At 75.9% G+C, this 46284-nt stretch carries 16 protein-coding genes; 6 read left to right on the top strand and 10 right to left on the bottom strand.

What is annotated here, in order from left to right; genetic code table 11:
- From ABEB00_RS24580 to ABEB00_RS24565, 4 genes are all read right to left on the bottom strand, one after another.
- Nucleotides 1-4750: beta-ketoacyl synthase N-terminal-like domain-containing protein (locus ABEB00_RS24580; RefSeq protein ID WP_345622314.1), on the bottom strand; the 4750-nt coding region annotated here is incomplete at its 3' end.
- A 136-nt stretch (nucleotides 4751-4886) separates the two neighbouring features.
- Nucleotides 4887-7223, bottom strand: coding sequence for an ACP S-malonyltransferase (gene fabD, locus ABEB00_RS24575; RefSeq protein ID WP_345622311.1), 2337 nt, complete (start codon nucleotides 7221-7223; stop codon nucleotides 4887-4889).
- Nucleotides 7224-7269: 46 nt separating this feature from the next.
- Nucleotides 7270-8064, bottom strand: a complete 795-nt coding sequence (locus ABEB00_RS24570; protein WP_345622310.1) for an enoyl-CoA hydratase-related protein — start codon at nucleotides 8062-8064, stop codon at nucleotides 7270-7272.
- 7 nt (nucleotides 8065-8071) lie between these two features.
- Nucleotides 8072-9304, bottom strand: coding sequence for a hydroxymethylglutaryl-CoA synthase family protein (locus tag ABEB00_RS24565; RefSeq protein ID WP_345622309.1), 1233 nt, complete (start codon nucleotides 9302-9304; stop codon nucleotides 8072-8074).
- 196 nt (nucleotides 9305-9500) lie between these two features.
- Between ABEB00_RS24565 and ABEB00_RS24560 the strand changes: the two genes are divergently transcribed.
- Nucleotides 9501-10268 (top strand): 4'-phosphopantetheinyl transferase family protein, encoded by a 768-nt coding sequence (locus ABEB00_RS24560; protein WP_345622308.1) that lies wholly within the window; start codon nucleotides 9501-9503, stop codon nucleotides 10266-10268.
- Nucleotides 10269-10315: 47 nt separating this feature from the next.
- Here the strand turns inward: ABEB00_RS24560 and ABEB00_RS24555 are convergent, their stop codons facing one another.
- The 3 genes from ABEB00_RS24555 to ABEB00_RS24545 all read right to left on the bottom strand — a co-directional run bounded on the left by ABEB00_RS24555 (nucleotide 10316) and on the right by ABEB00_RS24545 (nucleotide 18600).
- Nucleotides 10316-11074, bottom strand: a complete 759-nt coding sequence (locus tag ABEB00_RS24555; RefSeq protein WP_345622307.1) for a thioesterase II family protein — start codon at nucleotides 11072-11074, stop codon at nucleotides 10316-10318.
- Nucleotides 11075-11117: 43 nt separating this feature from the next.
- Complete coding sequence (locus ABEB00_RS24550) at nucleotides 11118-18098, bottom strand: amino acid adenylation domain-containing protein (protein ID WP_345622306.1); 6981 nt, start codon at nucleotides 18096-18098, stop codon at nucleotides 11118-11120.
- Between the two features lie 64 nt (nucleotides 18099-18162).
- Nucleotides 18163-18600, bottom strand: a complete 438-nt coding sequence (locus tag ABEB00_RS24545; protein WP_345622304.1) for a group II truncated hemoglobin — start codon at nucleotides 18598-18600, stop codon at nucleotides 18163-18165.
- Nucleotides 18601-18759: 159 nt separating this feature from the next.
- On the opposite strand from ABEB00_RS24545, the gene ABEB00_RS24540 reads away from it, so the two are divergent.
- Nucleotides 18760-19356, top strand: a complete 597-nt coding sequence (locus ABEB00_RS24540; protein ID WP_425586562.1) for a YdeI/OmpD-associated family protein — start codon at nucleotides 18760-18762, stop codon at nucleotides 19354-19356.
- A gap of 234 nt (nucleotides 19357-19590) precedes the next feature.
- On the opposite strand, the gene ABEB00_RS24535 is transcribed toward ABEB00_RS24540, so the two are convergent.
- Complete coding sequence (locus tag ABEB00_RS24535; RefSeq protein ID WP_345622301.1) at nucleotides 19591-21027, bottom strand: FAD-dependent oxidoreductase; 1437 nt, start codon at nucleotides 21025-21027, stop codon at nucleotides 19591-19593.
- Nucleotides 21028-21459: 432 nt separating this feature from the next.
- Between ABEB00_RS24535 and ABEB00_RS24530 the strand changes: the two genes are divergently transcribed.
- The 4 genes from ABEB00_RS24530 to ABEB00_RS24515 all read left to right on the top strand — a co-directional run bounded on the left by ABEB00_RS24530 (nucleotide 21460) and on the right by ABEB00_RS24515 (nucleotide 42021).
- Nucleotides 21460-32550 carry an amino acid adenylation domain-containing protein gene (locus tag ABEB00_RS24530; RefSeq protein WP_345622300.1) on the top strand — a complete coding sequence of 3697 codons (11091 nt, stop codon included), beginning with the start codon at nucleotides 21460-21462 and terminating at the stop codon, nucleotides 32548-32550.
- A 34-nt stretch (nucleotides 32551-32584) separates the two neighbouring features.
- A complete protein-coding gene (locus ABEB00_RS24525; RefSeq protein ID WP_345622299.1) occupies nucleotides 32585-39580 on the top strand; it encodes an amino acid adenylation domain-containing protein in 6996 nt (2331 codons plus the stop codon).
- Nucleotides 39581-39583: 3 nt separating this feature from the next.
- Nucleotides 39584-40591, top strand: coding sequence for a 3-oxoacyl-ACP synthase (locus ABEB00_RS24520; RefSeq protein WP_345622298.1), 1008 nt, complete (start codon nucleotides 39584-39586; stop codon nucleotides 40589-40591).
- A gap of 179 nt (nucleotides 40592-40770) precedes the next feature.
- Nucleotides 40771-42021 carry a poly(ethylene terephthalate) hydrolase family protein gene (locus ABEB00_RS24515; protein WP_345622297.1) on the top strand — a complete coding sequence of 417 codons (1251 nt, stop codon included), beginning with the start codon at nucleotides 40771-40773 and terminating at the stop codon, nucleotides 42019-42021.
- Nucleotides 42022-42083: 62 nt separating this feature from the next.
- On the opposite strand, the gene ABEB00_RS24510 is transcribed toward ABEB00_RS24515, so the two are convergent.
- Together ABEB00_RS24510 and ABEB00_RS24505 are read right to left on the bottom strand one after the other, a co-directional pair.
- A complete protein-coding gene (locus tag ABEB00_RS24510; RefSeq protein WP_345622296.1) occupies nucleotides 42084-43958 on the bottom strand; it encodes a LamG-like jellyroll fold domain-containing protein in 1875 nt (624 codons plus the stop codon).
- Nucleotides 43959-44152: 194 nt separating this feature from the next.
- Nucleotides 44153-46147 (bottom strand): CASTOR/POLLUX-related putative ion channel, encoded by a 1995-nt coding sequence (locus ABEB00_RS24505; RefSeq protein WP_345622295.1) that lies wholly within the window; start codon nucleotides 46145-46147, stop codon nucleotides 44153-44155.
- Between the last annotated feature and the right edge of the window lie 137 nt (nucleotides 46148-46284).

Genomic DNA, 46284 nt, shown 5'->3' with positions numbered 1-46284 from the left:
GGGCAGAGGTAGGGGTGGTGACGGGGGCGGGAGTGGGGGCGGGAGTGGGGGTGAGGTCGGGGGTGGGTGCGGTGGCGGGCACGGGTGCGGTGGTGGCCGGTCGGGGTGTGTGTGCCAGCGGCTCGGGCGCTTGGGTCGCCGGCTCGGCGCGCGGTGCGAGGCCGGTGGCGGTCAGGCCCTCGTGGAGCGACTCGACGGAGGGGTACTCCAGCAGCAGTGACGGCGGCAGGCGCTTGCCCACGGCCTCCTCCACGAGTTCCAGGAGTTCGCCCAGCATCACGGACTCCACGCCGAGGTCGGCGAAGTCGGCCGTGGTGTCGAGGTCGGCCTCCGGTGTGCCGAGCACCGCGCACACCAGCGGGACCAGCCAGGCGGGCCCGGTCGCGGGCCCGGGGCGTGGGACCGGCGGCGCCGGGTACGACGGCGGTCGCGCCGGTTCGGCGCGTTCCACCGGTGCCGGTGCCGGTGCCGGTGCCGGCGTTGCCGCCGTCGGCTCCGCCGGCCCCTCGGGTGTCCGGTCCGGCCGGGTGTCCAGCAGGGTCTGCGCGTCGAAGGAGGGGGCGAGGGGCACGGCCGGCAGGACCGTGCCGCCCCAGGGCATGGCCACCACCTGCTCCAGGATGCGCAGCCCCGTGGCGTCGTCGACGGTGTCCAGGCCGACCGGCGCGCAGACGTTCTCCTGCCCGCGTGCCGCTCCGCTCTGCGTCCACATGGGCCAGGTCACGGAGCGGAAGTGGCCGCCGCCCCGCCGTACCCGGTGGGTGAGGAGGAGGTCCATCGCCGCGTCGGCGGCCGCGTAGTCGGTGACGCCGACGGCGAGCCGCGGGATCAGGGCACAGGCCGAGGAGAACGCCACGAAGAAGTCGAGCCGGTCGCCCTCGCACAGGGCGGCCAGCGTCTCCATGCCGTCGGCCTTGGGCGCGAAGGTGGCGAGGACGGTGGCGGTGTCCTTGCCGACGAAGGCGGGCCGGCCGCCCCCGAGGCCGCCCGCGCAGTGCACCACGCCGCCGATCGGCCCCAGTTGGGACCGCACCCGGTCCAGGAAGGCGCCGACGGCGGCCCTGTCGGTGAGCGGGCCGGTGTGGACCAGGACGCGCGCGCCGAGCTGTTCGAGGTGTCGTACGCCGGCGACGGCTTCCGCCTCGGCCGGACCGAGCGCCCCTGGTGTGTCCCACCGGTCGCGCGCCGGCAGCGGCCGGCCGCCGAGCACCGCGACCGCCCGGGCGCCGCGCTGGACGAGGTGTGCGGCGACCCGGGCGCCGATGCCCCGGGTGCCGCCGGTGACGACGTAGGCGCGGCCGGGGTCGGGGGCGAGCGGGGTGTGCCGGGCCAGGGTCGGGCGCAGAACGGGTTCGTAGCGCAGTCCGTGCCGGTGGCAGATCTCGGCCCGGGTGCCCGGCCGGTGCCACTCGCCCCAGAGCGACGCGGCCAGCCGTTCCGGGGCGGCGGTGGGGGAATCGGTGTCGAGGACGGTGGTGTCCAGTCGCCGGTACTCGGCGCCGAGGCAGCGCAGGAACCCCGCCATGCGGGCGCCGGAGGGGCAGGGGGCGGGTCCGTCGAGGTCCTGGAGTCCGCGCACCGCCTGGATGCCGCGCAGCCGGGTGCCGGGCCGGGCGCCGAGGAGCCGGCGGATCAGCAGCAGGCGGGCGGTCCAGGGGCCGGGGTCGTCGGGGTCGGGCCGGTCGAGGTCGGTGAGGTCGATCCAGCCCGCGATCACGGGGTGCCGGGCGAGCAGGTCGTCGGTGACGGCGTCGGCCCGGCTGTCGTCGCCGAACTCCCCTGCCGCGCCCGTCGCGCCGGGAGAACCGTCGTCGTGGACCAGGACCGGGACGAGGGTGCCCGGTGGTGCCGTGCGCGCGAGCGCGTCGGCCACGGCCCGGGTCGCGGTGCCGTACAGGCACACCACCACGCCCTCGGCGGGGCCGTGCCCGGTGGTGACCTCGCCGGTGGGCAGCCACTCGCGGCGCAGCAGCACGGCGTCCTCGGTGCCGCTCGGCGCGGCGGCCGGCGCGTCGCCCGCGGGGGCGGTGTCCGGTGTCGCGGCCTGCCCGGTGCCGTCCTCCTCGCGGATCCAGCACCGCATCCCGGCGAAGGGATAGGCCGGCAAGGTGGTGACGCGTGGCGCGGTGCCGGTGTGGAGCCGGGCCCAGTCGACGGGGGCGCCGGTCACCCAGTGCCGGGCGAGCGCGGTGAGGTCGGGGTCCGGGCCGTCCGGCAGCAGGCGTCCCTGGGGCCGGCCGCCGTGCGGTGCCCGGCCGCGTACGACGTCCTCGGCGCCCCGGTCGTGGCCCGCCGCGAACTCGGCCAGGCGGGCGGCGGCCTCCGCCGTGCCGGTGGCGACGAACGCGAGCCGTTCGCGCAGCGGCTCGCGGCCGATCTGGAGGGTCCAGGCGACCTCGGCGAGCGGGGCCGGGTCCGGGCGGCGCAACCAGGCGGCGAGGCGAGCCGCGGAGTCCTTCAGCCGCTGTTCGTCGTGGGCGGAGAGCACCAGCAGCCGGGGGGCCGGGGCGGTGTCCGTGCCGTGGTGGGCGGGGAACTGGAACTCCTCCAGCACCACGTGGGCGATGGTCCCGCCGGCGCCGAAGGAGCTGATGCCCGCGCGGCGCGGGCGCGGCGCGCCGTCCGGTCCGGTCGGCCGCCGCCAGGGGGCGGCGGCGCGCTGGGGGCGGAAGGGCACGGTGTCCCAGTCGATGTCCGGGTTGAGCCGCTCGGTGTGCAGGGTCGGGGCCAGGGTGGCGTGTTCCATCTGGAGCAGGCACTTGGTGAGCGCGGCGAGGCCGGCCGCGGCCTCGGCGTGCCCGATGGCGGACTTCACCGAGCCGATCGGCAGTGCGCCCGGGGGACGGTCGTCGCCGCCGAACACGCGGGTGAGTCCGTCGATCTCGACCGGGTCGCCGAGTGCGGTCCCGGCGCCGTGTGCCTCCAGGTAGTCGATGTCGGCGGGCCCCAGTCCCGCGTCGGCGAGGGCGGCCCGGACGACCTCGCTCTGCGCGACGGGGGACGGCACGATGTACCCGTTGGTGCGGCCCGCGTGCACCACGGCGGTGCCCCGGACCACCGCGCGCACCCGGTCGCCGTCGGCCAGTGCCCGGGCCAGCGGCTTCAGGACCAGTACGCCGACCGCCTCGGCCGGCACGAACCCGTCGCCGCCCGCTCCGAAGCTGCGGCAGCGCCGGGAGCTTGAGGTGAGGGACATGAGCCGCTGCTGGAGGAACTTGTTCGGGTGCAGTGAGAGGTTGACCGCTCCGGCGAGGGCGATCTCGCAGTCCCCGGCGCGCAGCGCGCGCACCGCCAGGTGCAGGGCGGCCAGCGACGAGGAGCACATGGTGTCGACGGCGAGGCTCGGTCCGTGCAGGTCGAGAACGTACGAGACGCGGTTGGCGATGTTGCCGAGCGCGCCGCCGCTGTGGGCGGGGCGTCCGCGCAGCGTCTCCTCCACGCCGAAGAAGGCGTAGTCGGCGTACATGGCGCCCGCGTAGACGCCGACGCGTGACCGGTGCCTGTCGCGCAGCCGCTGCCGGGGGTGGGCGGCGTTCTCCAGGGCGGCCCACGCCGTCTCCAGGAAGAGGCGTTCGTGGGGGTCCATGAGGGCGGCGTCCCGGGGGGTGATGCCGAACAGCAGCGGGTCGAAGCGGTCGACGCCGTCGAGGAAGCCGCCGACCATGTCGTCGACGGGCCAGCCGGACCGCCGCCGGTCGGCGGGCAGCTCGGTGACGCAGTCCCGCCCGGACCGCAGATTGGCCCAGAACGTCTCCAGGTCCGGTGCCTGCGGGTAGCGTCCCGCGACACCGATGACGGCTATCGCGCCGTCGGGGTACTGGTCCGGAGGGAGGACGGGGGACGAAACGGGAGCCGGAGCCGGAGTGGGGGCGAACGCCGTAGCCGCAGCGGGAGCACCCGCTGCAGTGACCGCGTCCGGCGTGACCGGCGTGTCTCGCGGAGCGGCTCCGCAGCGGTGCACCGCGTCCCGCGCCACGCCGGCCATGTCCGCGTGCTCGAAGAACAGGGTCCGGTTGCCGACCCCCCACTCCTCGGCCAGCAGCCGGTTGAGTTCACCGATCTGCAGCGAGGTGAGCCCGTACTCCACGAAAGGCGTGCGGGCGTCGAGTTCGTCGCGCGGGATGCCGGACACCTCGGCGTACCGGTCCAGGAGGGCGCTCTCCAGACCGGCCACGCGCGGGGCCGCCCCCGCGTCCGGTGCGGGGACGGCGGCCGGTGTCTCGGTGGGCGGCGGCGCGGGTGGGCCGGCGGCGAAGGGATAGGCGGGAAGGGCGACGCGGGCGCGTGGCGTGTGCCAGTACGACGCCCAGGGCAGGTCGGCGCCCTGGGCCCACAGCCGGGCCGCGTCGGCGGCGCTGCCGGGCGCGCCGGCCGGGGCGCCGCCGGCCTCTCCGGTGTGGACGGCGGGGTCGGGGCGGCCGGCCAGGAAGGCGTCGAGACTCGCGACGACACCGTCGAGACCGGGGTGGACGACGGCCAGCCGGTGGCGCATGGGCACCCTGCCGGTCTGGGTGGTCCAGGCGATGTCGGCGACGGCGGGTGCCCGGTCCTGGCGCAGCAGCCGGGCGAGGCGGTCGCGCAGTTCGCGGGCGGCGCGGGCGAGCCGCCCGGGGTCGCCCGCCGACACCAGGACGACGCACGGGTCGGCCGGGGCCGCCGCGGCGGTGCCGCCGGACGGGGTGTCGGGGGGCGCCTGGGGGACGGGCGTGGCGCCGTCGGATCGGGTGCGGGTGCGCTCCACAGGGTTCATGCCCTCTCACTCCACGGGTGTCGACCTCGGCTCGGTCCGTGTCGGTCCGGGCACGCCGTATGCCCGTGGGGCCCCTGTGCGGGACGCCACCGTCCGTCGCAGACCGTATCGGCGATTGCTTGACATGTCCGGTGATTCATAGGCGCTTTTCGGCCCGCCTCGGCGCCCGCGCGGTCAGCAGTTCCGCGGCGTTTGTCAGGAGGTGTCCGGCCACCACGTCCGGGTCGCGCGCGGTCCACGCGGCCAGCGCGGTGCCGGCCGTGGCGCGATTGAAGTGGGTCAGCTCCGGGTCGCACGGCAACTGGTGGTCCAGGGGCCGGAGAGGATCGCCGGCCGGGGTGCGGCGGGCGGTCTCCCGCGCGTACCAGCGGAACACGTCGGCCGTACGCAGACGGTGGCCGTCCGGCGGTGGTTCCGCGGCCGGTGCGCCCAGTACGTGTTCCTCGAGGTGGCGTCGCCGGTGTGCGGGGACGTCGGCGAAGTACCGGTGTGCGCGCAGGAGCCGGTGGAGCAGACCGGCCCGGGCGGGGAACAGGGTGCCCCGGCGGACGACCCGGGCGGGGACACCCAGGGTCGCGTGCCGTTCGGTGGGCGCCCAGGTGACGTCGTCGTCGCCGGCCCGCGCGAGGGTGTGCTTGAGGGTGTCGGCCAGGCGGGCGGCGGGGGCGCACGCGGTGAGCGAGGTGGAGACGAGGAAGGCGGCGCCGAGCGCGAAGGCGGTGGCGGCCTGTTCCGGTGTGCCGACGACTCCGCACAGGCCCACGTGCACGGGGTCGGGCCCGGGACCGAGGGCGGCGAGCGCGGCCACGGCCGGCAGCAGTTGGTAGGCGTCGGCGCCGTCGGTGTGCCAGCCCGCCGGGCTCTGGACGGCCAGGTCGGAGGCGACGGGGAGCGCCCGGGCGGCGTCTGCCTCCCCGGCCGACAGACCGCCGGTGCGTACGAGTGCGGCGAGCAGGGCCGGGGAGGGCGGGCGCAGGAAGGCGGCGGCCTGGTCGAGGCCGGTGACCCGGGCGATGACGTGCCGTACGGCGACGGGGGTGCCGGTCCGGTCGCGGTGGGCGCCGGTGAAGCGGAAGCGGACGAGCGCGGTGTCGGGGCCGTGCGGGTGGTGGGCCTCGACGTGCCGCACCTCGTGCGCCAGCAGGGCGCTGACCTGTTCGTCGGCGTCCGGTCCGGGGCGCAGCCCGGTCCCCCATCCCCGCCGGCCCGCCTCGCCGAGGGACACCCCGTCCGGGGTGCCGGGGGCCGGGGCGGGGGCCGGGTCGGTGAAGGCCGCGAGTCCGGCCGCGCGGGCGGCTCGGCAGACCTCCTCCCCCACGGCCCCGTCCCCGGTTCCGGACACGACCCAGGCCAGCTCGGTCCCGTACCGCTCCCGGAACCGTCCCGCGCCCAGCCGTTGCATGAGCACCGTGCCCGCCGGAGCCACCGGACCCGCCGGGGCCACCGGACCCGCCGGGGCTGTCGGAGCCGTCGGGGCGGGGAGCGGTGGTGGGCGCCGCCCCGTGTCACCCGGGCTCACCGGTGTCGCCGGCGCTCCTGCGGCGTCGCCGCCCCGGGCCGGGCGTGACTGCGCGGGGCTCGCCGGCCGGTCCGCCGCGTCCGGTCCGTCGCCGTCGCCGTCGCCGTCGGGCGTCAGTTCCGTCCGAGCCGTCGCCCACAGTTTGGTCAGCACCCTTCCGGGACCCAGCTCGACCAGCTCCGTGACCCCCTGGCCGACGAGGTGGGCCAGGCTCTCCCACCAGCGCACCCCCTGGCACATGTGGTCGCGCAGCCGGGCGGCGATGTGCTCGGCCCGGTGGGGGCGGGCGGTGACGTTGGAGATGACGGGGACCCGGGGTTCGTGGAAGGTGACGGTGTCGAGCACCGCTCCCAGTTCGTCGGCCGCGTCGGCCATGTAGCGGGAGTGGGCGGCGACGCTGATGTGCAGCAGCACGCACTTGCCCGCGCCTTCCCGGCGGAGTACCGGCGCGAGGGCGCGGACGGAGTCCTCGGGGCCGGAGAGGACGGTCTGGGCCGGCGAGTTGTGGTTGGCGACGTCGATGTCGTCGGCGCCCTCGCGGCGCAGCACCTGCCGCAGCCGCCCGAGGTCGAGCCCGACGACCGCGAGCATGCCGCCGCCGCTCGCCCGGCCCATGATCTCGGCGCGGGCCGCCACCAGCCGCAGCCCGGTCTCGAAGTCGAGGGCGCCGGCGGCGTAGAGCGCGGTGTACTCGCCGAGGCTGTGCCCGATCATGCAGTGGGGCTGCGGCTCGCGGGCGGCCCGGTCGAGGTAGGTCAGCGCGCCGATGGTGTAGAGCACCGGCTGCAGGACGCGGGTGTCGCGCAACGCGGCCCGGTCGGCGCTGAGTTCGCGTACCGAGCGGCCGAGCACGGCGTCCGCGCGTGCGAGGGTCTCGGGGTGGCGGTCGAAGAGGGCGGCCCCCATGTCCGCGCGCTGGGAGCCCTGGCCGGGAAACGCCCAGACGACTCTCATCGGCGGCCTCCCCGGGGCTCCGGCCGGTGGCGTCGGGGCCCGGTGTTCAGCGCTCCCACGGGTAGCGCCCTTCGGCGGCGAACCGGGCCATGCCCTCGCGGACACCCGGCGCGGCGGCGAGCCGGGCGAGTTCGGTGACCGCGTGCCGCTCGGTCGCGTCGGTGACGGGGTGCAGGGCCGACAGGTGTCCCTTGGCCTCGCCGATCATCCGGGCGTCCACCTTGGTCAGCCGGGACAGCAGCCGGCGCTCCAGGGGACCGGCGTCGGGGGACAGTTCGTCGGCCAGGCCGCGGTCCACCGCCTCCTGGGCGGTGAGCGGCAGGGTGGTGAGGGTCATGGTGGCGGCGGTACGGAAGCCGGTGCGGCGGATCAGGAACGGGAGCACGCTGCACGGCAGCAGGCCCCACAGTGCCTCGGGGAGGCTGAACACGCCGCGTCCGGTGGTGTGGACGAGGTCGCAGGCCGCGGCGAGCCCCACTCCGCCGCCCGCCACCCGCCCGTCCACACAGGCGAGGGTGAGCCTCGGCACCTCGGTGAGCCGCCGCAGCAGCCCGAAGAACGCGGAGCCGTGGGAGGCGCCGCGGCCTGGCCGGCCGTCGCGGCCGGGCTCCGTGCCGAACTCCTCCGCCGCCTCGGCCAGGTCCATCCCGTTGCAGAACACCTGGCCGGGCGAGTCGAGCACGACCAGCCGGCAGGTGTCGGACTTCTCGGCTCCGTCCAGGGCCTCGTGCAGGTCCGCGATCAGTGCGGAGTCGAGGGTGTTGCCGCGTTCGGGCCGGCTCAGGGTGATCCGCAGGACGGCGGGTTCCTGGTGCCGGACGCGGACGGTGCCGTGGCTCATCGGTCGGTCAGCTCCAGGAGTAGAGGCGGTGGAAGTTCTCGATCCGGTCGAGCGTCAGCAGCCCGGCTCCGTCGAACAGGTCGCCGTACAGGTCCGCGTACGGCTTGGTGTCGACGACCAGGTCCCGTACGCCGAAGGCGCGGTCGCCGCCGAGTTCGGTGACGGCGTCGTACTCCGCCATGGTCAGCGCCCGCCGGGCGTCGAGGGCGGCACCGATCCGCATCCGGCCCGCGGTGGCCACCGCGTCCTCGCCGAGGACGCCGCTGAAGAACTCGGAGCCGCACCCCGAACCGTAGGAGAAAAGCCCGATGCGGCAGGGGGTCTCGGGTTCCCCGTGGTCGAGGAGCGAGCACAGGGCGAGGTAGAGCGAGGCGGAGAAGAGGTTCCCGACCCGTGCGCCGTGGCGCAGGGTGGGCGCGACCCGGCGGGTGAAGTCCTCGGCGGTCTCGCGCGGGCCCAGGCCCTTGTGCGCGCGCAGCAGTTTGCGGTGCGCGCCCTTGACCATGCCGCCGAACGGGGTGTGCAGCACCAGGTGGGCGAAGCTGTCGACGACGTCGGCGCCGGCCACCCGCTCCCGGTAGGCGGCGAAGCTGCGTTCCAGGCAGGTCAGGTACGACAGCAGGGAGACGTCGGAGTCGACGTAGTCCAGGTCCGGGCGGGGCCGCAGGGTGTCCATCACCTCGAAGGTGTGCAGGCCGCTGGCGCCGGGGTCGAGTTCCAGGACGTGTGGCTCGCGGCCGACGAGGAGGGCGACGGCGCCGGCGCCCTCGGAGGGTTCCCAGTAGGTGCCGCGGGCCGCCGCGCTCGGCGCGTCGGCGGCGATCACCAGTGCCTTGGCGGCGGCCACGGGTGAGGCGCCGATGATGCCGGCGGCGGTCTGCAGCGCGGCGGTGCCGCCGTAGCAGGCGTGTTTGACCTCGAAGGAGCGGCAGCGGGAGCTGAGGCCGAGGTGGTGGTGGATGTAGGTGGAGATCGGTTTGCCGAGGTCGAGCCCCGACTCGGTGCCGACGACGAGGAGTTCGACGGCCTCGCGTTCTTCCGCGGTGAGCCGGTCGAGCAGGGGACGGGCCGCGTTGACGGCGTTGGTCACCGCGTCCTCGCAGGGCAGGTTGACCGACTTCTCGCGCATCATGAGGTTGTCGAACCGGGTCAGGTCCAGGCCCCGGCCGCGGAAGAGTTCCGCCACGTCGAAACGGGCGCGTGCCACATAGGCGTTGATCGCCTCGATGCCGACGGCCATGGTCGCTCCCGCGGTCGGGGGCCGCCACCGGGCCCCGGCTCTCCCGGTTGTAACCGTCGGGGGCGTCGCGGATCTGCTCACTTTTGCACGGCGGGCCCGTTCCGTACGCCGCAGGCTCGATGCCCGTCGGGACTCGTCACCACGCGTCACAGGATGTCCGGCGGGCAGCGGCCGGACCGGCACCGGGGAGGCCGCCGTGCCCGAGGGGACACCGCCGCCGGCCCGGCTCGCGCTGCACCACGCGGGCACCGGCGCTCCCCTCGCGCACGTGTGGGCCGCGGCCCCGGAGTGCTACGGCGACCGCGCCCTGCTCTCGGAGGAGGAACGGCGGCGCTGCGAGGCCTTCCGCAGGGACGGGGACCGCCGTCTGTACATCGCGGCCCGCACCCTGCTGCGGACCGCGCTCAGCCGCTGTGTGCCCGAGGTCCGGCCCGTCGAGTGGCGTTTCACGACCGGTGCGCACGGCCGTCCGGAAACCGCCGGGCCGCGCACCGTGCCCCGGCTGCGCTTCAGCGTCGCCCACGCCCCGGGCCTGGCCGTCTGCCTGGTCTGCCCCGAACTGGACTGCGGTGTCGACGTGGAGGTCACCGACCGCTCGGTGGACCCGGTGCGGGTGGCGCGCGCGATGTTCCATCCCCGGGAGGCCGCACGGGTCCGCGCGGCCCCGCCCGCCGAGCGCGGCACCGTGTTCCTGCTCCACTGGACGCTGAAGGAGGCGTACGGCAAGGCCCGGGGCCTGGGGTTCCTGCTGCCCCCGGACTCCTATGCGGTGACCCCGGACCCGGCGGGTGCGCCCCGCCTGGCCGCGGCCGACGACGACGGACTGCTGTGGCAGTTCGCCCAGTGGCCCCAGGGCGAACGGCATCTCGTCGCGGTGGCGCTGCGGCGGGGGCACGGGCCGGACGTGCCGGTGCTCCGGCACACCGGCCCGCCGTGCGGGGCGGGGCCCCCGGGTCCGCGGTGAGGGGGCTGGTGACGGGGCCGGGCGCACCCCGGCCGCGGCGCCGGCGTTCAGGGCACCGGCTGCCCGATGTCCTCGCGCAGGTCCTGCCGCAGGTCCGAGCGGAGTGGCTCGGGGAGCCCGGCCAGGTAGAAGTGGTCGCCGTCGTAAACCCGCATCCGGAACGGGCCCTCGCTCGTGGTCTGCCACAGCCGCAGTTCCAGCGGGGTGACCTCCGGGTCCCGGTCGCCGGTGAACCCGGACAGCGGGCAGCGCAACCGCGTGCCGGGCAGCGGCCGGTAGCTCTCGTTGAGGTGGAAGTCGGCGCGCAGCGCGGGCAGGAACATCCGCATCAGGTCGCGCTGGCGCAGCACCTCCTCGGGGGTGCCGCCCAGTTCGGCGACGACCCGCAGGAAGTCGTCGTCGGCGAGGCCCGCGAACGGGGGCCGGCGTGGCGCCAGGTGCGGGGCGCGCCGCCCCGAGACCAGCAACCGGCGCGGGGCGCGCGCCGGATCGTCCTGGAAGCGGCGGGCGACCTCGTAGGCGATGGCCGCCCCGGTGCTGTGTCCGAACAGCGCGTACGGCCGGTCCAGATGGGGGGCGAGGCCCTCGCAGAGCGGGCCGATGAGATCCCCCATGCTCCGGTGGGCGGGCTCGGCGACGCGGGTCTCGCGGCCGGGCAGGATCACCGGGCAGACCTCGATCTCCGGCAGCAGCAGTTCCCGCCACGGCCGGAAGAAGCCGCCGCCGCCACCGGCGTGCGCGAAGCAGAACAGGCGCAGCGCCGCGTCCGCGGTGGCGTCGCCGCCCTTCAGCCAGGTACCGGTCACCGCTGTCCTTCCGTTCGGTCGGTTCCGGGGCGGGCGGGCCCGGTCATCGGTCGGTGCCGTCGGCGGAGCGGAGCACCGCGTGGCCGTACGCGCCCGTCGCCGAGAAGGCGCTGACGAGCGCCCGCAGGGGCGCGCCCGGTGTGCGGGGTGTCCAGGGCCGGGCGGTGTCGGCGACGGTGAGCCGGGTCCAGTCGGGCAGCCGGGTGCGCCGGGGCGCCGCGGCGGTCGGTGCCAGTGTCCGCTCGCGCAGTTGCAGGAGCACCTTGGTGAGCTGGGACAGCCCGGAGGCGGCCTCCAGGTGGCCGATGTGCGGTTTGACGCTGCCGACGAGCAGGTCCCCGGTGCTGCCGGGCGGGCGCAACGCGGTGAGCAGGGCGTCCAGTTCGGCGGCGTCGGCCAGCAGCGCGCCGGATGCCGCGCACTCGGCGTATCCGATGTCCGCCCCGGCCAGCCCGTGCCGGTCCAGCATGCGGGTGAGGGAGCGGGCGAGCGGGCCGGCGGCGGGCATCGCGAACGGTCCGGGCCGCCCGGCAGCTCCGGTGCCGGTCGCCTCGACGACCGCGTGCAGCACGTCCCGCCGTGCCACGGCGTCCCGCAGCGGCCGCAGCAGCAGCGCGCCCGCGCCCTCGCCGGGCGACCAGCCGCTGTCCTCGGCGCCGAAGGCACCGGCGGAGGGCCGCTCGGTCGCCAGGCCGAGGTCGCTCAGCAGCGCCAGGTGGTAGGGGTGGGCGACGACGTTGACGCCGGTCACCAGCGCCGCGTCGCACTCGCCCTGGCGCAGGCTGGTCACGGCCAGGTGCAGGGCGGTCAGCGAGGAGGAGCAGGCGGTGTCCACCGCGACGGCGGGCCCCTCCAGGCCGAGGCAGTGCGCGATCCGCGCCGGGAGGTCCGAGGCGGCACCCGCCTGGCGGGCCGGCGCGCCCTCCCGCCACCGGGCCTCGCCCGTCTGCCGGTGGTCGTGCCACATGGTCGCCGTGAACACCCCGACCCGCTCTCCGTCCCGGGTGAGACCGCCGGGGGTGTGGCCGGCGTCCTCCAGGCACTGCCACACCACCGGCAGCAGCAGCCGCAGTTGCGGGTCGAGATCCTCGGCCTCCTGGGGGGAGATGCGGAACAGGCGGCCGTCGAAGCCGTCGTCACCGCGCAGATAGCCGCCGTGCGGCCAGGTCCGCGCCCGGTCCGGGGCGGCGCCGGCGGCCTGGAGGGCGGCCAGCCGTTCGGCGGGCAGCGGACCGAGGGTGCGGCGCCCGGCGTGCAGGTTGTCCCAGAACTCCTCCAGGCCGTCCGCGCCCGGATAGCGTCCGGCGGCGCCGATGACGGCCACGTCCGCCGGGGCCGGCCGGGCGGCCGTCCCCGCCGCCGTGGTGGCGGCCCGCTCCCGGGTGGGTGCGACGCGCGCCGGGGACTCTTCGGGCAGCGGACCGGCGAGGAAGGTGTGCAGCAGCCGCTGCCCCGGGTGCAGCCGGAAGGCGGCCCGGACCCGGTCGAAGGCGAGGCTGCCGACGGCGCACAGGCCGACGCCGCTCTCCCGCTGCCCGCTCATCAGCAACTGCCCCAGGTAGCCGGCCTCGATCGCCAGGTACAGCTCCGACTCGTCGGCGTACAGCGGCTCGATGCCGCGCGGCTCGGAGATCAGGTACACCTCGAACGCCGCACGGTCGAAGACGGGGCGGTTGTAGGCGAAGTGGACGCCGCGGTCGATCCCCGGCTCGGTGGTGACGCGTTGCAGGGCGTGCTCGTCCGGCCGGTGGTAGTACAGGCCGCCGGGGACGCCCTCGACCGCGCCCGGTTTGATGTGCAGGTACGCCTGTACGGCGTAGGTGTCCCCCGCGGACGCGTACAGCCGGCGCGGACCGTCGCCGGCCGGACGGGAGCGCAGGGCGGCCAGGAAGCGCAGGAACGCGTCGTGCGCGAGCGGGCCGTCGGCGAAGTTCCGCCGGGTGGCGCGCTCCAGGTACCGCTCGGCGGGCGGGTACGGGCCGTCGAGCACGAGGAGGGGTTCGTCGCCGGAGCGCCGCCGCAGGTGCCGGGCGTCGGCCTTGAAGCGGTCGCGGTCCGCGGCGGAGAAGAACTCCACGCTGTCCGGATCGGAGGAACCCTGATCCGGGGCCGGGGTTTCGACGGGGCGCTCCGCCGCCTCCGCCGCCGGGGCCGGAGCCGGGGCCGGGGCCGCCTCCGTCCGGTCACCGCCGCCCGCCAGATGGCGGGCCATCCCGGCGACGGTCGGTTCGGCCAGCAGGGCCGAGACGGGGATACGGCGGCCGTAACGGGCCCGCAGCGCCGAGGAGAGCTGGGCCAAGGTGAAGGAGGTGGCGCCCTGGTCCCACAGGTCGAGCGTCGGGTCCAGTCCGGGCACGCCGATCAGTTCGGCGAGCAGGGAGCCGATCTCCTCGGCCAGTTCATCGGCGGGCGGGAAGGCGGAGGCGGGGGCGGAGGTGGGGGTGTGGGCGGGCGCCGACGGGACCGGTGGTGCCGGTGGTGCCGGTGGTGCCGGTGGTGCCGGCTCGTCGGGGGCGGGCAAGGGCCACGGGAGGGCGTCCCGGTCCAGCTTGCCGTTGCCGGTCGCCGGGAAGGACGGCAGGAAGGTCACGAAGTTCGGGACCATGTAGTCCGGCAGGGTCAGGGCCGCGTGGGCGCGCAGCTCGGACACGGAGGGGCGGGCGGTGCCCGGTTCGGCGAGCAGGTAGGCGACCAGGAGCCGGTCCCCCGTGCCGTCGGGCCGGGGCACCACCACCGCGTCGTGCACGGCCGGGTGAGCGCGCAACCGGTGCTCGATCTCGCCGGGTTCGACGCGAAAGCCCCGGATCTTCACCTGGTGGTCGCGCCGGCCCAGGAAGACCATGACGCCGTCCTCGCGGAAGGCCGCCCGGTCCCCGGTGGCGTACATCCGGGACCCGGGACCGCCCGCGAACGGCTCGGGCACGAATCGCTCCCGGGTCAGCTCCGGCTGCCCGTGGTAGCCCAGGCTGAGACAGTCGCCGGCGATGTGGAGGTCGCCCTCCTCCCCGACCGGGCAGGGCTCCAGATCCTCGTCCAGGACGTAGTAGCGCGCGTTGTCGATGGGCCTGCCGTACGGGATGCTGCGCCACTCGGGGTCGAGGGCGCCGACGGGGTACCAGTTCGACCAGACGGTGGCCTCGGTGGCGCCGCCGAGGCTGATCACGCGCGCTGCGCCGAACACCGCGCGCACGTCGTCGGGCAGGGACAGCGGGATCCAGTCGCCGCTGAGGAAGACCAGGCGCAGATCGCCGGTGCCGGGCCGGCCGCGGTGTTCCCGCAGGAGCGGCGCGAGCCGGGCCAGGGTGGTGGGCGCGGAGTTCCAGAAGGTGACCGGTTCCCGCAGCAGGACCTCGACCAGCAGCTCGGGGTCCCGCTGTTCGGCCTCGTCGGCGAGGTAGAGGCCGGCGCCGTAGGCGAGGAGCCCGAGGAGGTCGAAGACGGACAGGTCGAAGCCGAGGGAGGTGACGCACAGCCCGGTGTCGCGCGGGCCGAGGTCGAAGGTGCGGTGGCACCAGTCGAAGAGGTTGTGCAGGGAACGGTGCGCCACCACCACGCATTTGGGCCGTCCGGTGCTGCCGGAGGTGAACAGCCGGTAGGCGACCGAGTCGGGGCCGGTCACGGGCTCGGGATCACCCGGGTCCGGCAGGTGGGCGCCGGTGATGTCCGGGGCGTCCAGGTCCAGGACGCGGATGCCGTCCGGCACCTGCCGGGCCGGGCCGCCCGCGGTGACCAGCAGGTGCCCGGTGCCGGTGTCCCGGAGCATGCCGTGGGCGCGGTCGCGGGGCAGTGAGGGGTCCACGGGGACGTAGGCGCCGCCCGCCTTCAGGACGGCGAACACGGACACGGCCATCGCCGGGCCGCGCCGCACGGAGATGCCCACGGAGGTGCCGTCGCCGACGCCGGCCCGCCGGAGCCGGTGCGCGATCAGGTTGGCCCGGCGGTTCAGTTCGCCGTACGTCATGGTGCCCTCGCGCCAGCGCAGCGCCACCGCGTCGGGGCGGCTGCGCGCCTGCCGTTCGAAGAGCAGGTGGACCGGGCCGTCGGCCGGGTAGGGACGGGCGGTGTCGTTGAAGGCGTACAGGAGGCGGTCGCGCTCAGCGGTGACCTCGGCGTCAGGGGTGGTGGGAGTGGTGGAAGTGACGGTGCTCGCGGGCGTGTCGGAGGGGACGGGCCTGTCGGAGGGGACGGGCCTGTCGGAGGGGACGGGAGTGGTGGCGGCCGTCCCGTCCAGCCCGGTGAGCAGCTCGACGTACTGCTCGAACGCCCGGTCGAGCGCCCCTTCCTCGAACCGTTCGTCCAGGGAGTCCCAGGCCAGGTGCAGGGTGGTGCCGTCGTCGACCGTCACGCAGTCGAGGGCCACGCCGGTGGTGGCCGTGCCCGCCGGGCCGACGCGCACCCCGTCCGGCAGAGGGTGGCCGCAGACGTCGAGCACGGTCGTGAACACCACGGGATGGTCGAAGTCCGCGTCCCTGCGGCGCCGCACGACGAGCGCGCGCATCTCGGCCAGGCCGGCACCGTCGCCCCGCTCCAGATCGGCGGTCAGTTGCCGGTGGCAGGCGTGGGCGAGGCCCGGCAGGTCGGTGCCGGGTGCCGGTGAGCGCGTCCAGGTCAGCTCGGTGAACTCCGCGGGGCGCCGCGCGTCCGCGCCGGTGAAGCAGACCACGGGCAGCGCGAACGGCTCGTCGTACAGGGTGCCGAGGGCGGTGTGGTAGGCGGCCAGCAGCGCCGCGTCGAGGCTCACTCCGTGCCGGTCCGCCCATGCCGTGAGGGCCGTGCGGTCGGTGAGGAGCCGCTCGCGGCGCCGGGGACGCGGGGGTCCGGGCGCGTCCCTGAGCGGCGGCCCCGGCGGCAGGCCGGCGAGCCGTTCGCGCCAGTGCGCCCGCGCCGCCGCAGTGACCGGCCGGGGCGCGCGGGGCAGCCGGGTCGGGACGGGAGGGGTGCCGGTGGGAGCGGCGTACCGGCGCAGCAGGTCGCGTGCGAGCAGCACGATGCTGCGGGCGTCCCCGACCAGCAGGTCGACGGCCAGGTGGACGGTGGCGGGCCGGCCGGGCGCCCGCACGACCCTGAGGTCGGTGTGGGCTCCCCGGCCGAGTCCGAAGGGCCGGTGGGTCAGGTCGGCGCGTACGGCCCGGTCGACGGCGTCGGCGTCCGCCTCCTCGGGGACGTCCAGGACCGGGATCCACGCGCCCGCCGGGGCCGCGGGCAGGACGCCGAGGGTGCCGTCGGCGCCGGTGCGCAGGCGCAGTGCCTCGTGCGCGGTGACGAGTTCGTGCCAGGCCTCCTCCAGCCGTGCGGGATCGAGATCGTCCACGCGGAAGCTCTGGTGGTACTGGCAGCCGCGGCCGGTGTCCGTGTCGAGCCGGGCGACGAGATACGCCTGCTGGAGGTCCCGGGGCGGCGGGGCGGTGTCGGGTGCGGGTTCGCACAGTCCTTGCAGCAGTCGGCAGAAGCGGCCGAAGAGAGCGTCGGGGGTGCCTGGCGGGAAGAGGGCGTCGGCGGTGTCCCAGCGGAACTCCAGGCCGTCGTCGCGCTCCCGCATCTGGTGGTCGAGCGCGATGCCGGAGGTCTGGCCGACGACGTACCGCTCGTGGTCGCTCATGCTGCCCCGCCCGGCGCCCTCGAAGGTCAGGTCGAGCAGGCTGGTGAAGACCACCGGCAACGCGGGTGCCTCGGTGCCGTGCGCGCGCAGTTCGCGCAGCACCTCGACGCTGCCGACGGCACCGTGCGAGAGCGCCTCCCACACCCGCTGGTGCAGGGCGCGTGCCGCGTCGTCCGGGGCGGGGGCGGGTGTGCTCGCGTCGACGACGAGCAGGCATCCGGAGGTGTAGGGGCCGACGAGTCCCTCGGCGGCGGACGGCAGCCGGGGCCGGTCGGTGGTGGTCAGGACGAGGGTGAAGGGATCGTCCGAGCCGGCCGGTGCGAGCGCTTCGGTGAAGGCGGTCAGCACGAGGGAGGTGGGTGAGACGCGCAGGGCGGCGGCCCGCGCGCGCAGGGCCCTCCACTGGGCCGGAGCGAGCCGGCCGCGGCGCGGGGTGCGCCGGTGGCCGTCGAGGCCGGGCGGCGGCTGGGGTGGATCGGCGAGCAGGACGGCCGGTCCGCCGGGCAGGCCCCGCAGACGTGCGGCGGCCCGGGACAGGGCGGCCCGGTGGGCGGCCGAGTCGCGGTGGCGGGCGAGCGCGTCCAGGGTGTCGCGGAGGCTGAACGGGACCTCGGGCAGCCGGTGCCCGTCGTCCGCGTAGAGCTGCCACCAGTGGTGCAGGAGCAGGTCGGTGCCGTGGGCGTCGGTGACCGTGCCGTCGAGGCTGAGATGGACCACGGCGTGTCCGGCGGGTTCCCGGCAGATCTCGACCTGGAACGGCGGCCAGTGCCCCGGCGGGTACCGGTGGTGGGAGAGCCGGCGGCGCACGGTGCCCGCCTCGGTCTCCAGCGCGCCCGCGTCGGCGGTCCGGTGGATGACGGGTTCGGGCACCCGCACACTCTCCTGGACCCGCTGGTTGCGTCCGACGCCGGTCAGCCGGAGGGCGTCGAAGTGTGCGACAAGGCGCTGCCAGGCCCGGGCCAGCCGGTCGGTGTCCAGGCCGTCGACGGCGAACTCGTGGTAGTGGTGGCAGCCGAAGGCGTCCGGGTCCAGCTCCGGGTACTTGCCGACGACGTACGCCTCCTGCAAGGGGGTCGCCGCGACGGGTTCGTGGCGTGCCTCGGGGGCCGCCACCACGTCCACGGCACCGGCGGCTCCCGCTTGGCCCCCGCCGTCCCCGCCGTCCTCGCGGTCCTCGGCGCCGGCACGGTCGATCCGGTCGGCGAGGTCGCGCGGTGTGCGGCACTCCAGGAGCAGCGAGAGGGGCACCTCCGTGCCGAACTCGGTCTCGATCTCCAGCATCAGCCGCACGGCGGCGAGCGAGGAGAGTCCGGCGTCGGCCAGTTCGGTGTCCGGGGCCGGCGGCGCGGCCGGGGAGACCAGTGGTTTCAGGATGCCGAGCAGTCGGTCGCAGGTGGTGCCGGCGCTCATCTCGGCGGATGGCACGGGGACGGGCTCCGCGGACTTCAACGATCCCCCTCGTCTCGGTGACGGTCTCGGCGGTGCCGGTTCACCACTGCCAGCGGCTCAGCACCGGGTACGGCGGCTGGAGCATGGGGTGGTCGTCCTCCTGCGAGGCCTTGGTGGTGAAGCCGGCCGCCTTCTCCACGTTCGCGGTGAACGCCTTGCGGAAGCGGTCGTCGTCGGGCAGCCCGACCTCGTCGGCCGCCCGGAGCATCAGGGTGACGAACCGGCCGCTCTGCTCCGGGGTGATCCGCATACCGGCGTGGGCCCGCAACAGTGCGATGAAACCGCCGAGTTCGTCGGTGTACCGGGTGGGCCCGCCGAGCATCTCGGCGAAGAAGGCGGTGAGATGGTCGGCGTGGTACGGCGATCCGGCCCGGAACAGGTCGCCCAGCAGCGGGTCCGCCAGCACCAGGTGGTGGAAGTGCGCCGCCAGTCGCCGCAGCGCCTCTTCCCCGCCGACGTGCTCGTACATCGTCGTCATGCGTCCGCCCTTCCGTGTGCCGCTCGACCAGCGGGGACGGTACGCGGAAGCGCCGGCGGCCGGCTGCTCAACTTTGTGCACGCCCGTGCCGGGCCGCCTCGAAGCGGGTGCCCGGCCCCGCTGGGGCGGTTGTTGACCCGGTACCGAGGCTGGGCTTTCATGGCGTCCATGTCTGAGGGAACACGGAAGTCGCCGGATCCGGTCCTGTTCTTCGCCGCTCAGGAGGAGTGGGAGGAGTGGCTGGAGGAACACCACGAGGACGTGCCGGGAGTCTGGTTCCAGATCCCGAAGAACGGCTCCGGGGTCGACGGCGTGGACTACGCGCACGCGCTGGAGTCGGCCCTGTGCCACGGCTGGATCGACGGGCAGAAGAAGAAGCTGGACGAGCAGCACTGGCTGCAGCGTTTCACGCCGCGGCGGTCCGGCAGCAAGTGGTCGAAGGTGAACCGGGAGAAGGCCACCGAGCTGATCGAGAGCGGCCGGATGCGGCCCGCCGGGCTGCGTGAGGTCGAGGCGGCCAAGGCGGACGGCCGCTGGGAGGCGGCGTACGCGGCGCAGAGCAAGGCGACGGTGCCCGACGACCTCCAGGCCGCGCTGGACGCCGCGCCCGAGGCCCGCGACTTCTTCGGCACGCTGGACAGCCGCAACCGGTACGCGATCCTGCACCGGGTCGAGGACGCCAAGAAGCCGGAGACCCGTAAGGCCCGCATCGAGAAGTTCGTCGCGATGCTGGCGGAGGGGAAGAAGCTGTACTGAGCCGCTGCGGCGCGGGCCGCCCGAGCGCCGGTGGCGGCGCGGGCGGCGGGCCGGCGTGCACATGGGCTCTTGCAGCCGATACGCCCTCTACGGCGGCACCTTCCCCTGCTGACCTCGCCGGCCACCGGAGACGGCCCACCCACGCCCACCCACGGCCACCCACGGCTCCCCCACCGGGCCGTCTCCGTCTCCGGGCGGAAGTCCGGCCGGAGGGACTCGCTGCGCCGCCGCGGTTCACCGGTCGGCGGGGGGTCTTTCCGGCCGGTGCCCGCCGCTTCCGCGTTCCTCCGGTGCCGCCGGCGGCTCGGCGGGGGTGGCCGGGGGCGGGCGGAGAAGGACGGCCCGGACCACGGCAGGCGCGAACAGGGCGGTGAGGGGGGCGGAGAGGGTCAGTACGGAGCGGAAGGCCCGTCCCACCACGGGGTCACCGGGGTAGCGCGCCTGGACGCGCCCCAGATACCAGTCGGCAGCGCGGTCCGCGGGCCGGCCGCCGACCGCGGTGCCGATCGCGCCGGGCATCTTGCGGTCCGCCCCGGCGGAGATGTCCCACGCCTGCCGGGACGCCGCGAGGAGGGCCCGTTGCACGCGCCGCGTCGTCGCGGTGCGGCGGGGAGCGGCCAGGGCGTCGCGCAGAGCGACCGCGCTCATCGCGGCGACGGCCATGCCCTGCCCGTAGACCGGGTTGAAGGTGCACAGGGCGTCGCCCGTGGCGAGGAATCCGGCCGGGTGGCGGGCGCTCAGGTCGTAGCGGCGGCGGACGTTCGCGGCCTGCCGGTAACCGAACGCCGGTGAGAGCGGTTCGGCCTCGTCCAGCCACCGGTGCAGGAGCGGATGCGGCAGCCGCTTCGTGTACGTCACGAACTCGTCGTCGCCGGTGGGTGGTTCGTCGCCGCGCAGCCCCGAGACGATCACCAGGTGGGTGCCGTCCTCCAGCGGCAGCGCACCGCCGGCGTGCACCTGGGCCGGGCCGGGATAGACGTAGTAGCCGGCCGTGTCGCCGTCGAGGAAGCCGCCGGGGCCGCGGTAGACGCGCGAGGCGTAGGCGAGCCCGGTGTCGATGGTCTCCTCGTACGGGGCGTCGGCCCCGATCGACGTGAGCCAACGCGGGGCCTTCGTGCCGCTGCCGGACGCGTCGACGACCAGGTCGGCTTCGAGGGCCCGCCGCTCCCCGCGGGCACCGTGGGAGCGGTCCCGCAGCAGGACGCCCCGGACCCGCGCGGCGTCACCGAGGAGCCCGAGGACGTCGGTCGCCTCCACCACGCTGATCGCCGGGTCGGCGAGGACGCGCCGCCGCAACACCGCTTCGAGCTGGGCGCGGGAACCGGTGTAGATGTGCGTGGTCGCCGGCAGCCGCCGGAACCAGCGTCCGTCCTGCCGCAGCACCAGGTCCGACGGCATGCCCACCCGCGGCGCTCCCGCCGCCTCCAGTTCCGCGAGGAAGCCCGGCAGCAGCGACTCCAGGGCCGACTGTCCGCCCTCCAGCAGGACATGCGGATGCCGGCCCTGCGCCACCCCGGGCCGGGACTTCACGCCCGTCGGGAACCTGTCGCGCTCGACGACGGTCACCCGCTCGGCGTGCCCGGCCAGGACGTGCGCCGCGAGCAGCCCGGCCAGACTCCCGCCGACGACGACCGCATGCCGCTCGCGCCGTTCGCTCCGGGCGCCGCCCACGCTCGCACGGCTCCTGCGCCCCGCACCGTTCACCGATCCGTCCCCCTGATCACTCCGTGGCCCTGCCTCGGGGCGTACCGGCAGCGTTCGTTCCGGCACCCCGGGTAACCGGCAAGGTTAGTCCCAGCGCTCCGCCCTGTACCGGGACTCCGCATAGAAGGCCCCGAAAGGGGTCGCGTTTCGGCGGGTGGCCGACCGCGCGCGGATCGGTCGCGGATCGGTTTCCGGCCTCCTTCGAACCTGGCGGGCGGATGCGTTGTCGCTCCTGTCCGGCGCTGTTAGCCTCGCCAGGCGAGTGACCGGCCGGTGACATCGAGTGCATGGCGCGCAAGAGGCGGGACGCACATCCTCCACGCCATTTCGATCACCGTGGGCGAACGGTGCCGGACCGCGGCTCGGCGGTCCTTTCGCAGCCGGACCGGAAGGCGTCGCATGCGCGGACGAGGTGCGGGGGAACTCGTACTGGGTGACCTGTTCGACGCACAGGCCGCGCGCACTCCGGACCTGACCGCGGTGCGGCACGGGCCGGTGAGTCTCACCTTCGGCGAACTCGCGGACCGGGTGCACCGGCTCGCCGCGCGCCTCGTGCGGCGCGGCATCCGCCCGGAGACGCCGGTCGGTCTGTGTGTCGAGCGTGGTGTGGACATGGTGGCCGGCCTGTTCGCGATCGTGCGGGCCGGCGGCGTACTGGTCCCGCTGGACCCCCGCCACCCGGACGAGCGGCTGCGCCTCCTCCTCGGGGACTGCGCCGCTCCCCTGGTGCTCACCCGCCGCGACCTGGCGCACCGGGTGTCCGGAAGCGGGACGGAGCCGGTGTTCGCGGACGCCGACCCCCCGGCCACCGGCCCCCTCGCCGCCACCGGCCCGGTCGCCGTCCGCCCGGCCGCACCCGGCCCGCTCCCGCTGAACGCCGCCTGTCTGACGTACCCCTCCGGCTCCTCGGGCACCCCCGCAGGGGTCACCGTCACGCACGCCGGGCTGGCCGGCCTGTTCCGCGGGCACCGCGCCCGGCTCGTCGGCCCGGCGGCGCGGGACGCCGGAGGGCGGCGGCTGCGGGTGGCGCACACCGCGCCCCTGCCGTCCGACGCCTCCTGGGCGGCGCTGCTGTGGCTGCTGGCCGGGCACGAGCTGCACGTCGTCGACCACGACACCCACGAGGACGTCGCGGCCATGCTCGGGTACGTCGAACGCCACCGGATCGACGTGCTGGACGAGCCCCCTGCCCGGCTGCGGCCCCTGGTGGCGGCGGGCCTGCTGGACGGGGACCGGCACCGGCCCTCGGTGATCACCGTGCGGGGCGAGGGGCTCGACGGCGGGCTGTGCGCGGCCCTCGCCGCCGCGCCCGGCATCCGGTGCCACCACAGCGGCGGTCCCGCCGAGGCCGGCGTCGACGCGCTCGTCCGGCCGGTCCGCCCCGGGCAACCGCCGCTGCTCGGGCGGCCGGCCGCCGGTGTCCGCGCCCGGGTGCTGGACGGCGCCCTGCGGCCGGTGCCGGCCGGGACGCCCGGTGAGCTGTGCCTCGCGGGAGCGGGGCTGGCCCGCGGCTACCACGGCCGGCCCGGCCGCACTGCGGCCCGCTTCACCGCCGACCCCTGCGGCCCCGCCGGGTCCCGGCTGTACCGGACCGGTGACCTGGTCCGGGTGCGCGCCGACGGCGGGACCGAGTTCCTGGGGCGGGTCGACGACCAGGTGAGCATCCAGGGGGTGCGGGTCGAGCCGCGCGAGATCGAGGCGGCGCTGCTGCGCCACCCGGGCGTGGCCGCCGCCGTGGTGGTACCGGGCGGATGCCGGGACGGGGCGGCCGGACACCCGTACCTCGCGGGCTATGTGGTGCCGGCGCGGACGCCGGAGGCGGCGCGGACCGGCCCCGCCGAGCTGCGCGCCTTCCTCCACGGTGTCCTGCCGGGCCCGTCGGTGCCGGCCGTCCTGACCATGGTGGACCGCATCCCGCTGCTGCCGGACGGGGAGGTGGACCGGCGTGCGCTGCCGCCCGCCGGGCCGGCCCCCGGCGTCGCCCACGTGCCCCCGCGCACCCCCGCCGAGGACCTGCCGGCGGGCCGGGAGCACCCCATCGAGGCGCTGCCCCGCGACCGGCCGCTGCCGCTCTCCGCCGCGCAGCAACGCCTGTGGTTCCTCGACCAGTTCCAGCCCGGCGGCACCGAGTACGGCACGGCGACGGGTTTCCGGCTGCGCGGCGAACTGGACACCGGGGCGCTGCGCACGGCGCTCGACGCGCTGGTGGCCCGGCACGAGCCGTTGCGCACCACGTTCGGCACGGTGGACGGGGGCGGCGTCCAGATCGTCGGCCCGCCCTTCGCCGTACCCGTCGAACCGGTGGACCTGACCGGGCGGCCGGACGCGGAGCGGCCGGACGCGGCCGACCGGCTGCTGCGCGCGGAACTGCGCCGCCCCTTCGACCTCCGGCGCGGCCCGCTGCTGCGGGTGCTGCTGGTGCGCCGCGCCGCCGACGACCACCTGCTCGTGCTCCACCAGCACCACATCGTGACCGACGGGTGGTCGATCGGGGTGCTCGCCGGGGACCTGGGCGAGCTGTACTCGGCCGCGGTGCGCGGTACGCGGCCGCACCTGCCCCCGCTGCCCGTGCAGTACGCGGACTTCGCGGCGTGGCAGCGCGAGCGGCTGGCCGGTCCGGCCCTGGACGGCGCTCTCGCCTACTGGCGGCGGCAGCTCGCCGGGATGAGCCCGGCGGAGCTGCCGACCGACCGGCCGCGGACCGCGGTGCGCACCTCCCCGGGCGCGCTGCACCGCTTCACCGTCCCGGCCCCGCTGACCGCGCGGCTGACCGAGGTGGGGCGCTCGTGCGGCGCGACGCCGTTCATGGTCCTCGCCGCCGCCGTCCAAGTGCTCCTCGCCCGCTACGGCGGACAGCGCGACGTGGCGCTCGGCACGGTCACCTCCGGCCGGGACCGGGCCGAACTGGAGCGGCTGGCCGGGTTCTTCGTCAACACGGTCGTCCTGCGCTCGCACGTCGACGGCACGCTCTCCTTCGCCGAGTTCCTGGGCCGGGTACGGACGACGGTCCTGGAGGCGTTCGCCCACGACGCGCTTCCGTACGACCGGCTGGTGGACGCCGTACGCCCCGAGCGGGACGCCAGCCGTTCGCCGCTGTTCCAGCTCGCGCTGGTGCTGCAGAACGCGCCCCGGCGGCCGTTGCGGATGGCGGGCCTGCGCACCGAGGAGACCCCGCTGCCCAGCACGTCCGCGCTGTTCGACGTCACCCTGGAGCTGGTGCCGCGGGGCGGGGCGCTGGCCGGGACGATCGAGTACAACACCGACCTCTTCGCACCCGACACCCCCGCCCGGCTCGCCGGTCACCTGCTGGTCCTGCTGGAGGGGATCGCCGCCGACCCGGGACGCGCGGTGTCCCGGCTGCCGCTGCTGACCGCGGCCGAGCTGTCCCGGCTGGCCCGCTGGAGCCACGGCGCGGCCACCGGCCCGGCCGGGCGCACCGTCTCCGGCCTCGTCGCCGAACAGGCCCGGCGGCGGCCCGGGGCGACGGCGCTGACGGCCGACGGACAGGAGCTGACGTACGGCGGGCTGCTGAGCCGCGCCGACGCGGTGGCCGCCCGGCTGACCGCACGCGGCGTCGGGCCGGGCGCCGTGGTCGGGGTGTGCCTGGAGCGCGGCGCGACCCTGGTCGTGGCGCTGCTGGGCATCCTGCGGGCCGGCGCGGCGTATCTGCCGCTGGACCCGGAGTACCCGGCCGAGCGGCTGGCGTTCATGCTCACCGACTCGGCGGTCGCCCTGGTGCTCACCGAGGACCGGCTGCGGGGCGCGCTGCCCGCGAGTGCCGCGGACCTGATGCACCTGGACGACGTGACCGGGCCGGCCCCGTCCGGCGGCGGGGCCCGGGGGCACCTGGACGACGTGACCGGGCCGCCTGCGCCGGACGGCGGCGACCCGGTGCCCCTGGACGGCCCGCCCGGCCCGGCCCCGGTGGACGGCGGGGGCCGTACGGACCCGCAGGGCCCGCCGGTCGCGGGACCGCGCGACCTCATGTACGTCATGTACACCTCCGGCTCCACCGGCGGGCCGAAGGGCGTGCTGGTCGAGCACCGGTCGGTGGTGCGGCTGTGCCGGGCGCGGGAGGTGCGGCCCGGTCCGCGGGACGTGCTGGCGCTGACCTCCTCGGTCTCCTTCGACGCCGCCACGTACGAGATCTGGGGCGCGCTGGTGAACGGGGCCCGGCTGGCGATCGCCCCGCCGGGGGTGCCGTCCGTGCACGAGCTGGGGCGGTTCCTCGCCGCCGAGGGGGTGACGTCGCTCTGGCTGACCGCGGGCCTGTTCGAGGAGGTGGTGGACACCGACCCGGGTGTGCTCGGCGGACTGCGGCGGCTGATCGCCGGGGGCGACGTGCTCTCCCCCGCGCACTGCGACCGGGTGCTGCGGGCGGTGCCCGGCCTGGAGCTGGTCAACGGCTACGGACCGACCGAGGGCACCACCTTCACCACCTGCCACCGCTTCGGCCCCGGTGCGCCGGTCACCTCCGCCCCCATCGGGCGGCCGATCCAGGGGACGCGTTGCCACGTCGTGGACGGTGACCTCCGCCCGGTCCCGGTGGGGGTGCCCGGCGAACTCCTCGTCGGCGGCGAGGGCCTGGCCCGCGGCTACCTCGGCCGGCCGGGGCTGACCGCCGGGCGGTTCGTCGCCGACCCGTTCTCCGGCCCCGGCGGCGACCGGCTGTACCGCACCGGGGACCTGGTGCGCTGGCGGGCCACCGGTGAGCTGGAGTTCCTCGGCCGGTCCGACGACCAGGTGAAGATCAGGGGGTTCCGGGTCGAGGTCGGCGAGGTGGAGGCGGCCCTGACCCGCCATCCGGACGTGGGCGAGGCCACCGTGGTGGCCCGCAGCGACGTCGGCCACCGGCGTCTGGTGGCGTACGTGACCGCGCGGCACACGCCGGCGCCGACACCGGCCGCGCTCCGGACCCACCTGGAGGGCGTCCTGCCGGGGTACCTGGTGCCCACCGGGTACGTGGTGCTGGACCGCATGCCGCTGACCGCGCACGGGAAGGTCGACCGGCGGGCGCTGCCGCCGCCCCGGACCCCCGAACGGGGTCACGTCGCGCCGCGCACCCCCGCCGAGCGGACGCTGAGCCGGGTGTGGGCCGAGGTGCTCGGGGTCGCGCGGATCGGCGTCGAGGACAACTTCTTCGACCTCGGCGGGGACTCCATCCTCTCCATCCAGGTGGTGGCCAGGGCGCGGGCGGCCGGGCTGCGGCTGACGTCGAAGGACATCTTCCTGCGGCAGACGGTGGCCCGGCTCGCCGCCGCCGTGACCCCCCGGACGCGTCCGGCGCCCGACGCGGCCGCGCAGGCGGGGCCGGTGCCGCTGACCCCGGTCCAGCGCTGGTTCCTCGACGGCGCCGCCGCCGTCCCCGGACACTTCAACCAGTGGCTGGTGGCCGAACTGGCCCCCGGCGTCCGGGTGGAGGCGCTGCGTGCCGCCGTCACGGCGGTGGCGCGGCGGCACGACGCCTGGCGGCTGCGGTTCGAGCGGGTGGCCGGAGAGTGGCGCCAGCACACGGCGACCGACGGCCACGGCCTCGTCTTCCGCCACACCGACCTGTCCGGCCTGGACCCGCGCGGCCAGGACACCGCCATGGCCGCGGCCGTGGCGCGGGCCCAGACCTCGGTGCGCCCGGACACCGGCCCGCTGGCCCACGCCGTGCTCTTCACCCTGGGACCGCAGCGCGCGTCCCGGCTCTTCCTCACGGCGCACCACCTCGTGGTGGACGGGGTGTCGTGGCGCATCCTGCTGGCCGAACTGGACGCCGCCCACCGGCAGGCCGCGGCCGGCATGCCCGTCGACCTCGGTCCGCGCACCACGTCGTTCCAGGAGTGGGCCCGGCGGCTGAGCGACCACACGGCGGCCGGCGGCTTCGACGGGGAGGCCGGTCACTGGACCGAGGTGACCCGGAAGGTCCGCGCGGAGCTGCCCGCCGACCGGTCCGGCCGCAACACCGCGGCCGCCGAGCGGTCGGTGACCGTGGCACTGGACCGCGCGCACACCGAGGCCCTGCTGCGTACCGTCCCCGGGACCTACCGCACCCAGGTCAACGACGTCCTGCTGAGCGCCCTGGCCGTGGTGGTGGCCCGGTGGACCGGGCGGCCGGAGGTGTCCCTCACCCTGGAGGGGCACGGCCGGGAGGAGGTGCTCCCCGGTGCGGACACCGACCTGTCCGGCACGGTCGGCTGGTTCACCTCCCTCTTCCCCGTCGTGCTGCGGGTGCCCGGCGCGTCCGGCTGGGGCGAGGTGATCAAATCGGTGAAGGAGCAGTTGCGCGCGGTGCCGAACCGGGGCGTCGGGCACGGCGCGCTGCGCCGGCTCGGCGCCGCGGCCACCCGCCGTCTGCTCGCCGGAGCCGAGCCGCCGCTGAGCTTCAACTACCTCGGCCGATTCGACACCGACACCACACCGGGCGGCCTCTTCCACCGGCCGCCCGGCCCCCTCGGCGTCTTCCGGGACGGCGCGCGGGGCGACCGCGAGCGGCTGCTCGACGTCACCGCCGCGGTCACCGACGGAGTACTGGAGTTCACCTGGCACCACTGCGCCGGCCTGCATCAGGAGCGTACGGTCCGCGGGCTGGCGGACGGCGTGCTGAACGCGCTGAAGGAGATCGTCGCGCACTGCGCGCGACCGGACTCCGGCGGCGCGACCCCGTCCGACTTCCCGCTCGCCGGTCTCGGCCAGGCGGAGGTGGACCGGCTGGTGGGCGACGGCCGTTCGGTCCAGGACCTGTACCCGCTGACCTCCATGCAGAGCGGCATGCTGTTCCACAGCCTGTCCGAGCCGGGCGTCTACCTCGAACAGGTGCAGCTCGTCCTCGACGCGGTGACCGACCCGGACGCGCTGGCCCGGGCCTGGCAGCGGACCGTGGACCGGACACCGGAACTGCGGACCGCCCTCGTCCGGACCGACGGGGGGCGGCCGCTCCAGGCGGTCCACCGGCAGGCCGCCCTTCCGGTCCGCCACCACGACTGGACCGCGCTGGGACCGGCCGAGGCGGCCGACCGGCTGCGCGGACTGCTGGCGGCCGACCGCGCGTCGGACCTCGACCTCACCGTGCCGCCGCCGGCGCGGCTCGCCCTGGTCCGGCTCCCGCAGGACCGGGTGCGGCTGGTGTGGACCTTCCACCACCTGCTGCTGGACGGATGGAGCGTCTCCCTGGTCCTGTCCGACGTCCTCACCCGGTACGCCTCGCCCGACAGCGAGCCACCGCCCCGGCCGCCGTTCCGGGACCATGTGCGGTGGCTGGCCGGGCGGGACTCAGGCCGCGCGGCCGGCCACTGGCGCGCGGTCCTGGGCGGCCTGCGCTCCCCCACCGCCCTTCCCTTCGACCGGCCGCCGGCCCGCGCCCACCGTGGCCGGGCGACCGCGGCCGTGGACATCCGCCTGCCGGCCGCCGGCTCCGCCGCGCTCTACGGCTTCGCCCGGCGGCAGCGGCTGACGCCGAGCACGGTCGTCCAGGGGATGTGGGCGGTGCTGCTCTCCCAGTTCGGCGGCGGGCCCGAGGTGTGTTTCGGGGCGACCGTCTCCGGGCGCCCGCCGGACGTCCCCGGCATCGAGTCCATGGTCGGCATGTTCATCAACACCGTGCCGGTCCGGGTGACGGCCGACCCGGCGGCCGAACTGGTGCCGTGGCTGCGGGCGCTGCAGAACGCCCGGATCGAGGCGCAGCCGCACGACCATGTGCCGCTGACCGCGCTGCGGTCGTTCGGCGAGGTGCCCGCGGACACGAACCTCTTCGACAGCATCGTGGTGTTCGAGAACTATCCGATCGCCCCCGCCCTCGCCGCGCACGGCGTCACACCGGCCGGGCTGGACGCGGTCGAGGTGACCAACTACCCGCTGAACGTGGTGGTCTTCGCCGACGACGAACTGTCGGTGCGGCTGACGTACGACCCGGCGCTCTTCGACGAGGGCACGCCCCGGGCGATGGCCCGTCACCTCGTCGCGCTGCTGGCCGACGTGGACGCCGGCCCGTGGCGCCCCCTCGGGGCGCTGCCCCGGCCGGACGGCACCAGGGACCGCCCGGCGGCCGGCCCCGCCGTCTTGGAGCGGCGCCCCGGACCGGTCCCGTACGCCGCGCCGCGCAGCCGCGCCGAGCGGGACCTGGCCCGGATCTGGGCGCGGGTGCTGCGGGTGGAGCGGGTCGGTGTCCACGACGACTTCTTCGTGCTGGGCGGCGACTCGATCCTCTGCGTGCAGATCACCTCGCGGATCCGGACCGTGCTCGGCGCCGAGGTCTCCCCCCGGGCGCTGTTCGACCACCCGACGGTCGCCCGGCTCGCGCGGGTGCTGCCCGGCGCGGCCGGGGCGGCCGGTCCCCCCGGTCACCACCGGACCGCCGAACCCGACGCGGCCACCCCCGGGCCGCGAGCACCGCAGGCCGGGGCGCGAGCGCGGGAGACGCCCCTCTCCTCCGGCCAGCGGCGGCTGTGGTTCCTGCACGGCCTGGCACCGCACGGCGCCGACTACAACTCCGCGCTGACGCTGCGGCTGCGCGGCCCGCTCGACCCCGGGGCACTGGCCGCGGCGCTGACGGCGATCACCGAGCGGCACGAGATCCTGCGGACCACCATCACCGACGCGGGCACCCAGGTCGTCCGGCCGCACCGGCCGACGGTCCCCGGCCTGACGGACCTCTCCGCGCTCCCGGAGGCGGCCCGGGCCGGCGAACTCGACCGCGTCCTGCGCGCCGAGACCGTCCGGCCGTTCGACCTGCGCCGCGGTCCGCTGCTGCGGGCCGCACTGCTGCGCCTGGCCGACGACGACCACGTCCTGCACCTCGGGATGCACCACATCGTCAGCGACGGCTGGTCGATGGGCGTACTCACCGACGAGCTGAGCGTCTGCTACTCCGCGGCCGTGCGGGGCGGCAGTCCGCGATTGCCGCCGCTGCCCGCGCGGTACGCCGACTTCGCCGAACGGCAGCGGCGCCGCCGCGCCACCCCCGAGGCCGACGAGCACCTCGCCCACTGGCGCCGTGCGCTGGCCGGCGTACCGGCGCTGGAGCTGCCCACCGACCGGCCGCGCCCCCCGGTCAGGACCGCGACCGGCCGGCACCGGCGCTTCGAGGTCCCGGCCGCCCTCACCGGGCGGCTGCGCGCACTCGGCGCGCGGCACGACACGACCCTGTTCACGGTGCTGGTCGCCGCCACCCAGGTGGTGCTCGCCCGGCACTGCGCTCAGGACGACATCGCGGTCGGCACGGTCGTCGCCGGGCGCGACCGGGCGGAGTACGAGCGGCTCGTCGGCTTCTTCGTGAACCCGGTCGTGCTCCGCGTCCGGGTGGACGAGAGGCTCTCCTTCGCCGGACTGCTCGGCGAGGTGCGGGCGACGGTGCTGGCCGCGTTCGAGCACGCCGAGACGCCGTTCGAGCAGGTCGTGGAGGCGCTCGGGGTGGAACGGGAGGCCGGCCGCACCCCCCTGGTCCAGGTGATGGTCGTACTGCAGAACACCCCGCGGGCGACGCCCGCCCTGACCGGGCTGCGGGTGTCGGAGGTGGAGACGGACAGTCCGGCCGCCCCGTTCGACCTCACCTTCGACTTCCGGGAGCTGTCCGGCGCGCTCGCCGCCGACCTCTGCTACAACGCCGACCTGTTCGACGCCGCCACCGCCGGCCGGCTCGTCCGCCATCTGCTCGCGCTGCTCGAAGCGGCCGCGGGCGCTCCCGGCACCGCGCTGTACCGGTTCCCGCTGCTCGACCCGGCGGAGCGGCGCGAGATCGACGCGGTGAGCACCGGCCCCGCCGCCCGGCCGGCCGGTGCCACGGTCACCGAGCTGTTCCGGCGCATGGTCCGGAACCATCCCCGGGCGGCCGCCGTCCGGGCAGCCGGACAGTCGGTGTCGTACCACGAGCTGAACCGCCGGGCGGACCGTCTCGCGGCCCGGCTGGCGGCCCTGGGCGTCCGCCGGGGCGACCGGGTCTGCGTCGTCCTGCCGCCCGGCGTGCGGGCCGTCACCGCCTTCGTCGCGCTGGCGAAGGCGGGGGCCGCGTACATCGGGGTGGAACCGGACGTGCCGGCGCGGCGGCTGCGGACGATCGTGGACGACTGCGCGGCCAGGGTGGTGCTGACCCGCGACACCGTGCTGCCCGCCGCGTCGGCGGCGCCAGTGTCACGGCCCGGCCCCGACGATCCGCTGGCCTGCGTCTACACCTCCGGCTCCACCGGACGCCCCAAGGGGGTGGTCCTCACCCACGGGGCGGTGGTGAACCTGCTGTCCTGGTCCGACGGCGTCTTCGGCCACGGCGTGGGCGACCGGTGCGGACAGGTCGCCGACCTCTCCTTCGACGCGTCCGTCTGGGAGGTCTGGTCGGCGCTCTGCCGGGGTGCCTGCCTGTGCGTGGCCGCGCCGGACCTGCGGCGCGACCCGCGGGCGCTCGGCCGCTGGGTCGCGGCCGAGCAACTGGTCACCTGCTTCTTCCCGACCGCCGTCGGGGAACGCCTGTTCGCCGAACGGGCGCTGGACGGCGCGGACCGGCTGCGCCACGTCCTGCTCGGCGGCGACCGGCTCACCCGGCTGCCCGCCGGGCCGGTGCCGTACAAGGTGCACAACGGGTACGGGCCGAGCGAGGCGACCGTCTTCGCCACCTGCTTCGACACCACCGGCGGGCCGGCCGGTGAGCGCGGTGGGTGGGCGCCGCCGCCGATCGGCCGGCCGCTGCCGGGCGTCCGGGCGTACGTCCTGGACCGCCGTCTGCGCCCGGTGCCGCCCGGCGTCACCGGTGAGCTGTACCTCGGCGGGCACGGCGTCGCGCAGGGCTACCTCGGCGCGCCCGCGGCGACGGCCGGACGGTTCGTCGCCGACCCGTTCGCGCCCTCGCCCGGTGCGCGGATGTACCGTACCGGCGATCTGGCCCGGCGGACGGCCGACGGGCTCCTGGAGTTCCGCGGCCGCGCCGACCGTCAGATCAAGGTGGCGGGCGTACGGGTGGAACTCGACGGCGTCGAACACCTGCTGGCCCGGCACCCGGGCGTCGCGGAGGCGGCCGTGACCGCCGCCGACGGCGACGGCGGCCGGCCGCGGCTGCGGGCCCATGTGACGGCGGCGCGGTCCGGGGCGGACCCCGGCGAGCTGCGCGACTGGCTGCGCCGCCACCTCCCGGCGGCCGCGGTGCCCGCCCTGATCACCGTCCTGGACGCCCTGCCCCGCACCCCGGCGGGGAAGACCGACCGCCGTGCCCTGGCCGCCCGCCCGGACCCGGCACCGGACCCGGTCGTGCGCCGGGCGCCGCGCACGGAGACGGAACGCGCGGTCGAACGGCACTGGGCGGGCCTGCTCGGGCGGGACGTCTTCGACGTGCGGGAGAAGTTCTTCGACGCCGGGGGGTCCTCCCTCGCCCTGATGGACCTGCGGTCCCGGCTGGAGGGCCTGTGCGGGCGGGAACTGCCGGTGGCCCTGCTCTTCGAGCACCCGACCATCGAGGCGATGGCGCGCCTGGTGGACGAACGGCGCGGAGACCGGCTGCGCGCCGAGACCCGCCACGACCTGTGAGACGACTGTCCGCGCGAGCGACCGGGGGTTCGGTGTGCAGCACGACGAGGTGGCGATCATCGGAGCCGCGGGCCTGTTCCCCGGCGCCGCGGACCTGACGGAGTTCCACGAGCGCCTGCGCACGGGCTACGACGGCATCGGGCGGCCCGGCGCGGACCGGGTGCGGCACACCGGCGGCGTCCCCGGCGTGTCCTACCTGCCCATGGGCTACCTGGACCGGGTCGACCTCTTCGACCACGCGTTCTTCGGCATCTCCCGGCGTGAGGCCGAGCTGATGGACCCGCACCAGCGGCTCGCCCTGCAACTGGCGTACCAGGCGGTGGAGCACGCCGGCTACGCCCCGGGGCGGCTGCGCGGGTCACGGACCGCGGTGGTCCTCGCCGAGACCGACCCGACGTACGAGAGCCTGGTGCCCAAGGACGATCCCCAGCACGTCCTCGGCACGCTGCCCGCGGCGATCGCCGCCCGGGTGTCGTACCTGCTCGACCTCGCCGGGCCCTCGCTGGTCGTGGACACCGCGTGCAGCAGCGCCCTCGCCGCGGTCGCGCAGGCGGTGCGGATGCTGCGCTGCGGGGACGCCGATCTCGCGCTCGCCGGGGGCCTCAGCGTCCAGACGGCCCTGACCCCGGCGCAGGACCGCGAGGCGCTGCGCGGCGTGGAGTCCCCGACCGGGACCTGCCTGCCGTTCGACGCGCGCGCCGACGGCACCGTCGGCGGCGAGGGCGGCGGCATCGTGCTGCTGAAGCCGCTGTCCAGGGCGCTCGCCGACCGCGACAGCGTCCTCGGTGTGCTGAAGGGCATCGCGGTCAACCACAACGGCTACCGGGCGGCCAGCATGGGCGCGCCGAGCCAGGCCGCGCAGGCCGAGGTGATCGCCGCGGCGTGGCGTGACGCGGGCGTGGAGGCGCGTTCCGTCGGCTACGTGGAGTGCCACGGGTCGGCCACGCCACTCGGTGACGTCGTGGAGGTCGAGGCGCTGCGGCAGGCGTTCGGCGACGCGGGCGTGCACACCCCGGGGTGCGTGATCGGCTCGGTGAAGGGCGACATCGGGCATCTCGGCAACGCGGCGGGCGTCGTCGGCCTGCTGAAGGCGCTGGGCAGCGTCCGGCACGGGGTGCGCTACCCCTCGGCGCACTTCGCCGAGGCCAACCCGCTGATCGACTTCCGGGGGCCGGTGCGGGTCGAACCGGCCGGCGGTGCGTGGCCCGCCGGTCCGGCCCCGCGACGGGCCGGGATCAGCTCCTTCGGGCTGACCGGGACCAACGTCCACGCCGTACTGGAACAGCCGCCCGAGCGGCCCGCCGACGACGGCCCGGGAGCCGGCGCCGAACTGGTCACCGTCTCGGCGCGGTCGGCGTCCGCCCTCGCCCGTCACCGCCGGCGCCTGGCGGACTTCGCGGAGACGACCGGGCACTCGCTGCGCGCCGTGGCGCACACCCTGAACCGGGGCCGCGACGACCACCCCTTCCGGCTGGCGTGCACCGCCGCGGACGTACCGGAACTCGCGCGCGCCCTGCGGTCCGCGGCGCTGCCGGACGAGTCGCGGCCGGTCCCGGAACGCCGGATCGTCCTGGTGTTCTCCGCCGACGCCACCATCGACGAGAACGACTGGGCGCGGCTCGCCGCCGAGGAGCCCGCGCTGCGGGTGGCGCCGGACGGGCCGGACGCCGCCGCGACCGGTCCGGCGGGCCTGCTGCTCCTGCGCCGGCTCGCCCTGTACCGGCTGCTCACCTCCTGGGGGGTGAGCGACCCCCACTTCGTCGGGTCCGGCGGCGGCACCCTCGCCGTGCGGGCCGCCCAGGGCGAGCTGTCCGCCCGCGACGCCGCCCTCGCGGCGGCCGCCGCCCCGGCGCCCGCCCCCGTCGACCCGGCCCGGCTGCGGGAGGTGGTGGAGGGCTTCCGGCGCGACGGCGCCGTCCTCGTCGAGATGGCCGCCGACGGCGTCCTCACCCGCGAGATCCGCCGCGTCGCGCCCGACCTGCCGGTCGTCACCCTGCTCGACGGCGAGGGCCGCCGCGGGCTGCTCGACCGCCTCGGCCGCGTCTACACCGCCGGCGGCACGCTCGACTGGGAGCGCCACTACGCCGCCACCGGCGCCGGCCCGCACTCCCGCCCCATCGGGCGGATCGAAGCACCCACGTACCCCTTCGAGCCGGTGCGCTGCTGGGTCCGGCGGCCGCAGGCGCCGGCCGCCCCGCCGGGCGCCCCTCTGGCCGTGGCGCGGCCCGCCGGGCGAGCCGCCGCGGACGCCCCCGCCGAACCGGCCGTCGTGGCGGCGTGGGAGGAGGTGCTGGGGGCCACCGGCGTGCGCCCCGACTCCGACTACTTCGCCCTGGGCGGCACGTCGATCGCCGGGATCAGCGTGCTGCGGCGGCTGGAACGGGACCTCGGCGTGGTGCTGACCTTCGCCGACCTCTACGCCCACCGCACCGCCCGCGACCTCGCTCGACGTGTCGAGGAACTGCGCGCGAGCGGCGCCGCCCCGGGCACCGGCCGGTCCCTCACCCCCGTCCCGCGCGGCGGCCGGCTGCCCCTCTCCTTCGGCCAGGAACAGCTCTGGTACCTGGACCGGCTGCACCCCGGCAGCCCGCTCTACAACATCCCGGCCGACCTGCGGCTGCGCGGTCCGCTGGACGTCGCCGCGCTGCGCGGCGCGCTGCGCGACCTCGGTGCCCGGCACGAGATCCTGCGCACGTGCGTGCGCGACGACGACGGCGAACCGTACGTCCAGGTGCTGCCCGAGGGGCCGGACCTGCCGCTGACCGACCTCGGCGCGCTGCCCCCGTCCCGCCGCGAGCAGGAGGCCCGCCGTCTCGCCGGGACCGAGGCCGTACGCCCCTTCGACCTGGCCGCGGGGCCGCTGCTGCGGACCGCGCTGCTGCGCCTGGCCGACGACGACCACGTGCTGCTGTACACGTACCACCACATCGTCTTCGACGGCTGGTCGCCGGCGGTGTTCTTCCGCGACCTCTTCGAGCTGTACCGCGCCCGGCGCACCGGGCGCCCCGCGGACCTGCCCGAGCTGCCCGTCCAGTACGCGGACTTCGCCGCGTGGCAGCGCTCCTGGCTGACCGGGCACCGGCTGGAGGCCGGGCTCGCCTTCTGGCGGGAGCAGCTCGCGGGACTGCGCACCGCCCCGCTGCCGCTGGACCGGCCGCGCCCCGCCGCGCAGGACTTCCGGGGCGACCTGGTGGAGTTCACCATCGGCGCCGAACCGGCCGCCGCCGTACGGGCGTACAGCCGCGCGCAGGGCGTCACCACGTTCGTCACCATGCTGGCGCTGGTGGACGTCCTGCTCCACCACTGGTCGGGCAGCGACGACATCGTGGTCGGCGTCGGCACGTCGGGACGGGGCCACCCCGAGACGCACGAGCTGATCGGCTACTTCAACAACCTGCCGCCGTTCCGCACGAAGGTCGGCGACGACCTCACGTTCACCGGCGTGGTGCGCCGGTGCGCGGACACCGTCGCCGGGGTGCTGGACCACGAGGACATGCCGTTCGAGAAGATCGTGTCCGCGGTGTGCCGGACCCGCGAACCCGGCCGCCATCCGCTCTACGACGTCGCCTACACCTACCAGAACGCCCCCGCCCCGGCCCACGTCCCGGCCGGTCTGGAGGTCACCCGCCTGCTCGACCGGGACCTCGCGGGCATCGCTCCCGGCACCGCCAAGTTCGACCTCACCTTCGGCGTCACCGATCAGGACGACGGCCCGATGCACGCCTACGTGGAGTACGCGGTCGCGCTGTTCGACCGCGAGACCGTACGGGGGCTCACCGCCTGGCTGCCCGCGCTGCTCGGCGCCGCGCTGGCGGACCCCGACCGGCGGGTGGCCGATCTGCCGTCGAAGCCCCCGCGCCCCGCCGCCCCGCGGCCCTCCGTCCTCACCGGCGCCCCGCCCGCCGGGCCCGCCGGACTCCTCGTGCACGAGGAGGTGGCCGCCCGCGCCAAGGAGCGCCCCGGCCACCCGGCGGTCGTCGCCGACGGGCGGGTGCACACCTACCGGGAGGTCGACGCGCTGGCCGGCCGGCTCGCCCGCCGGCTCGTCGCGGCCGGGGTGGGCGCGGAGAGCACCGTGCCGGTCGTCGCCGGGCGCGGCGTCGGCCTCGTGGTGGGCTGGCTCGCCGTGGCCAAGGCCGGGGGTGCGTTCGTGCTGGTCGACCCGGGCTGGCCGCGGCAGCGGACCGAGGACGTGCTGACCGACCTGGCGGCCGCCGGCACCGGCGGCGCTGTGACGGTCCTCGGCGACCTGGCGGGGCGGCCGTGCACACCGATCGACCTGACGGACCCCGGTCCGGACGGCGAGCAGGACCCGCCCCGGCGGTCCGGCCCGCGCGATCTCGCCTACGTCGCCTACACCTCGGGCTCCACCGGCCGCCCGCACGGCTGCGAGATCGAGCACCGGAACCTGACCGCCCTGGTGCGCTGGTACCAGGAGGAGCTGGAACTGACCCCGGACGACCGGGTGCTGCAGGTCGCGGCGCCGGGGTTCGACGTCCTCGTGATGGAGGTGTGGTCGACCCTGTGCCGCGGCGCCACCCTGCACTTCGCGCCGACCCCGCTGGAGGAGCCCGGTACGTTCCTGCGCGGGCTCGCCGACCACCGGGTCACGGCGGCCTTCCTGCCGACCCGGCTCGCCGAGATCGTGCTGAGCGAGGGCGAGTGGCCGCCCGGCCTGCGCCTGCGGGTGCTGGCCACCGGCGGCGACCGGCTGCGCGTGACCCCGCCGCCCGGCTGCCCGTTCCGGCTGGTGAACATGTACGGGCCGACGGAGTGCACGGTCGTCTCCACCGCCGGCGAGATCGTCCCGGCCGCCGGCGCGGCCGCTCTGCCGCCCATCGGCGGGCCGGTGACGGGGACGTCCGTCAGCCTGCTGGACGGGTCCGGGCGGCCGGTCCCGGCCGGTGCGACCGGAGAGATCACCGTCGGCGGCGCCCCGGTCGGCCGCGGCTACCGCGGACTGCCCGGGCTCACCGCGGCCCGGTTCACCGCCGATCCGGACGCCGCCGAACCGGGCGCGCGCCGGTACCGGACCGGCGATCTGGGGCGGCTCCGCCCGGACGGCACCGTGGAGTTCACCGGCCGGCTCGACGACCAGGTGGAGATCGACGGCCGGCGGGTCGAGCCGGCCGAGGCCGAACGGGTGCTGCTGGCCCACCCGGCGGTCCGCGAGGCCGCGGTGGTGGACGTGACGGCGCCGAGCGGCGCCACCCGGCTGATCGCCCATGTGGCGGCCGGGCCGCCCGCGCCCGCCGAGGCCGAACTGCTCGACCGGACCGCCCGCGCGCTGCCCGCCTTCATGGTGCCGAGCGCGGTCGTGCCGCACGAACGTCTGCCACGGACCGCGACCGGGAAGCTCGACCGCAGGACTCTGAGGGAGATGGCCATGCCGACCAGCGCCTCACCGCCGCCCGCCGCGCCGGTGCCCGCCGCACCCGTCGTCGCCACGTCACCGACGGGTGGCGGACCGGCGGACCGGGCCACGGACGTACTCGTCCGGATCGTCGCCGAACTCCTGGTGGTGGACGGGGTCCGGGCCGACGACAACTTCTTCGAGCTGGGCGGGGACTCCGTCCTGGGCGTCCGGGTCGCCGCCCGCGCCGCCAAGTCGGGGGTGCACTTCACCCCCCAGCAGATGCTGCTCCACCACAGCCTGCGGGAGCTGGCGGCGGCCGCGACCGCCGGCTGGCCCGGTGCGCCGCCCGGTGACGCCGCACCGGCGGCACCGGCGCCGGCCGCGCGGCCGGCCGGCCGCCCGCACCTGACGCCCATCATGCGCGGCTTCCTCGAACGGATGCCCCCGGGCGCACCGGACTTCCTGGAGGTGCACCCGCTGGAGACCACGACCCGGATCAGCGGCGAGATCATGCGCACGGCGGTCGAGCACCTCCTCGCCCGGCACGAGACGCTGCGCTACCGCTTCCGCCGCAACAGCCTGGGCCCGCGGATCGAGTGCGCCGAACCGGATGCCCGCGACGTCTTCGACGTCCAGGTGCTGCCCGCGCTCGACGAGCCGCGCGAGCGCGAGTACCTGGCGCGTGACCTGGACCAGTTGAGGTCGCTGGTCGACCTCGAACGCGGTCCGGTGCTGCGGGTGCGCTACTACGACCGCGGTCACGGCCGGGGCGGCCGGCTCGTCCTTGTCGTCCACCACTTCGTCTTCGACAACGTCGCCACCGTGGTCCTCATCGACGACCTGGACGCGGCGCTCACCGAGCTGCTCGCCGGCCGTCCGCTGCCGCCACCCGAGCCGTCCCTGGCCTGGCGGGAGTGGTCGCAGCACCTCCAGGACATGGCGGACTCCGACGAACTGGCCGGGGAACTGGCGTACTGGACCGGCACCCTGCGCTCCGGCGCCGCCCTCCTCACCGACCCGGCGCCCCGCCCGCACCCCGGCGGCGTCGCCCGCCGGCGCCTCGCCCCGGAGCGGGTCGCCACCGTGCTCAAAGGCGGCCCGGACACGGAGGAGGCGGCCATGTGCGCCTTCGCCTGCGCGCTGGCCCGCTGGTCCGGCAGCACCGGCGCGTACGTCATGACGGAAGGCGCGGCGACCCCGAACGTCTACCGGCCCGCCGGCCGGTCACCGGCGATCGGCTGGTTCACCAGCGTGCACCCGCTGGTGCTGCCGGTCGACCCCGCGGCGACCGTCCGGGACAACCTGCCCGCGGTCACCGACCGGGTCCGGTCCGTGCCCAACGACGGTGTCGGCTACGGCCTCCTGCGCCACCTGACGCCCGCCGCACCGGCGCTCGCAGCGCTGCGCGCGCTGCCCGAACCCGAGGTGCTGGTCATCCACGGCACCCACGACGGGTCGGGTTTCGACACGGGCGTGACGCTGCTGCGCAACCGCCCCGGTGCGTCCGTCCAGGCCCCGAAGCGGATGCCCGAGGCGTTCCCGCTGGTGCTGACCACCACGGTCACCGGCGGTGCGCTGCAACTGATCCTCCTGTACGACGGCCGGCACAGCGAGGAGGCGGCCGAGTCGCTCGCCGACGAGACCGTCCGCGCCTTCGCGGAACTGGCCGGGTGAGCGGTGTCGGCCTTCGCGCTGCGCGCCGCGTCCTGGTACCTGCCCACCCGGTCCGTCGCCGTCGGGGAACTGCCCGAACTGGCCGCGCTCACCCCCGCGCAGCGGGAGACCTGCCTGGCCCTCGGCATCGACCGGGTGCCGGCCGACGACGGGCTGGACGCGGTCGGGCTGGCCGTCCGCGCCGCCCGGCAGGCGCTCGCCGAGGCGGGTCTGAGCCCCGACGACCTGGACGCCCTGATCGTGATCGACTCCCGGGCCCCCGAGGCGTTCGCCGTCTCCGAGGCGACCAGGACCCAGGCGCTGCTCGGCGCCGAACGGGCGCTGGCGTTCTCCGTCGGCGGACTGGGCTGCACCTCGATCGTCCCCGGCCTGCTGGCCGCCCGCGGCCTGCTGTACGCCGATCCGGACGTCCGGCACGTCCTGGTGACGCACGGCAGCAAGCCCGCCACCCCGCACCGCTACCGTCACCCGGTCACCGTGTACGGCGACTGCGGGCAGGCGCTCGTGGTGGCCCGGGACGGACCCGTCAGGATCCTCGACGTCCTGGCAGAGACCAGCGGCGCCTACTGGGACCTGTTCCGCGTCGACTTCCGGGACCGCCCCTACGAGCGGTGGCGCGAGGAGTGCACCGACCTCCCCCGGTACTCCTTCAACCTGGCCATGGAGACCCGCGGCCGGATGCGCGGGCTGTACCGGCGCATCCTGGACCGCAACGGCCGGCAGCCGTCGGACATCCGCTACCACATCACCCAGAACATGTCGGCCGGGTCCTTCCGCTTCCAGGCGGACGCGCTCGGGATCACCATCGACGACGCGTGCCCCGGCAACCTCCGCCGCTACGGCCACCTCGGCCCCAACGACGTGCTGCTCAACCTGTACTCCGCGCTCGCCAGGGACGGCACGGCCGAGGCCGCCGAAGCGGTGGTGTTCAACGCCAGTCCGTCGGCGTCCTGGAGCGCCATGCTCGTGGCGAGCGGCGTCCGCCCGGCGAGCCGGTCGCACTTCCTGTGACCGGCCGACCGGTGATGTCACCGATTCCCGCGCCCGTGAATCCCGCTTGAATCGACGTGGGCCGGTCCCGGAACGGTCTTGAGCGACCCTTCGGTGACCGGTGACAGGCACGACTCTCGCGGACCGACACACGGATGCGCCGGCGGAGTTGGCCGGCGCGGGCAGAAGGGATTCAGGACATGACTCGTCTCAGCGGGCGCCTGCGCGCACTCGGCGCGGTGGCCCTCGGCATCGCGGTCGTGGGTGCCGGCGGCGCCCTCACGACCCCCGCCTCGGCCGCCACCCCGGTCTACACCGAGGACTTCTCCGACGGGCTCGGTACCTTCACCGCGTCCGGAACCGTCCGGACGGGCACGTACGGAGCCCGGCTGAGCGGATCGCTGGCCTCCGGTCCCTCCCTCACCTCCGCGCCCGTCGACCTGACCGGGTACAGCGAGGTGACCGTGTCCTACACACGGGCCGCGTCGGGGCTGGACCTCGGTGAGACGTTCACCGCCTCCTACTCGGTGGACGGCGGCTCCTTCACCACGCTGGAATCGGCGCGCACCGCCACCGGGGCGACGTCGTTCCGCCTGCCGGCGTCGGCCGACGGCAGGGACTTACGGCTGCGTTTCTCGCTGGACGCCAACAGCGCTCTGGAGACGCTGACCGTCGACGACGTCCTCGTCGAGGCGACGGACGGCGAGGGCCCGCCCGACCCGCCGGCCGGGTCGCTGCCGCCGGTCGACGACGTCACCGCGCCCGGCCCGTACGCGGTGTCCATCGACACCACCGCCGGACCCGACGACGAGGGCTGGCTGGTGTACCCGACGAACGCGGGGCAGAACGGTGTGGACCACCCGGTCCTCGTCTGGGGTCCGGGGGCGGGCAGCGACCCCGCCGCCTACGAGGACATGCTGCGCCAGTGGGCCTCGCACGGGTTCGTCGTCTACAGCGAGGTGTCGTCCAGCAGCGGCGACTACATGGTCGACGCCCTCGACTGGCTGGAGGACCAGAACGCCGGCCCGAGCAGTCCGCTGTACCAGGACCTCGACCTGTCGGAGGTGGCCTTCGGCGGCCACTCCCGCGGCTCCATCGGAACGTTCGACGTGGCCGACGAGCCTCGGCTGGAGACCACCATCCACGTGGCCGGCGGCTCCTTCGACGGCAACGGCCCCGACAGCCTGCGCAACCCCACCCTGTACGTCGGCGGCGACGAGGACTTCGCCACGGCGAACATGGAGCGCGACTACACCAACACGGACGTGCCGGTGTGGTTCAACATCCTCGACGACACCGACCACCTCCTCGCCACCCGTAACGGCCAGCACATCATCACCGCCTGGCTGCGCTGGCACCTGGCCGACGAGGAGTTCCGCCGCACCGAGGACTTCCTGGGTTCCGGCTGCACCTTCTGCGGCCTCGGCGACGTGACGTACAAGAACTGGTGACACCGCGCCGGCGGGCGCCCGGGGCCGGCCCGTGCGGCGGGCCGGCCCCGGGGCGGGGCCCGTCAGGCGAACGGGGTCAGGAACTGCTTCGGGGTCAGGGGGCGGTCGACGATGCGGGTGTCCCCCATCCAGCCGTAGAAGCCCTGTCCGAACTCCTCGTCGAACTGGGTGGCGCCGAGGGTGAACGGCTTGCCCAGGGTGGCGATGCCGGTCGAGCGCTGGGCGGGGTTGCGGGCGATCTTCGAGCCGTCCACGTAGAGGACGGTGCGGCGGGCGTCGTTGACGACGGCGATGTGGGTCCAGCGTCCCACCGGCAGGGCGTGGCTCCAGGAGGTCGGATCGGCGTCCTGCCGTTCGGGATAGACCACGAACTGCAGGAAGCGCTCGGAGGAGAGGTTGAGGCTGCACGTCGGTTCCAGCGGGGACCAGCCGGTGGTCTTGCCGGCGTCCCCGTTGCGGCCCTGCCAGCTCAGGATGCCCATCCAGGCGTGGTCGCCCACGAACGGTTCGGGGAGCCGGATGAACGTCTCGATGGTGTAGCCGTGCGGGAACTTCTCCCGGTTGAGCGGCGCGCGCCGGCCGGTGGTGAGGATGGCGCCGCGGTCGGGGCCCGTACCGCCGTCGAAGCGGAGGCTGCCGTGCGCGGGCTGTCCCACGTGGTGGTCTGCGGAGACGGTGAGTGCCTGGGCACCGCTGTCGTGCAGCCGGCCGACGGTGAGGTCGTTGCCGTTGCCGGACAGGTCGCGCACGACGGTGCCGTCCGGCACCGGGGCGCCCGCCGCGGGCAGCGCCGCCCCGGAGGCGTCGAACCGCCAGTAGGCGACCGTGCCGCGCACCAGGACGTCGGCCGCGGGGCGCGGCTTCGGCACCACCGCGGGGGCAAAGCCGCGGAAGCGGTCCTCGAAGTCGACGGTGAGGCTGAACCGGTCGACGGGCCCGGTCAGTTCGAGGGTCTCCGCCTCCAGCGGCGTCCGGTCGGCCGGGTCGCGGGAGAGGAACCAGGGCGAGAACGTCTCGATGTCGATGACGTTGCGGACGAGGTCGAAGGTGTAGAGGCGGATCATGCCGGCGCCGCCGTAGTAGCGGTCCTGGTAGTTGGTGATGTGCAGGTGGACATCGTTGTCGGCGTCGTTCTTGAGGACGGTGCGGCCGGGCGGCCAGTAGTGTCCGCCGAGCGCCAGGAAGATCTGGTCGTTGCCCTTGACCAGGCCGTCCCACATGCGGGTGCCGTTGTCGGAGAGGTGGGCGGTGCCGTCGTCCTCCGCCCAGACCAGGTCGTGGGTGGTGAGGACGGCGGGCACGGTGGGGTGGGCGTCGAGCACGCCCTGCGCCCAGCTCAGGCCGGCGGCGGACACCCGCCAGTCGAGGGCGAGGATCAGCCAGGTGCGGCCGGCCGCGCGCAGCAGGTGGTAGCTGTTGTAGCCGTCCGGGGAGGCGCCGCCGAAGGTGGGGGCGGCGGCGAAGCGGTGCGGTCCGAAGGCGTCGAGGTAGGGGGTGTCGCCGCGCTGGTCGTCGCCGGAGGCTATGTCGTGGTTGCCGGCCAGGACGCTGTAGGGAATGCGGCGGTCGATCAGCTCGAAGGTGTCGGCGGCCAGTTCGATCTCGTCGGCCGTGCCGTGTTCGGTGATGTCGCCGAGGTGCGTCATGAAGGCCACGTTGGCCTCCTTGCGCTGGGTGAGCAGGTACCGGAACGTGGCGCGCAGCGGCTCCGGGTCGGCGCTGTCCGCGTCGAACAGGTACTGGGTGTCGGGCAGCACCGCGAGCGCGAAGCGCGGCGAGTCGGCGTCGAAACCGGCGCCCCGGGCGTCCGCCGCGGCCCGTGCGGGTGCGGCGCCGGCGGCGAGGGCGGAGGCGGTGACCGCCCCCGCGGCGGGCACGGCCACGGCGGTCTTCAGCAGGGTGCGTCTGCCGGGGTGCGACGGCGGACTTGCGTTCACGGTTGCTCCAGGGGTGAGGTGCGGGCAGGCACCGGAAAAGCGGAGGGACTGGAGCGCACTTTCGTGTAGATCCGTGACCGGGCCGGGACGGTGAGCTGAACGGCGTACGGCGGGCAGCGGGCGAGCTGCGCCGGGCCGCCCAGCGCCCCCGGCCACCGGGGGCTCGTGACCGGGGGCCGTGCGGTCCGTTCGGCTCACCCCGGGGGCTGCCCGGCCTTCCTTCCGCCGTCCTCGCTCTCCCGCCGCGTGCCCGGCACCTCGGCTCCCCCGCCGGCCGCGGTGCCGTGGCCGGGCGTCCCGCCGGGGGTGGCCGGGGCGGCCGTCAGTACCAGTACCTCGTCCCCGGCCTGCCAGCGGCGGCGTTCGGTCTTGCGGGGGCAGATGCGGATGCCGTCGCCGCGCGGGTCGTCCGTGCGGTACCCGATCGCGCATTCCCCTCGCTCCAGTGCCGCCGCCGCCACCGTGGCGAACGACGCCTCGCCGCCGGTGCGCACGTAGTGTCCGGCCGGCCGCAGGTCCAGGGCACCGCCCCGGACGGCGAAGATCTCGTCGAACACGGCGGCCAGGGCGGGGTCCTGGGAGATCTGCGCCATCAGGAGTGCGGTCAGCTCTCCGCGTACGACCGCGGCGGAGGCCGGGCCGAGCGGGGCGAGCGCCCGGCTGTCGTGGTCGGAGAGTTCGGCCACCACCGGCAGCGTCCGGCCCTCCCCCTCCTCGCGCATCCGCAGCATCAGCAGGGTCAGGAGGGTCTGGTCGTCGGAGCGTTCGGCGCCGGTGCCGGCGTCCGGTCCCAGCACGACGATGCCGTCGTAGCCGAACACGTCGAGGGCGCGCACCGTCTCCGGTGCGGCCGGGTCGGCGACGCGGTGGGTGAGGCGCAGGTGTGCGGAGCCGCCCGGGCCGGTGCGGTCCGCCTCCGCCGGGCCGGCGCCGGGCGCGGTGACCACGTCCAGGACGGACCCCGGCCGGGCGGTCCGGCCGACCATGTCGACCAGCAGCGGGGCGCGGCGGTTCCAGCCGAGCAGGAGCAGCCGTAGGGGAGCGTCGCCCGGGGGCACCGGCGCCGCCATCGCCGTGCGGTCGATGTGGGACCGGCAGTCGGTGGGCGGTGCGGCCCGGTCGTCGTGGGCCACGACGACCAGTCTGTCGCCCGGTGCGGGCACGGTGGCCGCGGGCGGGGTGAGCACGGCGCGGCCGTCGGCCCGCAGGTATCCCACGACGCACCAGGTGTCGAAGCACAGCGCGAGCTGCGCGAAGGAGAGTCCGGCCGGTCGCGGGAGGTCGACCACGTGGAGTTCGGCCCCGGCGAAGTCCAGGAGGTCGTGCAGCGCCGCGGGGAGTCCGGGGCGCCTGGCCGACTGCGCCAGGAGCCGCGCCGTGGACAGGTCGGTCTCCAGGACGCGGCTTCCCGGCCCGGCGGCGAACCGCGCGGCGGGCAGGTGGCGTGCGTCGCGCACGGCTGCCACCACCGGCGGCCCCGCCCGCCCGCCGAGCAGCGTGCGCAGGGCCAGCAGGACGCGGACCACCTCCAGGTCGCTCTCGTCGTCGGCGGCGGGGAGCACCAGCACCGACCGGGCGTCGGCCGGATTCACCAGCGCCAGTGCGGCGGGGTCCGTCGGCCGGCCGGTGCGGCACACGATCCGCAGGCCGGCGGTGGCGCCCAGCACGGCGGTCAGCGCCGCCTCCATGTCGGCGGGGTCCCGGTCGGCGAGGACGGCGACCACGCCCCGGGCGCGGGCGGCGAGGAGTTCACCGACCACGGTGAACACCTGCTCCGTCCAGCCGATCACCACCGCGTGCTCCCGCTCCAGCACCGTCGAGCGCCCCCGCCGGAGATCCTCCAGCCGCTCGCCGAGACCGGTGGTGACCAGGCCCACCAGGGTGGACACGCACAGGAGGGCCATCAGGCCGAGCAGCACGGAGAGCAGCATCCGCAGCGGAGATCCCGTCACTCCGCCGAGCCGCAGGGTCTCCGCGCTGGTCCGCCACACCGCCGTGAGCCGGCCGGACAGGGAGCGGGGCGCCCCGGGGTCCGTCCACACCAGTACGGTGCTGACCGGCACGACGACCGCGAGGCACCCCGCGGCGAGCCAGGCGAGCAGCACGCCCGTGCTCCGGGCCAGTCTCCGGTCGAACGCGTAGCGGGCGCGGACCCGTAGCGCGTGCCGCGCCCGGCCCTGTGCCGGCATCGGCTGCCGCCCCCGTACCACCGTCCGCCCTCCCCGCCCACGCGCCTCCCGGTCCTCGTGAGCGTGCGGGTCCGGCTTCCGCGACACGCCGTGCGACCGCGACGTTCACCCGTTAGGGGAGATACTGCGGAGCGCGC

It is taken from the genome of Streptomyces ziwulingensis, assembly GCF_039542605.1.
Lineage (GTDB): Bacteria > Actinomycetota > Actinomycetes > Streptomycetales > Streptomycetaceae > Streptomyces > Streptomyces ziwulingensis.
This window is presented reverse-complemented; position numbering and strand designations above follow the sequence as displayed.

Excerpts from the sequence above, each read along its gene's own strand:
- ABEB00_RS24540 (WP_425586562.1), top strand. The coding sequence starts at position 18,760 with ATGGCGTCCATGTCTGAGGGAACACGGAAGTCGCCGGATCCGGTCCTG.
- ABEB00_RS24505 (WP_345622295.1), bottom strand. The coding sequence starts at position 46,147 with ATGCCGGCACAGGGCCGGGCGCGGCACGCGCTACGGGTCCGCGCCCGC.
- ABEB00_RS24545 (WP_345622304.1), bottom strand. The coding sequence starts at position 18,600 with ATGACGACGATGTACGAGCACGTCGGCGGGGAAGAGGCGCTGCGGCGA.
- ABEB00_RS24530 (WP_345622300.1), top strand. The coding sequence starts at position 21,460 with ATGCGCGGACGAGGTGCGGGGGAACTCGTACTGGGTGACCTGTTCGAC.
- ABEB00_RS24570 (WP_345622310.1), bottom strand. The coding sequence starts at position 8,064 with ATGAGCCACGGCACCGTCCGCGTCCGGCACCAGGAACCCGCCGTCCTG.
- ABEB00_RS24565 (WP_345622309.1), bottom strand. The coding sequence starts at position 9,304 with ATGGCCGTCGGCATCGAGGCGATCAACGCCTATGTGGCACGCGCCCGT.
- fabD (WP_345622311.1), bottom strand. The coding sequence starts at position 7,223 with ATGAGAGTCGTCTGGGCGTTTCCCGGCCAGGGCTCCCAGCGCGCGGAC.
- ABEB00_RS24515 (WP_345622297.1), top strand. The coding sequence starts at position 40,771 with ATGACTCGTCTCAGCGGGCGCCTGCGCGCACTCGGCGCGGTGGCCCTC.